A 57,671-nucleotide genomic window follows, 5' to 3' on the forward strand; every position below is an offset into this window, starting at 1 on the left:
TCGTTCAGGCGGGCTAGGTGCCGGAGCATACTGCGCCGGTCCCCGGCATCAAGACCAGGCGGATTATTGAGGTACAGAACCGGATCTGCACCCGAACGAAACTGGACACCCTGGTGCAGGGCCGCTAGAAACCCGTTCCCCCATAAGCGGGAATAGATTGGCTGCGGACGTTGGAGTCCACGAGACAAGAGAACGCAAAAGGTGGGTAAATCTTCATTGGCACTACCCAGACCATAACTCAGCCAGGCACCCATACTTGGGCGACCCGGTTGCTGCGAACCCGTCTGAAAAAATGTGATGGCCGGATCGTGGTTGATCGCCTCTGTATACATAGACCGTACGATACAGAGTTCGTCGGCAATCTCGGAGGTATACGGAAGTAAATCACTGATCCATGCGCCGCTGTTTCCATGCTGGGCAAATGGATAGATCGTAGGTGCCAGAGGAAGAGAGTTCTGATAGGCGGTCATACCGGTCAGACGCTGTCCCATTCGGATCGACTCTGGCAGGTCCTGTCCTCGTCGCAGGTGCAGGTCAGGCTTATAATCAAAGAGCTCCAGTTGCGAGGGACCTCCACTTTGAAAAAGATAAATTATCCTGCGTGCTTTGGGAGCAAGATGCGGTGAATTCAGAACTCCCTGGAAGCCTGAACTCGCAGCCAGTTGGTCCGAGGTATGTCCACATCCCATTAGAGATGCGAGAGCTGCGCCACCGATTCCAAGACTGAGTTTCGAAAAGAAATGCCGGCGGTTCATCTGGCATCCGACATCGCAGATCAGGTCATTCATCGATATTGGGCTTCGTCAAGATTCATGATTGTACTAGTTACAACGGTCATCGCCGCCAGTTGCACAACCTTTGTATTCTGCCGGCGCGGACTGACCCCAACGGAGACCAGATCCTGCGCACCGGACGGATCCTGTTCAAACTCAACGACCTGCTCCCGAAACAGGTCCAACAAAGCGTCCAGTTCTACCTCTTCCGGCATCCTGGAGGTCAGCCAGCGAAATGCCGTTGCGATCTGCTGCCGCTCGTCTAATGATTCGCGGGTACGGACACGAGAAGCCAACGCACGGGCTGCTTCCACGTATTGCGGATCATTCAGGAGCACCAGAGACTGTAATGGAGTGGCCGTCGTCTGCCGCTCTACGGTACAAACGGAGCGCTCAGGAGCGTCAAAGGTAAGCATTGCCGGTGGTGGGATCGTGCGCTTCCAGTATGTATAGAGGCTGCGCCGGTGCATATCTGGACCGGGTCGGTAACGATTTTCGCCGATCTGATTGGCAAGTGCTCTCCAGAGACCTACTGGTTGATAGGGGCGTAAAGGTTCGCCGCCCAGTGCCGAATTCAGCAGACCACTCACCGACAGTGCATTGTCCCGTATCATTTCGGCAGATAGCCGCTTCCGAGGCGCGCGGGCCAATAGAAGGTTGTCTGGATCCCGCTGCTGAAGAGTTCGCGTAACCTGGTTGCTTTGCCTATATGTAGAGGACATGACGATCTCCTTGATGAGTGCCTTGATGTCATATCCTGATTCGATAAATGTTATTGCCAGATAATCAAGTAATTCTGGGTGAGAAGGAAGAGCACCCTGATTCCCAAAGTCTTCCGGTGTACTTACCAGGCCTGCTCCAAAGAGGAGTTGCCACAATCGATTTACCGCAACGCGTGCAGTCAGAGGATTCTCTTGATGGGTCAACCATTGTGCCAGCCCTAACCGATTACGTGGGAAGTCCTCAGGAAAAGGGAGGATCGCGGTTGGGGTTGCTGGACCGACCGAATCCAATGGTGCATCATAGGCGCCACGATCCAGAACATGCGTCGTGCGTGGAGTGGGCATCTCTTCCATGATCATCACGTTCGGGATGCGCCTGACGCTGCGCCGCAGGCTATCTAACACCACGTTCACGGCTTGGAATGCATGGTCATAATGTGCCTGGTAGTGATGAGCAGCCTGGGGAAAGGATGTCTGTCCTGCCAGGTGGGCAACTTCAATGTCCGTGAGTACCCTGGCATGTGTATAGAGCTCATCTAAAGCCCCACCGCTCATCCCCTCAATCTCATCAATGGTACGATTCCGGGGAGTCCAATGACCCGCCAGGAGTCCATTACCATTCAGAATACTTTCACGATCAAGTGTGTCCTCAAGAACATGGACTCCACTTCGAATGCCGTTCAGATATAAATGTACGCCCTCTGCCCGCCCACTTCCATCGTACGTAGCGGAAACATGAACCCATGTATCCGGCGGAAATGTGCGGGCTGATTCAACAGAAATTTGGTGCTCCCCATCATGAATTAACCGGAACCGAAGCCGGCCCTCTTTTGTCCGCGCGAGATCATAGCCACTGCGTTTTTGCTCGCCATTTCGCTTGGAAAGTAGGGCGACATCTTTAGTTTGATCTTTTGCAAGTACCCATGTACTTAAAGAGAACCGGTTGAACCACTCAAAATCAGCCTCCAGCCCGATGTTCAAAAAATTCTGCCCATTAAATTCAAACGCCCCGCCTTGCATTCCACCGACAACTACTGGCGGGTCAAGTACTTTTTCGAGCCCCGTATTGACCATCGCATCAGTATGTGCAAGAGAGGTAAGGTTTTCCAAAGGCAGAAAAGTCAAGAGCGCAGACTCTATCGTGGTAGCGGGATCCGGCATCCACTCGGACGGCGGAGAAGGTTGAGGCCAGGAGGCAAGCACCTGTTCGAGTGAGTCGATGCTTGCCTCTGTCTGCAGGATGGATGCTTCCAGTTCCGGATCTTCTAGCCGTATGGAAGGCCTTGGTGAGAGATCGAAATAACTGATCTGCGCCTGCTCATCTATGCCGTTGAAGAATGCAAACATGCTGTAATACTCTTCCTGCAAAATTGGGTCGTACTTGTGGTCATGGCACCTGGCACACTCCATAGTAAGCCCCAGAAATGCCGTCGCAGTGGTATTGGTGCGATCTGCAACATACTCAGTCAGATACTCTTCCGCGACTACGCCTCCTTCCTGGGTGATCGCATGATTGCGATTGAACCCGGTTGCAAGCCGCTGATCAAATGTCGCATCTGGAAGCAGATCACCCGCGATCTGCCATATCACAAAATCATCGTACGGAAGATTTTCGTTGAATGCACGCATCACCCAGTCGCGCCACGGCCACATGGTTCTTGGCCGATCGTCTTGATATCCATGTGTATCTGCATAACGAGCGACGTCCAGCCACATGGAGGTCATACGTTCTCCGTATGCAGGACGCGCCAGGAGCTGATCTACAACACGTTCATAGGCATCGGGGCGACGATCTTCCTGAAAAGCATCCAGTTCTGCCGGAGTTGGTGGCAAGCCTGTTAAATCGAACGTTACACGACGAAGCAGCTTGGCGCGACTTGCCTCTGTTGATGGAGACAGACGCGCGGATTCGATCTTTTGCAATATAAAGTAGTCAATTGGGCCACGAGCCCAATCATCGTGATCCACTTCGGGAAGTGTTGACTCTGCAGGAGGGATGAAGGCCCAATGTCGCTTCCAGTCGGCACCCTGATCAATCCATTGCCGAATAAGTCCAATCTCCCGCTGGGAGAGGGATAAATTGCTCTCCGGCGGAGGCATGCGTCGTTTAGGATCCTCACTGGTGATGTGCTCTATCAAGAGACTGGAAGCAGCATTGCCCGGGGTAATGATCCGAAGGGTTGAGTCTTCCCTACTAGTTCCATAGGCCCCCTCACGGGTGTCAAGCCGCAACTCCGCCTTCCGAACCTGGTCATCCGGGCCATGACACTTGTAGCAGCGGTCCGACAGGATTGGCTTGATATGCCAATTATAGTCTACGGTAGCCGGCAGGGCAGATGGATCAGAAGATGATTGACTGCACGCTGCCAAAAGGAGGAGGACTAAGGGCCAAGTGAACCGGAAAATGGACACGAGTTGAATTAGGTTTCGTGGGCACTAAACCTATAAGGTACAACGCAATACTGAATGGTTTGGCCTCATTCGACTTGTGGATCAAATACCCTACGGCATCGCATCGGCAATAATTCAGTTCGGTATCAATACCTGAATTACGAACCGGGTAGCTACTGCGAGTGTCAGCCCAATCGTTGGATGAGCGAATGATCTGCTTTCAGCGGGGTTATCCTTTTGTCACTAATTCACGCTGGATTTGAACGTGACTTTTGGCAGCAGAATACCATCTGGGACTTATATCGAATAGCGAACAAGTTTCGTACCGTTTTTGTAAGTTGGGGGTGCACAGACATGGAGGGATGTAAGGGAGACCCACACTGGAAGAACCAAGACGAATACATGTCCGACCCCTGTGACTTTATCGACCAGAGGAACCAATGAATGGCTACGTGGCAGTCACCGAACAGGCTTGGTTCGAACATCTCAGGATGCTTTCGCGCCGCAGAGGTGTGGACGAAGTCAACTTCTGGCGCCCGAATATTGGGGGTGGCCGGTTCGGCGTACTCCAACGAGGCGAGCCCTTGTTGTTCAAACTCAAGAGTCCGGCCAACGCAATCGCCGGTGGGGGATTCTTCGAGCACTACTCGGAACTTTCGATAAGCCTCGCGTGGCAGGCGTTCGGCGAGAAGAACGGGGCCTCCAATCTGGAGGCGTTTCAACAACGGACGAGTCGATTTCGACAGGACCGTCCGAAATTATGGGAGGACTACACGATTGGATGCATCCTCTTGGCCGCGCCTTTCTTCTGGCCAAAGAAGGACTGGATTCCCCAGCCCGAGAACTGGAAGGGGCCGATACAACAAGGGAGGAGATATGACCTCAAATCTGGTATCGGAAAAAAGCTGTGGACACAGGTATATGACCGCCTGTTGGCATCCAACGCCTTGGATCCCCCGCCGGATGTTTGGGGCGGCTACGGCAATCAAGTGTCTGTAAGGCCCCGAGTCGGACAGGGAATCTTCCGAACTAGAGTGGCTGATGCGTACGAACGGCAGTGTGCTGTAACGCGAGAGAAGACATTCCCGGCGCTTGAGGCAGCCCACATCCGGCCATTCAAGGAGGATCCACGGCACTATGTCAGAAATGGACTATTGCTGCGCTCCGATATTCACAGACTGTTTGATGCTGGCTACGTGACCGTCAGCCCGGACTACCGGTTTAAAGTAAGCGGGTACATCCACAAGGATTTTAACAACGGTAAGCAGTACTATAAACTCCATGGGGAAAAGCTGTGGATACCTGGGCGCCCGGAAAAGCAGCCAAACCGAGAACACCTGGAGTGGCACAATGAAAATCGGTACCGGGGGTAAATTGAGGTGATCAACTCACCTCCAGTTGGCAGAGATCGTATCAACTAGTTGTGATTGGAAGGAAGACGAGAGTTTTCGAAGTCTTGCAACTGCCGTGCGAGTGGATTTGGCGGAAGGGCTGCAAACGGCCAGTATTCCGTTTGATGCACCAAACTCATCAATAGAGATGCGATGTAATTCGCAAATACAGGCCCGTTCCGTTCGGATCAATTGGGGAACTGCGGGGGGCAAGATTTCCCTGTCGGAGACTTTCCTGAATATGTGCTTTGCGAACGACGTCAAACACGTTACTGATACCAAAAGTAATCGTCCAGGAATCATGAGGAGCATATCCGATTTCGGCATCAAGAATCCAGGAGCTCGGAAATTCATCCAGAACCTCCACCCCGTCTATGCGACAAGTAGAACTGCCGAAGCGGCAATGCTGCCAACTGTCAAACCAGTTTACACGTAGCAATCCAGACCACTGGTTCGCTACCTGCCGGTAAGTCACCACGATGCGGTGTCTTGGATTCAGGCGTTCAAGCTCAATCCGTCGCTGGCGAGTAAGCAAGCCAAGCGTCAGGGGATTCTCGAGGGTTTCACCCAGAAAACTGGTGATCTGCCTAGGAGATGTAAAATGAGTAAGTTCTGTAGCTGTCCAGTTCCATGCAATGCTCCCAAAAGAAGCATGCGTACGGCTCCACTCATGCTCCCCCGCCAATAAAAGATCCAATCCATTGGTGCGGGTGCTGAAATCGTTCGAATAAAATCGGACTTCACGGATGTTGGTAACTCCTCCCAATAGATCCTTCGAATCTATAATCTGCACGATCTCGTCCGTGATTGGAATATTGCCCGTAAGCGAAAGCCGATCCTCAAATTTGATATTGAAAAAGTCAGCCGTCAGCGTGAGTCCTTCTCGAAGCTCGACAACCAACCCTGACGATATACTGCGTGCGAGCTCGGGTGTCAGAAGTTCGCCTCCCAATGCTTCTGCAATTGGATGCGTTGACGGTAAGAGGCCCACCTCAATGAGTCCTTTTTCTTTTGAAAATCCGGTCGTTCGGAAGACATTCAGATTCGCTTGTCCGGGAGTCGGCGCACGGAATCCCGTACTCGCCGCCGCACGTAACGAAATTCGATCAGTTGCCCGATAAAGAACTGCTGCCTTCCCATTGAGTGTTCCTCCAAAATCAGTGGTATAGTTTTCGTACCGCACCGCAACATTGCCCAAGAATCGCTGAGTAAGATCCGCCTCGGCATCAACGTAAACAGCAATGTTCGGGCGTATCCATCGACCGGCGAAGATCGGATTCAGACCCTGATACCCATTCGCTCCAACGCTGAACCCTTGATCTGCATAGGGACCCACTTGCCAGGAAAGTGGGTCTCCAGCACGGCTCTCAAAAATTTCCGTGCGCCAGGTTGCCCCCCAAGCCAAGTTAATCGGGGAAGAAAGTTGCCGAATCGCTAAAGGAATTGAGAAAGCTGCAGATACCTCCGCTTCCTGCTGAAAATATGAGCGGGGCTTAAATGAATTCGGCGTGTCCGGGCCAAAAGAAGCGTTGACCGAATTATACAGGAAATAATCAATCAGACTCCGTGCACCGCTTACACTGACATCCCAGTTCAGTCCATCCTGTCGCCCTCCACGTAAACCTGTTACGAGACTAAGATCATAAACATCTCCCCCGAACCGGGGCGTAAATCCGCCCGGAAACATCTCGTTGAACAAAAAGCATTCACCCTTGAATTCTGAGATAAATGCCTGGACTTCCTGATTTGAAGCATTCAGTCCCGGTAATCTGTCATCATTTTTGCAGTCGGGACCCTGATCCGGTTTCAGGTCAATGACTGCACGCTCCGTACCAAAACGAAATACACTGGTGCGAGCGGTTTCCGTACCGGGTGCACGGAAAAAAAAGCCATATTCTTCAGTTCTTCGTCCACCGCCACCAAAGGCATAGGCTCGGATCCTGGGGGTTACATCCAGTCCAGCATTAAAGAACCCGATGATGCTATGGCTTACTTCAGGACTTCCCCAAATCTGGGCAGGATTATTTACGGGGTAACCCCGCTCGGTCAGTACTCCTGCATCTTCGCGTTGGACACTCCGAACTGTCGACTGTACATCCCTGTACTCGGCACTTAGATTCAAAAAACCGTTCCTGGGTAAAGAAAATCCCGCATTCGTCGCCAGATGGACATAGCGCCCGTCTCCTCTTGAATATTGTCCCGTCCGTAAAAGGGAACGTACCCCCTGTTGATCTTCCCGTAGTTGCAGATTGAACACACCAGCTACAGCATCGGCACCGTACTGGGCCGTCGCACCATCGCGGAGAATCTCCAATTGACGCAAGGCAATTGTGGGAACCATATTGAGATCTGGTCCCTGTGCTCCTTTATTCAGAGAGCTTCCAGAAAGTGCAATGGAGGCGGATCGATGACGTCGCTTGCCGTTTACCAGTACAATCACGTTATCGGTGGGCAGGCCGCGCAGCGTAGCTGGGCGCACAATGGCGGCTTCATCACCCGTATAGCTCTGAAGATTATAAGATGGGATCTGTGAGCGTAGGATCTGATCTACGTCCGTCGTAGCAAGTGATTGAAGATCCGAAACTCCAAGTACATCAACCGGCACTGCAGAGTCTTTCAGGAGTCTGGGCTGGCGCCGAGAGCCCACAATGACAACTTCATCTAAACCGAAGATCGCCGGCATCAAGATGACATTGATCTCCTCTGTGTTTGAAGACAGGACCACCTCCTGCGTTTGATATCCGATAAATCGGAATACAAGCGTCGCGTCAGAAGTCGGGACCTGAAGCGTATAGCTTCCATCCACGGCGGCTGTGGTTCCGAGTGTGGTCCCGCGAACCGCTATAGTCACTCCCGGCAAAGGTGTAGCGGTCTCCCCATCGGTAACTGTACCTCGGACCGTTACCTGTGAACTTGCAACAGATGCCGTACCAAGAAATGCCAACAAAAAGAGCCCAAAATATCTAGCCGCTACCGTCATTTTCTAGTCGGGAATGAAGGATGAGTGGAAGAAAGGTATATACCACGCTACCAGGTATACTTTGTATTCTTTAGCTACAGATTACAATTAGGACAAATTCCCCAGGAAGCGTCCATGATTTATCGTAGCCACGCCATGACCGGCCTTGGACTACAAACTTCTTTGGAGTGTTCCTGTGTCTACACACCGGGGACATCCAGTTATGCCTGGAAATGCACACCCTCCGCCAGATTTGACCAATGCATACCTTGCCCCTGAATTTGCTCCAGTGCCAGGCTTGATGGCATAGCCCGCTGATTCATTCACATCATTCGAATTCCCAACAACTCAGAAATATGGCGGTAAGAGAAGAACACAGGTTCCCATGCGTATGACCCGTGTCGCCCCCTTGATCCTTGTCCTTGCAGTTTCTCATGCAACGGCTACACACGCACAATTCTTGGGATGTCCCCTGATTGATCAGATTACTTTGGAGGACTGTCAGGTTCTGGAAAAACTATTCTACGATACCGATGGATTCAACTGGCGGAATGTGCGCGGATGGCTTCGAACGAATCAGCCGTGTGACTGGTACGGGATCACTTGTCAATCGTCTGCCTGGCCCAGAGATATCATACATATTGATCTGTCTGGAAACGACCTCACCGGTACACTTCCGGGAGACCTGGCTTTCCTTTCAGAATTGCGATCAATCCGCATTGACAATACTGGTCCGGGGGTCCGCCAGAAAAAATTGATCAATCAGATCCCGGCGTCACTCGGAGATCTGGAACACCTAGAAGTTCTATTGCTCGGCAATAATGCCTTTTCCGGTACGATCCCGGTGGAACTGGGAAACCTGACCAACCTTCGTGAACTGAGTCTGGGAGACAATAAACTGGAAGGCTCCGTACCCGAAAGATTCGGACAACTCACACAGCTACAGCACCTGGATCTCCGTGGAAACAACTTCGGCGGAGCTATCCCCGATTCCTTCCGTCACCTCATCAAACTTGAACATCTCGACCTGAGTCAGAACCTCTTTAACGGCAATCTTCCAACCTGGCTGGGAGACCTGAACGCGCTCAAGTTTCTTGATGTCAGCAATAACATGTTTTCTGGAACCCTGCCCGAAGAATTGATTCAACTGGATCAGCTCGTATGGCTCTCACTTGCCAACAATGATCTGGAAGGGGCGCTTTCTCTAAAAACGGCTACGTACGCCGCCGGGATTACCAATTGCCACCTGGAAGGCAATCACATTTGCATTCCAGATGCACCCCCCTATGCGGACCTTCATCAGGTTTGTTCACTCTCGCAGCAAAGTACATGCAAAGTATGCCGGGGTTCAGATTGCCAAAGCCTCGAATCTGTATACTATGAGACCAGTGGGGCCTCTTGGATACAAAGTGAGGGATGGCTTGCCAGCTCAGATCCATGTGACTGGCATGGCATAAGCTGCCACAATGAAGCGATCACCAGCATTGTCCTGGCGGATAACGATCTTACGGGAGATCTGCCCCAAGCCTTTTCATCTCTACGAAACCTCCAAGTACTCAACCTCTCGAAAAACACCCTTCAGGGGAATATTCCTCAAGAATATGCCGGACTGAGTCAACTCGTGGCCCTTGACCTCAGCAACAACGAACTCACCGGAATACTGCCCTTGGAAGTGGCAGCACTCGGCGCGACGTTAAATGAGTGTAACCTGTCAGATAATGCTGGACTCTGCCTACCTGATACTGCTTCGTATGCAGCACTGAATGCAAACCCGATCTGTCAATTGCCATTGCGCAAAGATTGCCTGGGCTATGACTTTGTCGTGTTCAGTGAGTTGCGTGCGATCCTAGGGGAACGGTCTGTTCAACTTGTATGGTCGACAACCCAGTCATCGGTTGGAATTACATTTGTGATTGAGCGCATTGAGCCACTTGAAATTCTTGCTGAAGTGTCTGGAAATGCACAAGTGCCGGGTAGCTTTGTCCACACCATTGACAACCTGGACCCTGGACAGTATTCATTCCAAATCCGGCAGGTCACCGCATCCGGTGCCTACAGAGTCTCCGAGCCCATCACCGTTGAACTCTATGCGGAAGACCTGGTGATCTACGCCCCCTATCCAAATCCCTTCTCCGCCGAGACTGTACTGGAGTTTACGTCTGGAACATCTGGATCGGTCGAAATCGTATTGTACGACCTTGTGGGGCGCCGAATCCAGACACTTTTCAGTGGAACACCTGCACTGCACCAGCGCACACGCATTATACTCGACACGAAAGGCCTGCCCAGCGGAACCTACTTCATTCACAGCTTCCTTGACGGTCGCCCGATCTCCTCAGAGCAAGTCTCACGCATCCGGTAATTATTTCCCGGACAACATCCTGTGAATAACCTCTTCTACTTTGTCTGGTCGTTCGTGATGGATGTAGGAGCCATGATCCAGGGTCACATGCGTGCCCATGGGCATCTTCTCCACCCACGAAGCATGAAACCTGCTCCATGCCTCGCGCCCTTCTCGAGACTCCCCAATCCAACTAGTAGGATCAGACACGCGTTCTGCCGTCAAGATCACGGTGGGCACCGAAGGTGCAGACGACAACCCTGGATCCACCTGCTCGTCAATTATTTCGGCATAAATCTTGAACTCCTGGCCTGTTCCTCCCGGCAACATAGACTGAAAGCGTTTGACACGACCCCAGTATGACTGCCACGCCTCTACATCCAGCCCCTTCCATATCTCGGCCTGCTTTTCGTGGTCAGGGTCAATGAGAACCAGGCCGCGCACCTGTTCGGTATATAAATCCACAAACCGACGGGCAATAAATGCACCCTCTGCGTGAGCCACAAGCAAATAAGGCGCGGGAGCATTGATACTCTGCAACAAGTCTCTCAGCTCAGATGCCATCTGATCCAGAGTACGGGGCATGGAGGATATCTTTGATAAACCCAGACCGGGCCGATCATACGCAACCGTGCGAAGATTCTGTGCCAGATTCTGGTGAAGTACCTCCCAAGTGGTAAGGTTATCCCCCAACCCTGCAATTAGCACCACCGTCTCTGGACCCGTACCTGCATCAATATAATTCACATCAAGGCCGTTCAGCACCGCGGTACTCCCCTTCGGATAGGCTTCCCCTAGCCGCCATTCTTCGGGCTCCGAATCCGTACCCTCCTGCAGCCCGGAAATATTTCTGAACGTCATCTCATCCAGAGTTAACGCGTCTCTGTCGGAGCCGGGAGGTGCCATGATCGCCCCTCCATAACCTCCCCACGGATCTGCACATACACCATGATACACCCCGTCGGGAAGACGTGCCAACGTACATGGCAACTCGAACGAGGGCTCCCATACAAAGAACAGGCTGTCTGCACTTACCCGTACATCTCTGAACTGAAAGGGGCCATATTCCTCCACCACAAGCGTGATCTGCAAACCATCATCCTCGTTCCGAACCTTATAGGTCACCTCCATGGTCCGACCGTTCCAATGAATAATCCGCCCGACCCAGTCCCCATCCTGAATGATCTGGGACTCTGCCCCAAAACTTGAACTAACCGCTATCGCGACAATCAGTAGTACTCGCTTCCACATATTCATTTTGATCCATTGTATCGAGCTGTTCCAGATAGTTTTGAGCAGCAGTGTTTCGTGGCTCTCTTTCCAGGAGTTCCGTCCACACAGTGCGCGCCTCGTCAAACCTGCTCCCCTGCGCATATACGATTCCTAAATTCAGTCTGGCTGCACTCAAATCCGGGTCTGCCCGCAAGATTGCTTCAAATCTCCTGGCCGCCTCGCTCAGATCCCCACACTCCATATAAAGCGTGGCAAGGTTCGTTTGCATATACAGCGCAAGCCCCGGGGGAACTTGAATCGTCAGCCCATTCTTATACGCCTCAATCGCACGGCCGTACCTCTTGGACTCCCGAAGTCGATTCCCCAGTTCGATCCAGTTGGCCGGTGAAGTGGGATCATTATTGATCGCATTCTGAGCTTCATTAACACGCTGCTGGAGTTGCTGGGCTTCATCCGCCCGTGCAAAATAAGTCTCCGCCTCCGCCTCTCGCCCGAGCCGCATGTAGACTTGTCCGAGATTGAATTGTGCGCCGTGATGCCATGTCCATTCTTTCGCTACAGGCTCAAGATAGGGGAGTGCTGCTTCAGCGGAGTCGAGTCGAAAGTACTGCGTCCCCACGATATATTGATAGTCCAAATCATCCGGGCGTAGTTTGAGACCATTCAAAGACGCCTCCAGTGCACCTTCCAGATCCCCGGTTTCCTCCAGCAGTTGCCCAAGCCACATATAGGTTGTCGTATGTTCCGGATCCAACGATAATGCCTGTTCATACGCAGCCTCCGCGCTATCTGGCACACCAATCCTGGCATAGGCTCGACCCAATTCATGATAGAGAGCAGTGGTCGGGCCAACTTCAAGTTCCTCTTCCAGATAATAATTTATTGCATCACGGAGCTTCCCCCGACGGAAGCTGTTCAGCCCCATATCGAATCGCGCACCCGCATACTCCGGGTCAATCTCCAGGACGACCTGATAGGCAGCCTGTGCCACCTGCAACTGATTGAGCTGCGTGTAGATCTTGCCCCGTAAAAAGTGAAGATCAGCCAGATCCGGCACAAAGGCTTCTGCACTGTCCGTGTAGGCCAGCGCCAACTCATACACCCCTCGGGAAAATGCCCCTTCTGCCTCAACCATGTACCTGCCAACCCGCGGAGAGAGGCTGTTCCGCTGCTTCTGGGCAATCCCGACCGGTTCACGGCAACCGGATACCAAGATAAACAGGCAAAGCAAAAGGATGCCTGTCGCACCCTTGTAGGCCTGCCGGGCTCCATGTGTAGAATTCCATGACTTCAGTGCTGCCCCAGCGGCTTCTTCTCCCGCTGAATATGTGCTCTTTTCTACTTGCATCGATGGCTTGGTAAGATGATACCGTCTATGATCCTTCCACCAGTGTAATCGTTCCGGCTGGTATGGCGGTGCGGCTCATGAAACCGCCGTTTGGCCATCGCACCTCCAATGAATCCACGGACTCCGCCACGCCCAGACCAAACAATGGCCACCGTTGGCTCTGGGAAAGATAACTCGTACCGGTCCGCACATAGCGCTCCTGCCACTTCCCATTGACATGTACACGAACAAGGCTCCCGACCGCATCCCGATTGCTCTCGGAGCCGACTAACTTTACGGTCAGTGAATTCCCGTAGGACGTATCATTTCGCCAGAGGTGTGCGGGTCCACCATTCTCCGTGATGAGCAGATCTGGATCCCCGTCCTGATCATAGTCTGCCCACGCCGCCCCCCGGGCCAACATGAATTCTGAGAGAACACCGGTCGGCTCCGCCTCGGAAAACCGCCCCTCTCCCTCATTGACATACAGCTGCGACCGCTGCCGGAAGGTAACCCCTTCTTCCACCTCTCCAATATCCTCTGTAATGTGGCCATTAGCAGTGACTAAATCCAGGTCTTCATCAAGATCAAAATCAGCCAGCAACAGTCCAAAGGTCAGTGTACGCAGGCTGGGCCGTCCGATTTGGGAAACCGCGGCCCGTTCGGTAAAGATTCCGTTGCCCAAATGTCGGTAGACACCCACCATTTCGCCTGAAAAATGTCCTATGAATACCGTCTCTCCACCGGTATGGTCCACCACGCCAATATCAATTCCCATTCCGGCGCGTGCACGCCCGGTTTCATCGAACGCAATCCCACTGACCACGCCCTTCTCAATAAACGTCCCATCCCCCTGGTTTTCAAACAGGAGATCCCGCTGAGTATCATTCGCAACAATCAAATCCGGCCATCCATCCCGGTTGTAGTCCATAGCCGCAGCCCCAAGCGTTTTGCCGGGCAAACCGACAAAATCATCTGACCTCTCTTCAAATGTACCGTCCCCTCGATTCCGGTAATAGCGTCCCGAGATTCCCTCATACTGCTCCGGGGTGCAATAGGATTTCTTATCCCCTACCCGTGTGCAGTAAATATCCTCTTCAGGAGTCCAGTAAACATAATTCCCGATGTATAAATCCAGAAATCCATCTCGATCCGCATCCAGAAACACACTGGCACTGCTCCACTCGCTATATCCTCCCAGTCCTGCTTCCTGACTGACTTCGCGAAAAACTCCTCCTTCATTGCGAAGCAGAAGATTCTCATACAACGCGGTCACAAATACATCGGGGTCGCCATCATTATCGTAATCTGCGACACTCACACCAAATGCATAGCTCTGAAGAGGTTGCAGACCAGCCTCTTGGGTCACTTCTGTGAATTGCCCGCCCCCGTTGCCGCGATACAGACGGATTGAGGGTTGTGAGATCGCTCCCTGCGTCGAAAACACACTGCCAGAGATCAACATAATATCCAGTATGTCATCGCCATCATAATCGAGAAAACCCCCTCCTGCCCCCATCGTCTCTGGAAACCATTTATCTCCAAAAGCTCCGGTTTCGTGCAGGAAGTCTCCCAGACCGGCAGACGCGGTCACATCCGTAAATACAATCGGGGGGGCCTGCTGGATCTCTTCTGAAATCTGCAGATCAGGGGTGGACTGACTGCATGCTCCGAAAACGAGAAGCAGGACCATCCCTCCAATTCGAATCATTCCCTTACAGTTCATCCTCTAAAACGTGTATCGTGGTGTCGGTTGGTAATCCATAAACCCGGGTCTCTAGGCCGCTTGGCCAATGAACATAAAGGCTGTCTGGCACCCCCTGAAGTCCAAAGAAGGCGGCAGACTCCGAATGGGACAAATAGCTGGAACCCGAACGAATACGCCGCACCTGCATGTGTCCACGACTCCACAGGTGGATCTGTGCACCGTATGCATTGCGATTACTCCTTGTACCTGTGAGTTCAACCCGGAGCCAAGTTCCTCCCTCAGACTCATTCCGCCATAAATGTGCGGGGCCATTGTTCTCAATCAGGAGAACATCTAGATCACCATCACGGTCATAGTCCCCTGTAGCCAACCCCCGACCAACAAAGGACGCTGCCAGTGGTCCACTCGGCGCCATCTCTGTAAACATGCCTGCTCCATCGTTCAAAAATAATTGTGGGCGCTGCCGAAAGGTGACTCCGTCCACAATCTGAGCAATATGTGTCTGTACATGACCATTGGCAATCAGTACGTCCAGATCTGTGTCTAGATCAACATCAAAGAGTACAAGGCCAAAGGTGAGGGTCTTAAGGCTGGGCTGCCCTATCCTTGATGCGGCTGCACGATCATTGAACATGCCATTGCCGATATGCCGATAGACCCCTACCATCTCATCTGAAAAGTTGCCGACAAAGATAGATGGTTCCCCTGAGTCATCCACCACTCCAATATCAACGCCCATGCCGGCTCGCGGCTTCCCATGCTGATCATACGCGACCCCACTTGGAACACCCGTTTCGACGAACGTCCCGTTGCCTTGGTTTATAAAGAGCATGTCGCGCTCTGTATCATTTGCAACGAACACATCGGGCCATCCGTCCTGATTTGCATCCAGTTCTGCAACCCCCAACGTTTTGTCCCGACCTGCATTGACTCCCGACAAGAACCCCGCCTGCTCCGTAAGATCTGTAAAGGTGCCATTTCGATTATTCTGGTAGTATCGACTGGCAATCCCTTCATAAAGCTCAGGCGTACAGTATACCTTGTTGCCACCGAAACTACAGTAAATATCATCTTCGGGCGTCCAGTGAACATACGTTCCAACATAGAGGTCCAGGAATCCATCACGATTTGCATCAAAGAACATTGCACTTGTACTCCACTCGCTGACCAAGCCGACCTTTGCCGCCTGTCCGATTTCCTCAAAAACGCCGCCCGTATTACGCAGTAGCAGATCCTCCTCCAGCGTAGTCACAAAGATGTCCTGATCCCCGTCGTTGTCATAATCCCCGATGGTCATTCCCAGACTGTAGGCGCGAAGCAGGGCTAAACCAGCTGGCTGGGTCACCTCTTCGAATTGTCCGCCCCCAAGATTACGAAACAGTCGCAGAGCCGGGTGTGCTCCAAGTGGGGGCTCTCCTTCAAATGCCCCGCCTGTCGCCACAAGAATATCCTGCCAGCCATCCTGGTCGTAATCAAAGAATGCCCCGCCTGCGCCGACAATTTCCGGTGCCCAAGAATTCCCGAACCCACCGTGATTATGCACAACCCCTCCGAGTCCAATCTCCTCGGTCACGTCCGTAAACAGCGTGCTCACTGCGTCTGGATCCTGGGGTGTCTCACGGGCACATCCCGTAATCAGGGTGATCCCCACGCATACTGCAATCACGCTCCGCATCAATTAATTGACTCTGCCAGGCATTGGACGAGTACTCCAGCCCTCCTGTCCCTGAATAATATGGGCCTCAATATTCACGGGAAGATCATACAGAGTCTGTATCTGCCCATCAGGCCAACTGACCAGCATACTGTCCACAACTTCAATGTCGAGCATCCCAAATGCAGCAACGATTTCATTCTGGGACAGGTAACTGCCTCCTGATCGAATCCGGCGCTCTTGAACCTGACCGCCAGCATGCACCCAGATATGTGTCCCAAATGCGTCACGGTTTCCATTGGTACCCGTGACGGTCACCCGGAGCCAATTTCGATGACTCACGTCGCTGCGCCACAAATGTGCGGGGCCATTGTTCTCCACAATAAGAAAATCCAGGTCTCCGTCCCGGTCATAATCCCCATAGGCTGCGCCACGGGCAACCATCTCCAACTCAAGCGGGGGAGTCGTTGAAGCCGGAACTTCCTCAAACAAGCCTCCTCCATCATTCTCGAACAGCTGTGCCCGCTGTTCGTAGGTGATTTTATCCTGTCCAACCAATCGGTCAGGGTAGACGTGTCCATTGGCAACAAACAGATCCAGATCTGTATCCAGATCTACATCCACGAGCATGAGCCCAAAGGTGAGCGTGTTGAGGCTAGGCTGACCGATCTGGGACCTTGCGGCACGATCTGAAAACAGACCATTGCCCAGATACCGATAGACACCAATCATTTCTGTGGAAAAGTTGCCCACAAAAACCGAGGGGTGACCAGTCTGGTCCACCACACCGATGTCAATACCCATTCCGGCACGAGCTTCCCCATGCTCACTGAATGCAATGCCGCTCTGGACACCGCGCTCAGAAAACGTACCATCTCTATTATTTAGAAACAGCAGATCTCCCTCTCCATCATTCGCTACCACAAAATCCGACCAGCCATCCTGATCAAAGTCCCATTCTGCCATTCCAAGTGCTTTTCCGAGTGAATGATACACACCAGCTTCCCGGGTACGGTCCACGAATGACCCGTCCCCCCGGGCTTCATAATAACGACTGGCTTGCCCTTCATAGTCCGCGGGAATGCAGTAGAGCTTCTCAACTCCTCCTTCTGGACAAAATTTATCAGTTTCCGGGGTCCAGTCCGCATAATTCCCCACGTATACATCCAGCCAGCCATCCCGATTCCCATCAATCCACAGGGTAGAACTACTCCACTCATCGTCTGAACTGAGTCCTGCATCGACTCCCCTGCGCTCAAATACCCCTCCTTTATTTTCCAGGAGCATATTTTCATTCAGGTTGGTGATCAGAATATCTTGATCGCCATCATTGTCATAATCCGCTGTCGCCACTCCGAGGGTAAACGCATCAAGCTCTTTCAGTCCCACCTGGTCGGTCACCTCTGTAAATGTGCCGTCCCCCATATTGCGGTACATCCATAGGGGCTTGTACCACGGATGTGGGGCCCGATCCCAGTATCCGCCCCCCGCAAGCAGTATATCCAGCCAACCATCTCCATCATAGTCAATAAAGCCTGCTCCCGAGCCCATCTGCTCTGCATAATACTTTTTGCCATCCTCTCCATTATCATGCCGGAACATCCCGAGACCTGCCTCATCAGTTACGTCGGTGAACTGGATGAATCCCTGTTCGGGTACAGGATCCTCCGCCATCTGACAACCAAACATCCCCAACGAGACTACGACGAGGACTCCTATCCTGCAAGCCGCATTAACCCAATACCTCATCGTAATAAAGAAAGCGGAGAACCGGGATCTAATCCCAATTCTCCGCCTGCAACCTGAATATTTTTTACCCAGGATTCGTCACGTCGAAGCTTTATAGACCAATCTGAAGTCCAATCCGACTGACTGCGCCAAATAGCCCGAAATCGGTATAGGCGTAGTCCGCTCCAACGTCGAATCCCCCGAATGAATATCGAAGTCCTGCGCCGGCACTGAATCCTTGCTCTTCGTTGAGACCCAACTGCTCGAACCCTCCACGTAAGGATACGATATTCATGAAGGTGTACTCCAGACCAAAGCGAACATGCTCGGTAAAGTCACGTGGACGCTGCGCATCCACATGCAGTTGAATGCTGTGCATATCCGGGTCAATCGCGGTAAGATCCACCAAGTTCATAGACATCCCAATCTGGAAGGTCAAGGGTAACTCGAACCGTTCACGCACGTAGCTCTGTTCTTGCGCGAAATTGCGGGCACTCATACCGATCACCAGGCTCTCAAACCCGGTCGCGTACACGATACCAAAGTCGTACGCAACCGTCCGGACATTGTAATCTTCCGTCGTTTCAATGGCTCCCGAATCAAAATCCTGCGAGGTTGCAAACCCGGAACCAATATCCTGGAAGACTAGCTTGATATTCGCACCGGCCGAGAAGCGGTCACCGAAGGACCGGGCATACCCGAGCCCGACTGCCATCGCCGTGGGGCTGTAGGTGCCGTTTTCAATAAATCCATCGTCGTTATTCGCGCGAATCGTGTGGTGAAAATCACCATAGTCAACGGACACGACCGAGACACCCACGACACCATAATTGGCAGATGAACTTGGACGGAAAGCAGCACTGAACTGCGTGTATCCAATATCTGCAATAAACGACATATTTGTCGCTGCTGCGGACATCCGCCCGGACATGAAGCCCATACTTGCAGGATTATAGAACATGGACACCGAGGAACCCGTCAGTTCCGCCGTCATGGCAGAGCCGATGGCAGAGGCGCGTGCATCCACGGATGTGCTGAGAAACTTCATGCCAGTCTGGGCACGCTTATCTGTTTCCACCTCCGTATCCGGTGTCAGGCCTGCTTGGCCATAAGACATTGACACACCACCGAACACAAGTGCAAGGATGGTCAATGTTGAAAAGAGAGTATACTTTTTCATTTCATTGTGTTTTCTTTGGGTGATGGGTTGCGCCGCACTTTTACTGGCAAAGCGCGGCGCAAACCGCATCTACCGGATTACCGTGAATTTCTGAATTGCCTCATCTCCTGTGTCATTGTCTGAAATGACAGCGATATAAATGCCACTGACCAGTAGCTGGCGTGACGTAGTCGTCAGGTTCCAGAGTTCGTCGCCACTTCCATCGTTGTGCTCGATCGTGTGGACCAGTTCGCCGATTTCGGTATAAATCTTGATCGTGCAATTCCCGGGAATGTTGAAGAACGCCACCCGATCTTCCTGATCAAACCGAATAGTTGGATCTGAGCCAAGGTTTACCGGATTTGGCACAATACGCGCATCTGCCACCGTCCCTGTTGATCCATAAGGAGGACGCTTGAGGTTCACCGGCAGGTACGTCTGTGTGAGATAGCGGGAACTGCGAAGCGGAGCGCCGGTCGGAGTTCCGTTGATACCATCGGGATCAACGGACTGTGCTTCACCCACCGCCTGTAGGTAGTAGTAATAATCCGTCCCTCGGTTCAGGTCGGTGTCTTCGTACGACGTTGCCCCTGGACCAAGATCCGCAATGAGATCATAGCCGCAACGCTCCTGCGATGCCGCTGCTGCAGAAGGATCACTCGCATTTGAGCCATCGATGAACTGCCTAGTATCAAGATTGAAGCAGTTCTGGTAAATGTAGTCCTCAAACCGAGAGGTTCGGTACAGTTTCCATGCCGTACGCCCGGGACCACCGGCCGGACTGGTCCAGGCAATTTCAACCTTGTCTGGCCGACCAACGACTGTAAAGCTCGTAGGAGAATGAGGAGCTTCCGGAACCGGATAGGTCGTCATATTATTGCTGGCCGCATAGAGGTTGATCGCTCGCTGCTGTACAGCCAGTAATGAATCTCTCGCGGTGACTACCCATTGATTCTTGGTCATTTCCTCCAAGCCATGGCCAAACGTGTCAAACATGCCATCACCGTCTACGTCCATTTGGTTGATGCTAAAGTCAAAACTGCCTGTCTGAATCATTCCATCCCCATTCGCATCGTAACGGATCAGCTGTGTGTCTCGATCCTGACCGCCAAGTTTGAAGGCTCTCCCAATCCGTACTGCTGCATCAATGGATAACCCGCCAACCCCTTCAACCACAACAATTCGGACACTCTCTCCCGGGGCAAAATCATAGGGGCCGTAAGCCGTAGTGAACGCGTGTCCACCCTGTTTCCCCGTAGAGGAATCATTCTCAGGCTCCCAAAATATTCCATCCGGCTCGATCCGATCCGCATAATGAGGGAACATATGGGCGGATCCACCCTCGATCCGGTCGGGATTTTCCCGTGTCCGGATGCCCCACTCATAATAATCTTCGTGCGAGCTTCCGTCCGATGTCAGCGCCTCATCCTGGTCCATGAATCCCATGGTGGATGGCTGACAGGTATTAATCGTAGCCATCGTACAGCGGATGTACGTGGGGTCGGTCGGAGAATTATCAGCATGAATCGTCGCACGACCTATATAGGTGGCTCCTGACAAACGCCCGATCGAGTCTCCCTGAGGCGAACTACTGCCGAAATTTTGGAAAAACAGCGATGCCCCAAAACGATCATAGTCTTGAGTCTCGGGGTCAATTCCAATCCAGAGATACTGGGATGTAAACGAGATGGGATAATCTGCATGCCCGTCCCCTACAACATCAATCATGCTGAACTTACCCCAGACCTGTCCACCACTGACCGCCCAGGCCCCCTGGAGATTCCCTCTGAGCCGATGGATACGGAAGAAGTAAGTTTCACTCAGGTTCTGATCCGGCAACTCAATATCCTCATCTTCGTCGGTATTACCGGTATTGGTGTAGGTGTACTCTATGACATTCGAATCATCGTGCACCTGATTTACATAGGCGTATGCCTTTCGATCTACCGTAACACCGATGTAGGTGTTGTGGATATTATGAATCATCCGGTCAGCTGGAAGGGAGGGGTCAATCTCGTCGATGACTGCCACGTTGTCAAAGGATAGTGCTCCATCTACTTCCACAACCGTATCCTCCGTCCTGCTGATCAATCGATTCTGTATCGGGTACGTCACGTCTGCACCAGAGGTACGCGGGCCAATTCGAGCCACAAAGTACGGAAAGCTTTGTCCGTCTTGAGAAGTCCAGTTCTTTGTTCCAAGCCAGAGCGCTCGAGCACGGTAGTGACTGCTGTTTCGCAGAATAGCAGGCCACTCCATGCCATCTGGAGCAGAAGAGTTGACCTCATCCTGTGCCCCTGACTCGACGTACGTACTGTGAAATGTGCCGATGTCCAGCCATTGAGCGGTGAACTGCGACATGGCAACGGCTGGCGTAAGCATCAGCAAAAACATGCCGATGGTTAGCGCCTTGAAATGGTATCTAATTTTCATGAGCTTGCTAAGTAAAGTTTTTGTGTCAGTCAGCAGGCTGCCACCCCGAGAGAGGTGGCAGCCTTACTGCAAGCTATAAGGTTACGCGAATCCCCAACGTGATCCGCCGATTATTTAGGAACGTATTAAACCGGAGGTTCGGCATATCAATGTATGCTTTATCCTCAAGGACCTTGTTGACCTGGTCACTTGGTACCGCTTCAAAACTGGATCCATTCCAGCGGGAATAGGTCCCTGTATCCGCTGCCCAATACCACGCAGTGGTATTTGGGTCAGTGACATTATCCAGCGATCTGAATGCTTCAATCGGCTGATACGCGACATCAGGATGACGAAATACTCCAGGACGATCATTACCCGGGACCCAGATGTACGGGAGCCCCTGTTTTTCTGCATGCGGCAACGTCTCATCCACCGCATTCAACTGATCAAAGATATCTTCCGGCAGGTGCAGTGACCACATATAGCGGTCAAAGTCCCGACCATCTGGATGGAAGCCAGTCGCATTGTAGAGATGACGACGGTTGAATAAGTTCGAAACATCCAGGAAGACCTGCGCACCGCCATAGCGCGTATTGATATGCTTCGTGAAACGAAGGTCAAAATTCAAATAGCTACGCCAGCGCACGTTCTGCTGGAGTTCCGGCGGGGTTCCACCACCACCAGCCCAAGTCCACTGACTGCCTGCACGCCACTCACCTAGTAGGCTGACCCTCCAATCCCCCAGTAATGCACCATTAAACACCGATGGTACGAAACTGCTTGGCGTCAAAAAGAGCAGGTTTGCGCGAGCAAACGGCTCAGCAAGTGGTGCCGAAAGACGATAATCGGTGGACGTCCTCAGATAGTTACGCTGCTGGAACGTGTTCTCGTTGAAGGTGCTGTATCCAAAATTCCCACTCTTCGTCTGTAGGAAGGTATAGTTAACAAACCCGCGGATCCATTCACCACGCAGTTTGGTGAGCGTGACTTCCGCGCCACGTACATCCTCGTAGTTCCACGGCTGCTTGACCGTGTAATTCACAACACCACCGAGACCGTTGTAGCGGACATTCCGTGGCTGATTCCGGATGTCTCTGTAAAACCCACTGATCCGAAGCAAATACTGGTCAAACAGGTTCTGGTCGAACCCCAACTCGTACGCCACCGTCTGAGGCATCGGGTGATCCGGGTTCCCCAGAACATCAATCCCACCGTTGCGAGATTGCTGAACTCCAAATACATCAAACGGATTCAGCATCTGGCGGAAATGACCATAGTTAAAATAGAGCTTGCTTTCCGAAGTGATCGGGAAAGAAATCCCGAGCCGGGGACTGATAAAGATCTGTGCATCTGGGTCCTCCTTCGGCAGAAGCTCATCCAACTCATCCGCCCGTTGCCGGAACGCCTGATCATAGGGGTTCTCTGCTACCCACCAAGCCGTATTTGCATCAAAGAAGTCAACGCGAACCCCCAAGTTGGCAATCATCCCTTGGAATTCGAGCTTACCCTGCGCATAGGCTGCGCCTTGGATCGGCTCACGTGAGAACGGGAAATCCTGTTCGGGCTCTGGTCCGATCAGGGCCAGATTGACCCTTTGATAGTTCAGGTCGTAGTCGCTGATAATCAGTTCCGCGCCTGTCTTGATCTGAAGCACGCGTGTCACCTGACTGGTGAGATCAAATCGTCCGGTAAAGACGCTCACATCGGAGGTATCCCGGGTTTTGACCCAGTGCCCACCGGTGGTCTCCGCGCCACCCAAAAGGTTTCCACCTTGACCCAAAAATCCAAACGGCTCATCACCGACACAGTAGGGGAGGATGGTCCCATCCCCGTTGAGGTCACTACCCCCACCAAAGCAGGTGACCTGATCCCTGTTTGCTTCCCCTGCCGGAGTCAATCGGCCGAAGTTATTCGTGTACGGAACTGGGAAAAATTGGCTGTTCTCGATATACGAGCCGTCACGAAGATTCGGAAAATGACTGCGATACTTTGAAGAAATATTCTGAATATTCACTTCATAAAAGGTGCTTGCGCTCAAGGTATGCGTGAAGGTTGCTCCGAGCATCGTGTGGTCTACATTGGCAAGCGGGAATGCACCGTCAGACAAAATGACACGTCCTCGACGGTTGATGCCATCCACGATCTCTGCTCCTGCCCCCCACCATGGGTACGCTGGCATTTCGCCACCATACATTTGGAGGTCTGCACTCCCCTGCCAGCGGTTGACTCCCCGCTCAATACCTTTCATCCCCTGCACACTCAATTTCATCCCGGGCCTGACATTCGAGATTAGCTTACCCTGGAATGTCTGGTTTGTAAATGCATCCCGGGTCTGCGGGTAGATATAGGCGGTCTGAGTTCCCCGATACGAGGCAGAGAAACGTAAGTCACCCAGTCTATTGCTGAAGCCTGGAACCAGTGGCCCCGCAACCGTCACATCCACCTCATAGTCAGGCTTGGTGATTTCGTTATCTTTGCGGTGCGTATGCTTGAAGTAGTTCTGCATATCCTGGGCTGTGACATCAAACCCTTCATCATTCACGAGCCGCTCAGCAAGCGCATTCCAGCCCTCAAAAGCATTGTACTGGTTCTGGGTATAGGAATCCCAAGCGCCGTTAGCTGTGCCCTCAAAAGCAACTGCCGGGTCTAGGAATGGACGGATAAACCAACTGTCACAATCTCCTTGCGTGGTTGGGTACGTACAGTTATCCAGATTCATCCCCCCCAATCCCTCAAGCGACTTGGCCTGAGCTGGTTGAAAGCGGTAAAGTGCATCAACGGTATAGCGAGTTCGGGAAGGCTCTTTGGTTGTGACATTCACGATACCACTGCGAACATTCCCGTATTCCGCGTTGAATCCACCGGTCTGCACCTGTACCTCCTCCAATGAGGTATAGCTGATGTTTGTAAATGGCTGATGAGCGCGTCCTGTCCGCAGGTTCATTCCATCTACTACGAAGGCAACTTCATTCAATCCTCCACCCCGTACGCGAAGGCCCGGCTCAATCCCCGCCTGCAGGTCAAGCACCTCACTGACACCGGCGACAGGGAGATCTTCAAAGGCCTCCGAATTAAGACTGGCCACGTTCGCTGAGACATCCAACTGAACAATTGGACGCTCACTCATGACCACGATTTCATCCAGACCAACGGCTTCCTCGCTCAACTCAATATCTCTGGTCGTGGTCAAGCCGGTAGAAACCCGGACTCCCTCAACCCGCTGAGTCGCGAACCCGACGAAGGAAACCACCAGCGTGTAGGTTCCAGGCCGAACGTTGTTGATGAAGAAGTAGCCGTCCACCTGTGTGGCTCCACCCTGGCCCATGCCCTCAATGACGACGGTTGCTCCAGGGATCGTCTCTCCTGTCGCAGCGTCGGTAACCACCCCATCAATTTTGCCCGTTTGAGCAAATGCGATGGGCACGGTGAGCAGTAAAAGTGCTGCCAAGCCTGATAGCTGTTTTAGTCTCATAGTAAATCCTCCATTTACTTACTGTTAGTAATCTTAACTTCGGCCCCTGTCCGCCCTCGTAAAACAGGACAGATCAGAGACACGTGCCGCCCGATCATTGCACTGTGTAAGCGTTTTCATATCTCGTACGAAGCACCTACAAACAGAAACCTTCGATCAAACAACTACGGATCTTCAGCCAATTTAATTAAAAATTTTCAAACTATCCATATAATCTTCACAATTCTGATTTTTTTCTCGATCTCCAAATAAAAGACTGCACGCATATAGGGACGCATCGCATATCACGTATCGCGTATTATGATGCTGAAAATCACGGTCCTGTGGCGGTACTGCCCAAGTGTCATGTAATCCAACCTTCGCCTGTCCAGAGGGCAACAACCCGGATTACCAGAAAATCACATACAAAGCTGCCGTGATTGCCAGAATCGCAAAGGACAAGATGGCAAACACCGGATCCGTCTGAATGATATTGCGCCCCAAACGGATGGCTTTGCTGCTGTCCTTTCCCTTTCCCTCAATAAGAGATACAACGACGATCAGTGCTACAGAAATCACAAACACCCATCCCATCCGGTCTATGAATGGCATACCGGGCAGAAGCCATTTTATGAGGGCGGACAAAGGAATACTGAGCACAGCGGAGATCAGCGCCGCATTAGGAGTTGCTTTCCTCCAGAACAGCCCCAGAACAAAAATCGCCAAAACACCCGGGCTTACAAAGCCAGTATATTCCTGGATATACTGAAATACCTGATCCAGGGAGGCCAGCTGTGGTGCCAGGGCCGCGGCGATGGCCATGCTGACGAGTGCGACCACCCGCCCCGTACGAACTAGATCCTGTTGGCTGGCACTGGGTCGAATGTAGTTGCGATACAGGTCCATCGTAAAGATGGTGCTCGTACTGTTCATCATCGAAGCCAGAGAGGATACGATCGCTGCAATCAATGCGGCAAACGTCAGTCCCTTCAGCCCCGGACCCACGTATTCGTTCAAGAGCCATGGATAGGCCTTATCTGCGGTTTCGATTGGGGCGGCAAGTGCATATGCAATGATTCCGGGGATAACAACGATCAAGGGCAGGAGCAGCTTGAGAAAACCAGCAAATGCAACTCCTCGCTGCGCTTCCCGCAGCGTTGGCGCGGCCAGCGTGCGCTGAATAATGTACTGGTTGCATCCCCAGTAGAACAGATTTGCCACCCACATCCCTCCAACGAGAACCCCGATCCCGGGAAGCAATTCCCAAGCATCCTGCTGGATCCCGTCGTCATCAACGTAGAGCAGCTCTCCCTGCTGAAGGATCATATTAAAACGGTCCGGCACTTCGTCAAGCAGCTTTGCAAAGCCGGCAAACATACCTTCCCCACCGCTGTACGCATTCAGCGCAAGGACCGTGGTCAAAAGCCCTCCACCAATCAGAAAACAGACCTGAACCACATCGGTCCATGCAACCGCTTTGAGTCCTCCGTAAACACTGTAAATCGTGGCAAAAGCCGCGAGCGCAAGAACGCCCTGCCACAAGGTGACGCCCATGATTCCTTCCAAGGCAAGAGCGCCGAGGTATACTACCGAGGTCAGATTCACAAATACATACACTAGAAGCCAGAAAACAGCCAGAAGTGTCCGCACGCGCGCATCGTAGCGCGATTCCAGAAATTGTGGCATCGTATAGATGCCCTTCTTCAGATAGATCGGGATAAACAGCCATGCGACCAGGAGCAGTGTGATCGCAGCCATCCATTCATAGGTGGCAATCGCCAACCCCAGCCGGAAACCAGACCCTGACATTCCAATAAACTGCTCTGCAGAAATATTGGATGCAATGAGCGAAGCACCAATAGCCCACCACGGAAGGGACTTGCTTGCTAGAAAATAGTCTTCGGCATCTCGGACATGCCCTTTCTTTCCCCGGGAAACCCAGAGTCCCAACGAAACGATAAGGAGGCAGTATGCCCCAAACACTACATAATCAACCAGGGCAAACTGCATTCAATCGATGATCGGGAGTAAATAGTCTGATCTACTGGATGCGGCGCCAGATCTCATCATAACGGGTATCTCCCTGGCCACCCTGGTGATGCCAGAGAGAGTCCCCCTCCATCATGCAGTCAAAGGAGAATGACTGCCCAACATTTTGAGGAATCGCACTGTACTCTACATACTCCGTATAGCCCAGAGAATCAAGCGTATAGCGGCCTCCCTGTGCATGGACAAACGATTCGGCCGTCTGTCGGACAAACATCCAGTGCGTTTCGTTGAGCACCTTCAGTGTGGGAGCCTCCCGATATTCAGGATCACTCTCAAATTCTCCACTCAGCGCCGTTGAGGTCTCCCTGATTTCAACGAGTTCCCATGAGCCGACAAGGCTCGGACATGCATCCCCTCCCGTCTGCTGCACCTCTTCGGCCATGGAAGTTTCAGAAGTGCCTTCGGGATCGGTCTCTACACACCCGAAGAGAAAAAACGCGGCGATGATCAGATATCTTGTAGTCATGGCTCTAAAATCGTTGGACTGTCTACTAATCTAACACCTGCGGCGTTATGTAGCACAATTATAGAAATTATAGCCTAATCACCAGGAGTCCGAATGCGATCCACCAGCGTACGGATTGAGGCAGGTGGCGGTGGCGTAAACTTGGAAACGGTAATGGCCACCACGAAATTCAGCAGCATCCCTATGGTCCCGATTCCCTCAGGTGAAATGCCCAGCAGCCAATAGTCTTCACTATTGAGTTCCGGGCGCACGAACTTGAAGAAGACGATGTAGCATGCGGTAAATACGATCCCTGTGATCATCCCGCTCACCGCTCCATACTTATTCATCCAGCGTGTAAATATTCCCAGAATAATTGCCGGAAAGAACGATGCAGCAGCCAGGCCGAATGCGAATGCAACCACCTGTGCGACAAAGCCTGGAGGATCAATACCAAAGTAGCCTGCGATCAGGACGGCTACTCCGGCAGTGATCCGTGCCGTCAAAAGCTCCCGCTTCTCAGAAATTTCCGGCATGAACCCTTTTTTCAGAAGATCTCGGGCAACCGCCGTGGAGATAACCAGAAGGAGTCCGGCGGCAGTAGAGAGCGCCGCCGCAAGCCCGCCGGCAGCGACTAGTCCAATTACCCAACCGGGCAGGTTGGCAATCTCTGGATTCGCCAGCACCATGATATCCCGGTCAATCGTTAGCTCATTCTCCTGCTCTGATGCCGGTCCAACGTACTGAATCCTGCCATCTCCATTCTTGTCTTCAAACTCAATCAGGCCGGTCTGCTCCCAGTTTTTGAACCACCCTGGAACCTCGGAATACGGACGGTCCACGACCGTGGTCAACAGATTGGTCCGGGCAAATGCTGCAACCGCCGGTGCACTCGTGTACAGGAGTGCGATGAATACCAGCGCCCAGCCTGCACTCGTACGGGCATCCCGCATTCTTGGCACAGTATAAAATCGCACAATCACATGCGGAAGCCCCGCAGTCCCAACCATCAGGGCTGCCGTGATGGCAAAGACATCCATCATGCTCTTCTGCCCGCTCGTGTAAGCAGCAAACCCGAGATCGGTACTCAAACCATCGAGCTTATCCAGGAGGTAGGCCCCCGAACCATCCACCAATGTATCCCCAAAGCCCACTTGCGGAATCACATTCCCTGTCATCAGCAGCGAGATGAAGATTGCCGGGACTAGGTACGCAAAAATCAGCACACAGTACTGGGCAACCTGGGTGTAAGTGATCCCGCGCATCCCCCCCAGGACCGCATAAAAAAACACGATCCCCATCCCGATCAGGACACCCATAACAATATCAATCTCCAGGAAACGGGAGAACACAATCCCGACCCCTCGCATCTGCCCTGCCACGTACGTGAAGGACACAAAAATGGCACAGAGTACGGCCACAAAACGTGCGGTCTGAGAATAGTACCGATCCCCGACAAAGTCAGGGACAGTGAATTTCCCGAATTTACGCAGGTACGGTGCCAGAAGGAGTGCCAGAAGTACGTAGCCCCCCGTCCATCCAAGAAGGTAAACGCTCCCGTCACGCCCCATAAAGGCAATCAGCCCCGCCATGGAAATAAACGAGGCAGCACTCATCCAATCTGCCGCTGTGGCCATCCCATTTAATACCGGATGGACCCGCCCGCCAGCGACGTAGAATTCTTTGGTCGAGCCTGCGCGGGACCAGATCGCGACCCCAATGTAGAGTGCGAAAGAAAGCCCGACCAGAACGAAGGTCCATGCCTGTACGTTCATGGAGCCTCCGCGGCTGACTTCCGGTCAAGCCGGTTCATGAGAATCACATAGACAAAAATGATCGCCACAAATACATAGATTGCACCCTGTTGCGCAAACCAGAACCCCAGCTTAAAGCCGTAGATCCGCACCTCATCCAGGGTATCAACCAGAAGGACACTGGCGCCAAACGAAACCAAAAACCAGACCCCGAGAAGGATCCCCAGATATCGCAGATTGATCTTCCAGTACCGTTCCGGATTCATATGCCAGCACGTTCATGAACCAGACAATATAGTAACCCTAAGGGGTCTGCCCGCAATGGGTGCGAAAAACTCATGACGACCGAGGTTCTCCAACCTCACCGGAAAGACGAACCTCTTTCGCCGGCATGATGGGCAGTTCCTGGTCCTCGGCCAGTTTGCGGACACGTAGCAGGATCTCTTCCTGCGTCACCATGAATTCTGCAAAGTCCGTAGAGATCGTGAAGGCCTGGACCAGTACACTGAGCCCACTGGTGTCCAGCTTCGTAAGCCGAACCATGCTCTGATCAGGATGAAGATCCGTTCGCTGCGCAAGCGAATGGCGAATTGAATCGAGAAAATTTTCTAATTGGGCTACGGTTGCCTCGTGGGTAAGGGTCACCTCAAAACGAACCCGGCGGGATTCCCGCTTTGAAAGGTTGCGCACTTCCACGTTGGTGAAGGTCTGGTTCGGCAAGATAGAGATCGTCTGATCAAACTGGCGGATCCGGGTGCTGCGAATCCCCACCTCCTCCACTGCCCCTTCCACTCCGCTGATCTCAACAATATCCCCAATCTGAAATGGCCGTTCACTGAAAATGACAATTGACCCGAATATATTCGCCAGCGTGTCTTTTGCGGCGAAAGCGACCGCGAGCCCTCCTATGCTGAGGCTTGCAATCAGGCCGGTAGCCGAATAGCCAAACTGCCCCAGGATCGCCGCAACCATAATCAGTGCCACTAAAAGCTTCACGGTATTGGTTACGGGAGCTACCAGTTGATCATCCAGCTTCGTTTCTGTTTTCTCCGCAGCACGCGTCGCAATCCCCGCAAATACGTCCACTACATGAAAGGCACAGTAAGCAATCACAAGAATCAGAGCCACCATCCCCAGTGTAGTCGCCCATGAATGAATGTCCAGCGGCTCTTCCGGAAGATCGAGAAGGCCAATGACTCCATTCCACAGCGCCACATTGATCAGAAAACTGAGCGGTTTGGTGAGAAGTCGATTTACATCATCGACCACGCTCATGTCTCCCTCTTTTCTCAGGCGGCTCATCACCCGCCGAAGCAGTCGCCGCACAACACTTTGTGCCAACAATCCCAACAGAGGAAGCACCGCGGCAACAATCAGTTGGCCGACTGAAATTCCCCACAGTACCTGTTCTGATAAAAAAGAAAGATCCATTTTGTCTATTCTGTCTGATGATCCGCAGGCAGGATACGTGTCCCTGCGCGAAGCAAGCCCGCACTTTCGGGGCCATAATTAAAGATCAGGTCCAGCACGGTCATACCGGAAACGAACCCGGCAAACGCCTGACGGTAATCTGGTGTCGAAAAATACAACCGACGGGCCGGAAAGGGTTCCGGGATCCCGGCAGGTGCCAGGAGCTCGGCCTCAGGCCAACAGGCCATGATGGCCTCCACCGTATCGGGAAATCCATCCAATTCGGTCGCAGCGAGCATGGTTCCGGACCCATTCATCCATTGATAAACCAACCGGGTCGTTGCAACATTCAACCCTCCCAAATGGGTCCAATCCTGCAGGTACAGGGATTTGATAGAATCCTGGTAATGATCGAAATAGGGAGCCTGGCTGTAATTGAACCGGATTGCTTTCCAGTGACGCTTCCGCCATCCTGGAACCGGACGGATACGGGTTAAGTGCTGCGACCGACCATGCTGCCCGCCCTTTAAGGGCACAGAAACCCATTGCCATCCGTCCGGGTTGCGTACGCGCATGCGGTTCTGTAATGACTGTCGACTATACTGGAATGTGTCTGCCAGAATGATAATATCCGCCGCCTGCATCAATGCCGCAGATGCCAGAGTTGGCCAATACTCAGGAGGACGTATACTTATGGTTTGTTGGCTTGCCATCTCGGTTCAACCATCTATCCAATGGCTCGTTTACGGTAGCGCTCTTTAGTCCGTTCGCATAAATTATGGCCTATTCCCCATTATGGCACCCCGGCCAGGCGCTGGGTATTGTCGCGCCTGCCAGCGCACCCCGCACCCCTGAAAAGCTCGAGCGCGGATTGAATGCACTGGCCGAAGATGGCTATCGGGTACACTGGGATCCTGGCCAACTTGAACAACGCGGATACCTGAGTGGCTCTGATTCTGAACGTGCTGGACAATTTCACCGGGCACTCGCTCATGCCAGGCATTTGATTGCCGTTCGCGGAGGATATGGTTGCCTGCGAATTCTCGATCGGATTGATTACGCTGCCGCCCGGCGTACGCCGGGTGTGTTGATCGGATACAGCGACATTACCGCCCTGCAACTCTCCCTCTTCACCTGCTCTGGATGGCGATCCATCTCGGGACCCGTGGTTATCGAATGGGATTCTATCCCTGCAGCCATGAAGGAAGAGGTCCGGCTGCTGCTTGAAGGAGAGCTGCCTTTACCGATCGAAGGATTGATGACTATGCGCAAAGGTCAGTGCACCGGAACCCTCCTGGGAGGAAACCTGTCCACGATTGCCCGAATGGTTGGCTCCAGCTACTTGCCAGACCTCGAAAAAAAACTTCTATTCATCGAAGATGTCAATGAGGCCCCCTACCGAATTGATGCGCTCCTGACACAGTTGAAAAATGCTGGAATCTTAGAGGGACTTGGTGGTTTAATAATTGGTAACTTTACCGGAGACCAATCTCAGTTAAACCAGGGAGACGGAGACACCATGATTCAAACCATAATCGACTGTGTTGATGAATATCCCTGGCCGGTTGTATCCGGGCTGGAGTACGGACATCTCCCCTCGCGTCGGGTGCTGCCCATCGGGGTGTCCGCCAGACTCAGTGCAGATCCAAATGGCGGGTGCCTTGAAATTTTAGATCCCATCGCCAAGCGTTAACTTTTCCTACCCCTTGATCCTCCTCCTTTTATCCTAAAGTTCTCGTGCATGGGTTTGCGTGTTGCCGTTTTTGCTTCCGGTGGTGGATCGAATTTTCAAGCATTGGTAGAGCGTGCCCGCCGGTACCGTGTAGTCCTTCTTGTGTGTAACCGCCCCCAAGCTGGCGTATTGGACCGGGCAAAAGAGCTGGGCATTCCTTCACATATCCTATCTCCTCGTATCTTTGGGAGCGAAACATCGTATGTCGATGCCGTCCTTGATCTGTTACACAAAGAAAACGTTGATTTGATTGCCCTTGCTGGTTACCTGTCTAAAGTCCCCTCCCGAATTATCGGGGCGTTCCGGGGGCGAATCTTGAATATCCACCCTGCTCTCCTGCCGCGCTTCGGCGGCAAAGGATTTTATGGAAGTCGTGTCCACAAAGCGGTCCTCGAAGCGAAGGAAGCTTTCAGCGGTGCAACCGTTCATTTTGTGGACGAAGAATATGATACAGGACCGATTCTGCTCCAGAAAAAGGTCCCTGTATATGCTGATGATACATCGGACTCTCTGGCTGCGCGCGTCCTGAGCGTTGAGCATCAGCTTTTTCCTGAAGCAATTCACCTGATCGCACAAGGGCGGGTCCAAATTCAGGGCCGGCGTGTCACGATCATTCCCCGCACTGATGACCATTAAACCTCTGAAGCTACCTATACCTGATCAGGTGCGCCCCCGCCGTGCCCTTTTATCGGTGTTCGACAAAAAGGGACTGGTCCCGTTTGCCAAAGGGCTCCAGAATCATGGAATACTGCTCGTATCTTCCGGGGGCACCGCCACTCACCTGCGTAAAGCCGGTCTGGATGTCACGGACGTTGCAGACATTACAAAAGCTCCGTCGATGCTTGGGGGACGTGTCAAGACCCTCCACCCAGCAATCCACGGAGGAATCCTTGCCAGGCAGAATGCAGAGACTGACATGGAGGATCTGGCGAAGCACGGGATTGAGCCCTTCGACCTTGTCGTCGTCAACCTGTACCCCTTCACGGAAGCTATCCAACGTCCCTATGTGGACGATGCTATTGCCGCAGAGAACATTGATATCGGAGGACCGGCCATGATCCGGGCCGCAGCAAAGAACTTTGTCCATGTTACGGTCGTCACGTCTCCGGATGAGTATCCGACCATCCTAGACTCTCTGGATGACACGGATGGACACCTTCGTCTTTTACTCCGGCGCCAGCTCGCACACTCTGCGTTCGCCAAAACAGCGGCATATGACCGTGCGATTGCCGCCTACTTTGAGGGGGCGCTTGATGAAGCTCTGCCATGTCAACTGGACCTGCAGCTTTCCCGCACCAGTGTACTACGCTATGGGGAAAACCCGCACCAGGAAGCAGCTTTCTACGGCAATTCGGAAGAGTTCTTTACCAAGCTTCACGGAAAAAGCCTCTCATATAATAACCTGATTGACCTTGATGCTGCACTCGCACTTATCCAAGAGTTTATGGATGAGGATCCAACGGTCGCAATCCTCAAGCATACCAACCCCTGTGGTGTATCCAGTGCAGACACACTCGTACAGGCCTGGGATCGGGCCTTTGCAACGGACCGGCAATCTCCATTTGGTGGCATCGTAGTCGTGAACCAAGCCTGTACTCTTGCACTCGCAAAAGCCATTGATCCTGTCTTCCTGGAATTGGTGATTGCTCCGTCGTTTGATGATGATGCGCTGGCATGGCTCCAGAAGAAAAAAAATCGCAGACTGATTCAATTCAAGCCCACACCCAACAGTACGTACCAGCTCCGCCGCGCATTGGGCGGCATCCTGTGCCAGACCACAGACCCATTGGCCGGAAATGACCCGCGAACAACGGTTACCGATCGTGCACCGACCGAATCTGAACTTCGGGATCTGATCTTTGCCTGGCGCGTGGCCAAGCATGTAAAGAGTAACGCCATCGTGTATGCGAAAGAACGGCAGACACTGGGGATTGGAGCCGGGCAGATGAGTCGGATTGATGCCTCCGAGATTGCCGTGTCCAAAGGAGCGAAGTCCGAGTTGAGCTTTGAAGGATGTGTGGTCGCTTCGGATGCGTTCTTCCCCTTCCCGGACGGATTGCTTGCAGCAGCGGACAGCGGTGCAATCGCAGCCGTTCAGCCAGGTGGCTCCATACGGGATGACGAAGTGATCGCAGCCGCAAATGAGCGCAAAATGGCGATGGTATTTACCGGGAAAAGACACTTCAGACACTAACCATAATAAACGTATCTTTCGAGGTACGCAATCCAACCAAGAACGGCCGATGGGCTTCTATAATTTTTATACCGATGTGGCGGTCGACCTAGGCACAGCCAACACCCTGGTCTATGTGAAAGGACAGGGAATCGTCCTCAGTGAAGCCAGTATTGTTGCATATGACCGAAGCACCGAGAAAGTGCTTGCCATTGGGAACGATGCATTAACCATGCATGAAAAAACGCACAAGAATATTGAGACCGTGCGTCCCCTGAAGGACGGCGTCATTGCGGATTTTGAGATGGCTGAACAACTGATCCGCGGCCTGACCAGAAAAGTGCAGACCGGATGGATCAAAACCATTCGCCAGATGGTGATCTGCATCCCCAGCGGAATTACGGAGGTCGAAAAACGTGCCGTCCGAGATAGTGCTCAGCATGTCGGTGCACGAAAAGTTTACCTGATCTCAGAACCAATGGCTGCCGCTATCGGCATCGGACTGACGGTGCATGAGCCAATCGGAAATATGATCGTGGATATCGGAGGGGGCACGACCGAAATTGCGGTGATCGCACTCGGTGGGATCGTGGTTGATCAATCCGTGCGCGTGGGAGGCAACGCCATTGATGCGGCGATCCTGTCCCACTTCAAACACTACCATAACCTGGTCATTGGGCAGCGGACTGCGGAGCGGATCAAGAAAGAAATTGGGAGCACCGTCGTGATGGAGCCGGAAATGGAATTGTACATCAAAGGACAGGATTCAAGCAGTGGCATGCCGAAGGTGCATTCCACGACCTCTCAGGAAGTACGCAACGCGATCTCACAAGTGATCGGCAATATCGTTTCGGCGGTGGTCCAATGCCTGGAAAAAACACCCCCTGAACTGGGATCCGATATTCTTGAACGGGGAATTATGCTCACCGGAGGGGGAGCACTCCTGCATGGAATGGACCAGTATATCCGCAACCGTGTAGACATCCCTGTCTATGTTGCTGAAGATCCTCTCACTGCTGTGGTGCGCGGAACCGGCAAAATTCTGGAAGATGTATCCCCGTACACCGATGTTCTGTTGTAATATTTGCTCCATAGCCGACCAAGGCTTCGCGTTGCGGCCTGACCACGCTATATGACCTCTTAATCATGCGACGGGATGATTGACCTTCTGCTCCGCCTACGTACATTCATCCTTCTATTCGTTCTGCTTGCTATTTCCTCCTTCGTCATGGCGAACGCGAATCGCCCACTCATGAGAGGTATTCGTGCACAGACCTTGAAAATTGTCGGAGCCGTTGAGTATCGGATCAGTTGGGCTGCGGAAATCCCACGCTCTCTACGTGAAAATCAGCAACTGCGAGATTCCAATCTACGTTTGACGAACGAACTCAATCGCTTACGGATTGCCGGGCGCGAGAATGAAGACCTGCGGGAGGCACTGGGATGGAAGCGCAACAGCGAATTTGAGATGCTTGCCGCTCGCATCATTGCACGTGAGCCCTACGGAGTCACCAATTTCTTTACCCTGGATGTAGGACATGCACAGGGAGTAGACATGGGTATGGCTGTGATCAGCCATATGGGAATACTGGGACGGATTGTTCAGGTCAGCCGGGACTACAGTGAGGTCATGCCCTACCTGCATTCACAGTTTAATGTCCCCGTCATGATTGACACCCTCGGTGCCGTTGGCATCGTTTCGGGTCAGACCAGTACCCCGGACTCGTTGATCCTCAGTAATATTGTGAAGACACAAAATGTCCAGATCGGCCAGCGCGTGGTCACACATGACGCCAGTGAGGTCTTCCCACCAAATATTCCTGTCGGCACAATTACCGCCTATCGGGCGCAGCAGGGAAGTAATTTCTGGGAGATTCGCATTCAACCTGCCGCCCCCCTGCATACCTCCCACTTCGCATTTGTTGTCCTTCGTCACTCAGGCCAACTCCAAACCGAAACCACGGCCGAATAATCTATGAAGTGTATGCGCCCTTTGATCTATTTGATTGCGTTGCTGCTCCCCAGTAGTTTCTGCAAAGCACAAAGTGTACTGGACTCGGTTCTTGATACCCGCCCACACGCATGGTGGGGAAGCATGGTGGTGGAGGTGGCTTCAGGAGACACTCTTTTCACCCGCAATGCAGCTCGCAGCTTTGTGCCTGCTTCGGTTACCAAGCTGTTCACAACTGCTGCAGTACTGGATCAGCTGGGACCTGACTACCGCTATGTAACCAGACTCTACGCAGAGGGAACGCAAACTGGAAGTGTTCTGGAGGGAAACCTGCTCGTGCGGGGAGCGGGAGATCCTTCCACAGGGGCTGCCGGAGACGACTGGATGAATCTTTTTCACGCATTCGCCGACTCCCTGCTGGCTCTAGGGATCCAGGAAGTGCGTGGAAACCTCATCGGGGACGACAATGTGTTCGATGATGTGCCACTGGGCGCAGATTGGAGTTGGGAGGACCTGGTTTATGGGTATGCTGCACAAATCAGCGGATTGACGTTTTACGACGCGGTTGTGGACCTACATGCCTATCCTACGAAGCCGGGGGCCAGGGGAGAACTATCCATTACCCCTGATTCGGGAAGCTTTCTGGTGATCGACAACCAGACACTCACCCTCCCACGGGGACAAGAACTTGTCGAAGGGCATACCCGTATCCCCGAATCAAACCAGATTGTTGTATCGAGCCAAGTGCCGGTTGGACGCTCAGACCCCGAGGCAGTCACTGTCCATAATCCGACTCTTTATTTTGTGCATGGGCTCCGCACGATCCTCGCATCCCGAAATATTCATGTTCATGGACAACTCCTTGATGTGGATGATCTGTCTCTGGATCCTGACTACTCGACGGCCCGCGTGATTGCGAGCCATACGTCGACTCCGTTATCTGAGTTGGTGGCGACCGTGAATAAAGAGAGTCACAACCTGTATGCCGAGCACTTGCTGAAAACCCTGGGGCGCGAACGCCCGGAACCCGGCGATTTTGAACCAGGCTCGGCAGCTATGGGTCTTGAAGCCAGTATGCGAACCTATGAGAACGCACAGATCGAGACGGACCGATTGCAGTTGGTGGACGGCTCTGGGCTCTCCCGCAAGAATCTCATCACTCCGGCGATGACCATCGCACTGCTTCGCTACATGGCCCTGCATCCCAACCCTGGAGTTCGCGACGCGTTTCTGTCTTCCCTGGCTGTCGGTGGGCAGGACGGCACCCTCGAGTACCGGTTTATCCGAAATTCCCCTGGCTATGGGCGCGTACGTGCGAAGACAGGAACGCTCGGCAATGTGAACTCCCTTGCAGGATACATCACACAAAACGATGGCCCCCTGTTGGCGTTTGTAATTTTTGCAAATCATTTTCAAGGACGTCATGCACCGATCCGCGAAATTCAAGAATCATTCATCAATGAATTGATTGATCTCCCCTTGGAAGGGAACAACTAAGCGTATTGTCTATACCACACAGGCACCGGGGGCCTGATACTGAATTTTTTATTGAACCCCGACCATATTAATTAAAATCATGAAGAGCCTGACGCATAGGATTTAGGTGTCAGTAAAGTTACAGCGTGCGCCCTGCACGTCCCTCAGTTACATACTTATTATCTAGAATTCACGAATGCAGGAGCATCCACTGCACAGCACGACCGTGATCGGTGTTCGACGCCATAAAAAGGTCGCAATCGGATCCGATGGGCAGGCAACCCTAGGCAATACGGTGATGAAACACAAGGCCCAGAAAGTTCGCCGACTTTATGATGGGGAGGTTCTTGCCGGGTTTGCTGGATCTACTGCCGACGCATTTACTTTATTTGAACGCTTCGAGGACAAACTCAAGCAATACGGGGGAAACCTTACGCGTGCTTCTGTGGAACTCGCCAAAGACTGGCGCACCGACCGATATTTACGCCGGCTAGAGGCCTTGCTGGTGGTTGGGACAATTGACCGACTGCTCTTGATTAGTGGTAGCGGAGATGTCATTGAGCCCGATGATGACATTGCGGCAATTGGTAGCGGGGGAGCCTTCGCGCTTGCCGCCGCACGTGCCATGATCCAGCACGCTCCACAGTTGACTGCAAAAGAAATTGTGACTGATTCCCTCCGCGTTGCCGCAGATATTTGCGTGTATACCAATCACTCCCTGACCGTACTTGAGATAGGTGACGATTCCGGCAACAAATAGATTCGAATACACATGACCATGCCAAACCGAATTTCGCCCGACACAGCTTCAACTCAACGCGCCTGCATGTTTGTGGACTACGATAATCTTTTCGATTACATTGACCGAAATGCGACCGAACGCACAAGGCCCAAATATGTGATCAATGCATTGCTGAATTCCGCCTTGCACCATGTAAAGCAGGAACTGAAGTTCAATTTAGATGCTCCGGTTGCCTATGCTGACTTCGCCTCAATCGGATCCGCAGATCCAGAAATTCAGCAAAGCCTCTATCTGGCCGGTTTGGAACCCAGGTTTGTTCCCGCGTCTCTGCAGTCCAATGCCTCTGAGATCCAGATCTGCGTTGACGTACTCGAAATGCTGCAAGACCGGGAAGATGTACGAGCCATCTTCCTGATTACTGGTAACCGCCTCTATCTTCCTTTACTCAATTTTTGCCAACGAAAAAACGTACGTGGCTTTGCCATCACATTCCAGCCTCCTGGCATCAACTATTCAGGAGAGTATTCGGATCTCTTCATTCATGCCGATAAATTCCTGAATGAAACCCTTCACGCATACCCGACCGAGGAAGAAAGCACCGAGGCTTCAACTCCTGTCCGCCCATCTGGACTGACGACGGCCCCCGAAAAGGTTGTCGAAATCACAGATGAAACGGCGCTCATCGCGCTGGAAATTATTGAACATTTCTTTGGGCAATACGAGGAGATCTATCTCACGCCCCTATTGCGGAAACTCTCCGACATGTTTGGAGACCATGACGACCCGAAGGTGATTGTCGGCAAACTGAATGACGCGGGGGCGGTCTGGCTGGAAAAACGCAAGGGATTCCCCTTTAACTATACGGTGCTGCTGATCAATTACCACCACCCCAACGTTATAGCGATCCATGAGGCGATGGTGCGCGAGGACGAGGAGAGCTATGAGCAAGTTGAAAGTAATCCTAGTGACGCATACGACGATTAAGCTGCAAACCGCGGCAAAGGCGTCCATGATCCAAGACTAATCTGATGGCAATGAACGAGCAGCTGACCCCACGTGCTATCGTGGCAGAGCTGGATAACTACATTATTGGGCAAGACGAGGCCAAACGCACGGTCGCGATTGCACTGCGCAACCGCTGGCGCCGTCAACAGGTGCCCGGTGATCTCCAGGATGAAATCTTACCCAGTAACATCATCCTGATGGGCCCCACCGGCGTGGGAAAGACAGAGATTGCCCGGAGACTGGCAAAGCTGGTTGACGCCCCTTTCGTCAAAGTTGAAGCTACAAAATTCACGGAGGTCGGGTACGTGGGCCGCGATGTGGAAAGCATGATCCGTGACCTTACCGACCGTGCGATCCGCCTAGTGCGACAGGAGCATGAAGCCCATGTACAGGAGCGTGCACGCGAGCTCGCACGCGAGCGTATTCTTGACGTGATCCTCCCTCCCCCACCCGTCACCGGACTCGATCTGGAGAATGGCCATTCAGAAAACGCTGCCCCGGAAGAGTCTCCAACACGGACGAAATTCCGAGAACGACTCAGGGATGGACGCTTTGCAAGCCGTGAGATCGAGATCGAAGTCCAAAAGGAGCAGTCCTCTTCAATGCTGCAGGTGTTTGGCCCAATGGGAATGGAAGAAATGGGCATGAACCTTCAAGACATGTTGGGAAATATTGGAGGCAAACGACGCAAGAAACGCCGGGTCACGGTGTCAGAAGCCGAAGAACTCCTGTCCAAAGAAGAGGCATCGAAACTCATTGATATGGATGTTGTGACGCAGGAGGCACTCAAGCGCGTTGAAGATTCAGGCATTGTCTTCATTGACGAGATTGACAAGGTCGCAAGCCGGGCCAGTAAGAACGGAGGAGGACCCGATGTATCACGTGAGGGAGTGCAGCGGGATCTGCTGCCACTGGTCGAAGGGGCAACAGTTACCACAAAGCATGGGATGGTCCGGACAGACCACATCCTGTTCATTGCCAGCGGAGCCTTCCATGTGGCCAAGCCCAGCGACCTCATCCCCGAAATGCAGGGACGCTTCCCCATCCGGGTAGAGATGCACCGGCTGAGTGAGGAAGATTTCTATCTGATTCTTACACAGCCCCGCAATGCTCTGCTCAAACAGTATCGTGCACTTTTGGAAGCGGAAAAGATTATCCTCGACTTTACGGACGATGCAGTTCGACTCATCGCCCGCACTGCCGCCAAGGTCAATGACGAAGTAGAGAATATTGGTGCCCGAAGACTCCATACAATCATGACTACACTGCTGGAAGATCTGCTCTTTGAGTCTGACGGCAGCTCTGCACAGGAGATTTCCATGGATGCCGATCAGGTGGAGGAACGTCTTGGTGCCATTGTGAGGAACCGCGACCTCAGCCAGTATATCCTATAGCCGTACGCTGGTGGCCACCTCTATCTACAACCTGAACGACCCCGGTGCGTGTGCCCGCTATCAAGAACTGTGGGAGCGCACACGAGGGATCTTTGCATCCCTGCACTATGCGGAAGCAGCTGGCAATGTGTTCGGGCTGAAGCCACAGATTTGTTTTCACGAAGAAGACGCGGCATTGCTGGTACATTTAAAAGGGGCCGGGGCACTTCGTCGCATTGTCGTTCCTCCGTGCACACAATACTCTGCGCTGCTTTTGCCCACTCCACCGCGTGCGCACTTGGTTCACCGGCAGCAGAGCCCTCTGGACCAGCTTCTCAGCTGTGCCGAACAAATCAGCCGCAAAGCAGACCTGCTGGTTCCCTTGTCGGACCCCCGTACTGCGCAGTGGCGCGGCTGGCAAGTACGACCGCTCTTCACCTACCTTATTGACCTGCCCGCAAATACAGAAAACTGGTCCAGTGGGGCGCGCAGGACCTGGAAATCCAAGGTATCCGAGTACGACATTCAGGAAGATCCCACTGGCGCACAGCAAGTGATTGATCTTTGTGCAAAAAGCTATAAAAGACATGGCCGATCCCTACCTGCCCAGCCAGCAGCACTGGGAGCCTTGACAAAAGCGATGGGAGAATGGGCGCGGGTTTTTGTCGCACTGCGGGAAAATACCCCCGAGGCTGGTCTCATCCTCCTGCATGATGGACATACGGCGCATTACTGGGTCGCCGGTAGTATCCCCGGGCCCGCAATGACGGTATTGATTGGCGAATTGCTTCCGATTCTATCCCAATCCGGGATCAGCCAATTTGACTTTGTCGGAGCAAACACGCCTTCTATCGCCGAGTTCAAGCGCTCCTTCAATCCTGTGCTGACACAATACTACCATCTGCGGCGACGGCCGCGGATTCATATTGGACGTTAATCATGCAGCTTCGTACTGGCCGGTGGCCACGGCTGCTCACGGGGATGGGAATGCGCCCACCCCTGTATCTGCCACTACTCACCCTTACGATTTACCTCCTCTGGCGGGGCTATGACTATGCGATTAGCGACCAGGATGAGATTTTGCCCTACCTCATGCACCTGTTGGATGCCAACCTGTACCTGTCAGACTGGTTTGTGAATGTCCAGTTGGACACCTTCGGCCCCCGAACTCTCTTTGTTCTTATCGCCTGGCTCCCCGCGAAGCTGTTTGGTCCGTATGCGACCATCCTGGGCATCTATGTGGCGAGCTGGTTTGGGATCAGCATGGCATTGTATACGCTGGGTTTGCAACTGACTCGTGAACGACTGGCAGCTACGATCTGTGTCATTCTGGCCCTCTTGCTCACGCCCAAGTTTACACTGGGAGGAAACGACCTAGTAACATGGATTCTCACCCCAAGTATCCCGGCCTGGGCATTCAGCCTATGGGGTCTGGTGTTTTTCGTGCGCGGGCGACTCGCCCGGGCAGCACTTCTGATGGGCCTCGGAGTCTGGATACAGGCGCTGGTTGGTCTGCAGGTTGCCATGGTGTGCACACTTCTGCTTCTATGGAGACACGGATGGTCGGGGCGACAACCCTACCTGTTTACAGGTTACTTTACGCTATCGGCGTTGCCGGCTTTGGGGCCACTGATCTGGTTCCAACTCACACGCCCGAACCCGGAGGGACTCTGGTCCTACTTCTATATCCTGTTCGAATTCCGCGCCCCGCATCACTATATGCCGACTTCGTTCGACCCTGAGCAGGCTATACGCTTTGCACTCCTGCTCGGACTAGGGCTTGCCGCATTCTCGCGTATGCCAGGAACTTACCGTGTACTAGTTCGCCGATCTCTGACCATTATCGCTGCGCTTTGTGCCGTCTCGTTTTTGTGCACGGAAGTTTTGCAGGTTGACATGATCGCCCGGTTACAACTCTTTAAGCTTACCGTACTGATCAAGGTGTTCTGTGTAGTTCTGATTTCCAACGTAGTGGCACAACTGATTCTCAAATTTTATCGACGTACCCTAACTGTTTTTTTTGATCATGGACATTATGCTCTTGGTGCAACAGTTCTCATCTCAGCCACGCTCCTTATTATTTCCCCTGATGCGCTGGGCATTCGGCCGGCATCTGAGAAATCCCCTGCGGAGCAGGTTGCGGTATGGGCGCGTGACTCTACGGAGATCAACGCGATTTTTGCCGTCCCTCCTGGATGGGACCACTTCAGATCCCAGGCACAACGTGCCGTGATTGTGAACTTCAAAGCAGTTCCTTTTCATCAGCCCTACATGACAGAGTGGTTCACCAGACTTCTGGATCTTGCGCCCGTCATGCCACCGCCACGCGGTGGCGCGCGGTTCATCGCTGCGCTGGATAGTGCCTATATGTCTCTTCCACCACCAGAAATCCAACAACTGGCAGCCAAGTACCGGGTAGACTACATTGTGCGCCAGGAAAGGGCAGCCCCTAACGGGTTTGAACTCGTTTACCAAGCGGCCCCTTGGACCGTATGGCAGATCAAACCGGAGTCATGAAAAAACTGAGCCGCCTATTTTCGACAGAGGGGCTCAGCGGACCTATACTGACGCTACTCTCAGCTAGTGGCGTTGTTATGGTGATCTTATACCTTGCACTCGGGGTCATCACACGTCTGTATTTGCCCGAAGAGATCGGCATTGGCAAGTACTTTGTTACGATCATGGGACTTGTCGGCGCAGTTGCTTCACTGCGCTATGAGGATGCACTGATGCTTCCAAAGAAGGATCAGGATGCTGCCGTACTGATCTGGCTCTCCGGCGCGGCAATGCTTTTGAGTGCAGCCGTCCTGACTGTTCTCTCCTTCTGGAGTACCGAAATTGCTGACCTCCTAGATTTTCCCGCGATTGCTCCCTATCTACCCCTGGTCCCGCTTACACTAATCTGTATGCGCTCAGGGAAGATTGCAGAATTCTGGTTGGTCCGCAAACGGGCATTCAGGCACATCAGTGCCTGTCATGTGGGACTGACTTTGGCCTTGGTGACGGGACGGATCGGTGCAGGATCTCCACCGATCCATGCCAATGAAGCAGGACACATAGGTGGTTTTATTTTCGGACACATTGTTTCCAGTACCTTACTCATATGGATGGCCCTGCGTCGCAGCGCCGCTGCAATCGGTTCAGCATTGAGTTGGAAACGCATGATCCAGGCTGCAATCCGCTATCGGCGTTTTGCCCTGTTTTCGACGCCTTCGGCAATGATTGGAGCGATCACGGGATACCTGCCCGTGCTTCTGGTCCCGTTCTTCTTTGATACTGCAACCGCCGAAGAAGAACTTGGATACTACGCGGCTGCCTTCGGCGCAATAGCGATTCCGATGTCATATGTAGGCCGGTCTGTCGCACATCCTTTTTTTATCAGTGCAGCGGAGGCGCAATTATCCGGAACGCTGGCCACAATCACATCTCTGGTGCATCGCCGCCTGATTATGGTTGGGATCTTCCCGGTACTCGCTGTGATGTTTGCAGGACCGGATTTTTTTGAATTATGGCTCGGAGTCGACTGGCGGCGGGCCGGAATCTTTGCCACCTACATTGCGGCCTGGATGGTACTGGGTTCAATTGTATCTCCACTGACACGGGTTTACGATGTGACCGAAAGTCAGCGGCTGGATTTTCTGATGGCATTGATTTTACTCGTATGCCTGTCATCAGCTTTGATCCTGGGAGGACGCTCAGGAAGTGTCGACACCATGCTGATTGCCGCTGGCATAGCCGGTGCGATAGTGCGTGGCATCCAGTTATTTGTGATTCTCCGACTTGCAGGCGTTTCATGGCGGGAATGCATTGCGCCTTATTGGGATTTCCTCCTCTTGTCTCTACCGGGTCTAGCACTGATCATCGTCGCCCTACAGCTTGGCAATAAATGGGTCACTACTGGAGCGCTTATCCTGAGCGCCGCCTGCTATTTTGGACTCGCAATCTGGAAGGAACGACTTTTCAGAAATTCGTGATTTCTATATCAACTCAAATGGATAACTCCTTCATGAAAGGCAGACGAAAATTATGGCATCAGAATCAGCGACTGGATGGGCAGAAACAACCTGAAGTATTGTGCCAATAACGACTCGGGATACCCAAAACATGTAATCCCCAACGTGAAATATGAAGCAATGGGAATTAATAGAAGAACTCTTGAAATCACCGGGAGCATTCTATTCAGCAGAGTTATCGAGCAAGGTCGCTCTCGAAGGATTTGACAAGCGTCGCCGGGAATACAAACACCTCGGATGGATCTATGTGGCACGGAATCCATGTTTTGTAGACGCTGTCTTCAAGATTGGACAAACCCAAGTATCTCCTTCCAAGCGAATCGAGCAACTCAGCGCGTCAACATCTGTGTACAGGAAGTTTGAACTCGTCTATTTTGTCCATGTGTCTGATAATTTGGCTGCTGAGGGATATGTACATCAATTACTGAAAGACTTCCGATTGAACCCCAGGAAAGAATTCTTTAATGCTCCCATTATGACGGTGGTCAAGGCACTGGATGAGGCGGGTAACCTATTGCAGATTCCTATGGGGAAAACATTGAGAGCTGGAATGTTACCGCCAGCCTTGGAGAAACGAATCATTTCTTGCCCAGGATGCAAGAAGCAGAGTAGAGTCCCCTTAGTTGGGATTGATATAACCGTCACCTGCGTTGTGTGCAATACCCCCTACAAAGTGACAAGCGAGTGAATTCAAGGTTACTGGACGGGCGTATATGAAACCAGATGCCTGCCCCGCCATGACAAAACCGGGAATCTGCCATTGCACTCAACTCCAGTAGAGACGGGGATCCCCCACGAGGTCAACGATAGCGGAAGGCTGGTAAGCCCAGTTACCAGAAATCGGAGACGTGAGGGGTTGTCTCGTTGCGCCTATAGCGATGCTTACCCTTGCGAGTAGGAATATAGAGCCAATGTGAGGGGTTACGGGGAGGGAAACCCAAAAGATATAGCGTTTTTGAGGCGTATTGAAGGAAACGACAGCCTTCTGGATTCACCGTAGATTGCAGAAATTAGAGCATCCAATAACAGTAAATCGGAGCTTCCCCCGGGTTATGGCGCCCAAAGCTTTCGGTGGTGGAGGTGACCAAGTCACCGGCCGCTCAAGTCTGTCCCGGGATTCGGCTTATTCAAGTTTCGGATGGGTTGGGGTTGCTGCGGGAATTTGATCTTCTCACGAGTGTAATTTGTCACGAGCCAATCTTGCATGGAGGGAATCGGGATGACGTAACGCCCATCGCGCTCATCCAGTAAGCCCTTGTTCCATGCCCGGTTAAATAAATCTTCTGCTTTATCAGAACCAATATCTTGTGTTAGGGTGGACACGATCGCACTACGGGTCGTACTTTCTCCTAATGAAACACTTGCAAATGCTTTTGCAAGGGACTGACGTTCTTCCTCGGGGAAACCGTATAATCGTTCTCTATAATATGCTTTGCGACCCTCCCGTCCAACTTCCAGTACGGCATTTAATCCGTCCGTTGTCATGCTCCCACCGTCTGCTTTCAGTTGATCTACAGCAGCGGGATCCACATAGGATAAGATGTGATGGGGCCAGCCGGAGGTTTCCTGAGAAATGGCATCAATCCATACATTCGGATCTCCTTTGGCTCCACCATCCTTCGTGAGCCAATCCCTGATCACTGCACGTTCAGCTTCGTTGCTCAATGCTCCTAATTGCATAAAACATTTCCTTGAAAATCTCGAAACTCCCAGTGATTCAAAGGATTTCAATGTCATTCCCAGTCCCGCCGCCAGAAGGATGACCGGTCTACCCAGACCACCATTATGGATGCTGTTCAAAACGCTGGTGACCACCCACCGATCGGACGACGGAATGTCGATCATCCCCAGCACTTGCGCCTCATCCAGCATGAGAAGTAATGGTTTCTTTCCCTCCTCAAGTATCTCCAGCACCGTACCGTTTTGTTGGTTCACTGCAAAATCCAACTCAGCCTCGACTTTCACAACTGCATCAAAGCCCACCTTTCCAGATCCCCCCGCAATTCTTAGTCTCTTCCCACCTCCAAGGCCATGAAGTAATGCTCCAGGATCCCAGAGAGCATGTGGGGGAATTGAAGCGACTCCCCAGCCACTCTCCAGGGCGTATTTTTCGCATTCGGATAAAAGAGCAGTTTTCCCAGCGCCGGGGGCACCTTGAACCAGAAAGGTCGTCCCATCCTTCGCCTGTATCGCACGTTCTAAAAGCTCTTTGAAATTATGCAGGATCCGTGTCCGCCCGTGAAAATGTCTCGCAGGCCCGCGGTCAAACGCTGCCGTCAGTGGTTTTGGTATGGAAGATTCGGGCTTTCGCATAGCTCTGAGACGTAGGGACTGACGAGACGGAATGCCTCACCAACCCATATTATTCACAAATATCGTGCAAACTTGTTCCTTGCGGTTAACTTCTCTGCGACTGCCTGGGCCAATTATGAAGTGGGAAAAAATCTATTTCTGCCCTTCAAAACAGGCCTAAAATAGAATTCAACAGTTAGAGATCCTGTTCCTCCATACTCAACTCGATCGCCCCATAATCTATCCGCTCAGGGGGACTCCTCAATGACAAACCGGGAATCCGCCACCGCACTCAACTCCAGTCGGAACGAGGATCCCTGACTTCAGTAAAGTCCTGTTCTGCCGTATCATCATGGATCCAAGGTTTATTTTTGTTAGGTTGACTCGTCAGGTTTCCCTTTCTATGCCTCACCTACTTGCCCTGCTTCTTTGTCTTTTCGCCGCCAAGGCAGCAGTTGCCCAGATCTATTCCATGTACGTCGCCAATGAGTCCGACGATACCGTCATGCTCGTTGAGTTTGATGGCCAGACGCTGGCCGTTACAGATACCATTGAGGTCGGCCTCATCCACACGGAAATCGAAGGTCCTCACGGACTTGCCATTGACCCGGAAGGCAAGTCCCTGTTTGTCTCTATTGCACATGGTCAACCCAATGGAAGTGTGGTGCGCTATTCCACGGCCGACCATCGCCCCATGGGTGCTGCAACATTGGGCCTGTTTCCCGCATCCATGGCAATCTCTCCGCACACGGGCCTGTTGTACGTGGTGAATTTCAATCTGCATGGCGACCCTGAACCAAGCTCTATCTCTGTGGTCGACCCGGAGATGATGCTGGAAGTCAGCCAGATTCCGACCGGCATTATGCCGCACGGCTCCGCCTTTGGAACAGACGGTACCCGGCACTACTCCGTTGCGATGATGGACCATATTCTGGTCGAACTTGATGCCCTGAACCTGCGCGTTCTCCGCAAAATTCCGCTTGGCATGGGAACCAAGCCAACATGGGTTGCCCTGCATCCTCATGAGCCACAGGCGTATGTCGCAGCCAATGGCTCGGACCAAGTCGTGATCGTGAACACGGAAGAAGGATCTGTACTGGAACAGATACCGGCTTCTGGAGCTCCTTATAATTTGGCTGTTTCGCCGGATGGATCTACCCTTGTTGTTACCCTCAAAAGTGCCCAGGCGGTAAGCATCCTTGATCTATCAACATTAGCCGAGCGGGCCCGCATTCCAACCTCCAGTCCCATACCTCATGGAGTTGTGATCACTCCAGACAATGAATATGCCTTTGTGACCTCCGAAGGAATCGGGGCGGCGCCTGGCACCGTAGATGTGATCCATCTGGCCTCCGCCATGCGGGTGGCATCCATTCAGGCAGGGCAACAGACCGGTGGCATTGCCCTCTGGAAGATGGAGGATTAGCCAATGGCCCAGGCAGCAACCCGGTTTATTCAACCCGATGTTCTAGCCCGGATCTCGTCCCTAGAGCTTCTGGCCCGCTCTGTCGTTGAGGGGTTTATTGCAGGGCTTCACCGTAGTCCCTTCAAAGGATTCAGTGTTGACTTCATGGAGTACCGCCCATATGTATTTGGGGATGATGTGCGCCAGGTCGACTGGAAAGTATTTGCACGAACAGGCCGCTACTTTGTCCGTGAGTTCGAGGGGGAGACAAATACCCGCCTGCATCTGCTATTGGATATGAGTCGATCCATGGACTATAGCTCTGGGGGGCAGACAAAGCTGACCTACGCCCGGTTTCTGGCAGCAGCTATCGCATGGCTGGCCAACCGTCAACGGGACGCCTGTGGGTTGGCACTGTTTGACACTGAGGTCCGCAAACATTTACCTCCACGCGCCACCCGGGCACACCTGCATTTGCTCCTGCGTGCGCTCGAAGAGGCGAACCCAGATGCTGCAACCAACCTGGAGCGTTCCCTGCAAGCCGTTGCGGAACGCCATCGCAAACGCGGATTTATCGTCCTGATCAGTGACCTGTTTACAGATATCAACACGATTGAGCGCGCATTGCAACATTTTCGGTTTACAGGCCACAATGTGCTGGTATTTCAAATCCTGGACCCACAGGAGATTGAATTCGATTTTAAGGATGTGGTTGAGCTTTTGGATGTGGAGTCAGATGCCAAAATGCTGATTGATGCCAAGGCGGCCCGAGCACAGTATCAGAAGAATTTCCAGGCACATCAGGACCAACTGCGCCGCATCTGTGGGCTGCTGCAGATTGACCATGCCGTACTTCGGACAGATGCCCCGCTGGATGGTGCACTATTTCATTACCTCTCTGCACGCTCGCGGCGCAGAGGCTGACCCTACGTCGCCGTGTCCTTCATCACTCCTCTCTTTCTGGCTGCAGGACTCACCGCACTAATCCCCGTGCTGCTGCATTTGGTAAGAAGGCTCAAGGCCCGTGAGGTGCCCTTCAGTACGCACATGTTTCTGGAAGCTACCCCGATTCAGAGAATTCGTCGGCGACGCCTGCAGGACATCCTCCTGATGCTGCTCCGAGCCGGAATACTGATGCTCCTGGCACTGCTCTTCGCGCGTCCGTTCATTCCACCCGAAGACTTACCCTTCCTGCAGGAAGCCGGGCAGGAGTCTGTCGTCATCCTTCTGGATGGATCCTACAGCATGCAATACAACACGCGGTTTGAGGAGGCTGTCGAACAAGCCCGCCTGAACCTGGAAACCGGTGATGAGTGGGCCCTGGTCCGCTTTAGTGATGCTGCAGAGCAGCTGACCCCGCTCGACAATGACCCCTCCGTGCACGAAGCTGCGCTCAATGCACAATCCCCCGACTACCGGACTACCGACCTCTATCCCGCCATGCAACTCGGCACAGAAATCCTTCAGGGCGCCCGATTTGAGCAGCGCCGGATCGTGCTCATCTCCGATTTTCAACAGTCGGCCTTCAGCCCGATCCTGGAAAATCTGCAAGTGCCGGATGACATCACAGTCGAACCTGTCAAGGTAGGAGACGACTCCTCGGATAATCAGTTTTTCGAAGATGTGGAATTCACCCAGGAGCGCCGCGGAACCCTGGTTTCTGTCCAATTTGATGGCCGGATCCCAACCACCGCAGCCGTTACACTCCGTATTGGCGCAGAAGTGATGGATGAGGTTACAGGGCGCATTCCTGCCTTCCAGCAACTGGTGGAGCGGCCCGGCCTCTATCAAGGCGATCTACACGTCAATGATCCTGTGCCCGGCCCTGATGACCACTATTACTTTACCTATACTGTCCATCCACGGTCAGGCATCTTTGCAGTTGATGGCAGCCCGGGCATGCGCAACGCGTTCTTTCTCGAAAGTGCATTTGACCTGCAAGATGCAAGCCGGTACAGATTCGACGCAGGTCCCCGCCCCGTCCGCTTGAATGCTGTAGACCTGTTAATTATCACGACTGCGAATGCGGTATCCTCCGGCGACTGGACCACCATAGAGAACTTCGCCCTCAGTGGAGGAACAGTCCTCCTAGCTTTTGATGAGGGCGGACTTGCACAGACGCCGCTCTTGGGCGCAGGCGTGATTGCAGGTGCGGTACGCGCGCGCGACTTCCAGGGCACCGACGCAATTATCGCGGAGATTGATGCCCAACACCCCATCTTCGCACCGCTGGCTCAGCACAGTACAGGATCAGTGCTTCGACCCCAGTTCCGGCGCTATGTGCAGGTGACTCCAGACTCTTCGGCACATGTGCTTGCGACCTTTGATACAGGAGCTCCCCTCCTGATTGAACGTCGTTTCGGGCGGGGACGCGTGCTTGTATTCACCTCCAGTCTGGGCACCGCCTGGAATGACCTCGCCCTGAGCGAAGTCTATCTACCACTGCTGTACGAGATTGCCCGGTATGCGAGCCCGGAATCTGGTACGGGACAGACATTCCATGTGGGGGATGCTGTGGGGTTCCGGGGGCTACCGGCAGACGAGGTAACCATTGCAAATCCAAACGGAGATGTATTCAGTGTTATATTGGATTCTACTGGTCTGGGGATATTTCAGGATACAGACTTTCCCGGCCACTATGATGCCAGACTTAATGGAGATCAACAATCGTTCTCTGTAAATATCAGTCCCCTGGAAAGCAATCTTTCCGCCCGGGATGTTGAAGAAGTGTATGCAGCCCTTGCAGCCCGGTCAACACAGCCGGTGCTTGCGCCGCAACCACTGGAAAAGGCAGAGCAAGAACAAAAACTCTGGAAGATTGTGCTATTGATTATGATTGGAGTATTTGCATTCGAAACCATGCTCGCCTCGCGGCGATAACCGGATGTCCCAGGATAACCGTCCCATTCGTAGGTTGATCGCAGATGTACGCAAACAGTTTACCCAGCGTGCACGTCGGCAGTACCTTGCAGTCTGTGTTGCGGTAGGTTGTCTACTTCTTTTTACCCTCTTATGGTCTAAACCTTATCTCACAGCGGGCTTGCTTTGGGGAGCTCTGGCACTGGCAGTCTTTATTCCGGCAGCACTGTTCTGGCTACTTCAACGACGATCGCAGACAATTACCGATGGGCAGATCGCCCTCTTCATTGAGGAGCATCACCCCGATCTCGAAGATCGTCTCAACAGTGCCGTCCAGGCGGCTCCTGGTGAAGCAGACCAGAAAGTCGTAACCGCCCTTCTGCGGGATGCAGCGCATCAAATAGGATCTATGGTTCCTCGCTCAATGCTCGGGCGACTCCGAGCGCGCCTGTGGATTGCATCCTCCTTGACGATTGCCTGTGCCTGTCTTGTTGGTGGGCTTACACAACTCAATCGGCTGCAGTTGGATACTCCTCCAGAGCCACGTCTACGGACCCCCTACCTGGTCGTTTCTCCAGGAGACGTAGAAGTTGATCAGGGAGATACCGTTCCTGTCGTTGCGACCCTTCGATCAGAAGGGCGGGGTGATGTGTTTCTCGTACATCAGGACAGGAGCGGCGAGTGGGTGCGTCAGCCAATGATCCCGGGAAAAGATCCCCGTGCACACCTCGCAGAACTTGCGGACATCCAGCAAGACATACAGTACTATGTTGAGTCCGGGCGTTATCGTACGGATCCATTCACGATTTCGGTCTACCTCTTTCCCGAAGTTGCACAGATTGACGCCACGTATGAGTCTCCTGATTATGCAAACCTTCCTGTGCGAACACAAGAGGATGAGGGGGATATTGAGGGGCTGAAAGGATCACGCGTGACCGTAACCGTGCACACGAATCATGTGGCTGACGAGGCCACTCTGGCACTGGAAAACGGAGCGGATATCCCCCTCTCCAAGATAGAGCCGGGCCGGTTCCGCGGAAAGTTTGACCTTCTGGAAGAAGACCGCTACACCGTACAGCTCGAGGATGATCGGGCACGCGCGAACCGTTTTCCCAGAGCCTATTTGATCACACCGATTGAAGATGCCCGCCCGCATATCACGCTACAGGAACCTGGACGCGACCTGCGTGCCAATGCCATCCAAGAGGTGCTGATCGCCGCCGATGCCAGCGACGACTACGGGATTACCTCTTTTGACCTAAACTACTCAGTCAATGGGGAGGAGGAGATTCGTATTGACCTGCTTGAGAATGCAGGCGGAACCGAGATAACCGGAGAATATCTGCTATTTTTAGAAGACTACACGTTGGAGCCCGGAGACGTAATCACCTACTACATTGAGGCCGCGGATGCTCTACACTCAGAGGCTTCCGACATGTATTTTGTAGAGATCGTGCCGTTTGAGCAGCAGTTCTCACAGTTGGCAAACGCCGGTGGAGGACAGGCGGGCATGCAGGGGCGTCAAGGAGGTCTCGTAGTCAGCCAACAGGATATTATTGCTGCAACCTGGCGGTTACTGCGGCAGCCGCCGCCGGATTTTGATGAGGCTCTGGAAGCGCTCATCCAGGCACAGCGTAACCTCCAGGCAAATATTCAGGAGCGTCTGCGTACGACCGCCTTTTCGCTTGAGTTGCGTGGCAGCCCCGAGCAACAGAAAGTCGCCGAACATCTTCAGTCTGCCGTCAATGAAATGGACGAGGTTCTTGAGGAGCTATCCGCCGAACGCCTTCGTGAAGCTCTGACTCCAGAGCGCCGAGCGCTCAATCAACTGCTCCGGGCAGATGCCCTAAATACCGAGCGACAAGTGGCACGGCAACAGCAAGGCCAGGGTGGAGGAGGTGCCAACGCAACCGAAGAACGCATGTCCGAATTGATGGACCTGGAGCTGGACATCACCAGAGACAAGTACGAATCTCCGCAGTCAGCACCTGCCGCAGCGGCAAGCGCCGAGGAGAACGATGCCTTGCGACGTGTGCGGGATTTAGCCGAGCGACAACAGGAACTCGCACAGCAGCGCCCCCCTGAAACGGAAGAGGATCGGCGGCGCTTTGTTGATCGCCTCCAACGCAGCCAGGAAGAATTGCAAGAGTCACTGGAAAGCCTGCGACGACAACAATCGGGTGGGCGAGCCCAGGATGATATGAACCAGGCTCTGCGCAATATGGAAGAAGCGCAGCGTGCACTGCGAAGAGGAGATACCGAAGAAGCTGCACGACGGCAACAGCAGGCCGCCAACTCACTCCAATCTCTAGAGGAATCCCTGCGAGTACAAACCCGTGGAACGGATCGGCGTGCACTGCAGCAACTGAGTGACGATTTGAGCGCATTCATTGACGGTGAGCAGGCTCTGGGCGAAGATCTGACCGAAGCAGGGGACCGCCCCACCAGTGAAGATCTGGATCAGTTGGTGGATCGCCGCATGGAGGCTATGGAAAACCTGGAAGAGATTCTGGAGCAGGCAGAAATGCTCGAATCATCCAACTCTGAAGCGCAACTGGCTGCGCGCAACCTTAGACAGGAATTTCATCGCAGTGCACTCCCAGAGGATATGCAAAACTCCGGGCAGGCGCTGCGTAACGGCTGGATGCCAACTGCCCGACGCATTCAGGAGGAGATTGTAGAAGATTTGGAAGGCCTGAGAGCGATTCAGCGTGAGTTGAGCGAGTCTCTACCCGTCACCGAAGAGGAAACCCTGAGCCGTTCGCTTGAGGACATTGAACAACTTCGGAGCGAACTGCAGGACCTCGAAGCGCAGGCAGAACGCATGCGTGAAGATGGCGGATCTCCCGCCCAGATGGCACGACTGGAAAGTCAGATGAACCGAGTACGAGAGGCAGCGCGCACCCTGCAGGAAGGCGTGCGTGACGGCCAACGTGCAGCTACAGGAATCCAGAATTCACTCGCGCGTGCAGATCACACCGGAGTACTGCTTGATGAAGAGTCCGCCAAAGCATTCTTCGATCGAGATATCTATACACCGCTTTCTCAACTCGAAACGCAACTTCTAGAAGCCTTGGAAACCGTCAAACTGGAATCTAAGCTGTACGGGAGTCGCCGCGGAGAGGTACCTGCCGAGTACGAGGGTTTGATCGAAAAATACTATGAATCGCTCTCCAGACGGCCTAGTCAGTAGGGAGCATGTTCAAGTTCGATGCGGTCCAGTTTGCCGAAGGGACGATAAGCCTGAACCTCAATGTATTGGCAGTGGTAGTGTTGGCAGGAGTCCTGGTCGTTCTAGGAGCCGCATTCCTGCGTAGTGAGGCGCCCCTACATGTACGGGGAACCAGCCTTGCACTGCGATCTATCGCCGCACTGCTGTTAATATTCCCGCTGTTTGAGCCACAGTTGGTTGTGCCCGAGGTTGTCCCTGATGAAAATTTCGTCGCCGTCGTCGTGGACGCTTCCGACAGTATGCTGTTGCGGGATGGGCAACAGGGACAGACCCGACTTGAGCAGGCTAGACAGCTTCTTGTTCACCCCCAGTCGGGAATCATCCCCAGTATAGAAAATCTCTTCAAGGTTCGGCTTTACACCTTCGCATCAACTACCGCGAGGGTGGACAGTATTCATCAGGCTGTCCCTGCTCATGAAACAGACCTTGCAGCGGCACTGGATCGGGTGCGTATTGATTTTCGGGGGCTACCCCTGACCGGAGTCGTCATCCTGACAGATGGAAATACCGCAAGCCGCCTGGATGCCTTGGAACAGGCAAATGCGCTTCGCGATCAGGGCATTGGCGTCCACGTACTGGGTATGGGTAGCTCGGCATTTAATACTGAACGGGAACTGCTTGAGGTAATTGCCCACAAGGGATTGGGGGAGCAGGCCGGAGCAGAGCTTGAGGTGAAAATCCGCAGTGCTTCCCCGGAGCCTGACCCGGCGAGAATTGTTGTCTACGACGGAGATGTTGAAGTCTTCTCCGAGTCTGTTCGACTCAAGGGGAATGGCTTGGTAGACCAAATGGAGTTCTTTTTTGAGCCACCAGGCGATGGCGCCCGGGAATACCAGATCACCCTCGAACCGGCGGCCAATGAACTCAATACCCTCAATAACTCACTGCCCCTATTGGTTGATACCCGCACTGATACGCTACGCGTGCTGTATTTTGAGGGGCATTTACGTCAGGACTACAAGTTCGTCAAACGCGCGCTGGAATCCGATCAGGTGATCAGCTTTGCAGCGATCACACGTACAGGAACCGGTAAGTATTATCGTCAGGGCATTCGGTCCCCTGATGAGTTGACTGGCGGATTCCCGACTGAAGAAGAGGTCCTCTATGACTTTGATGCCATCATTTTAGGGGATGTGGAGGCCTCCGCTTTTTCTTTGAGCCAGTTGCAACTCATTGAGTCATTTGTTCGTGTCCGGGGTGGTGGATTCGTGATGCTGGGGGGACGCAACGCATTCGCAGAAAGCGACTACGCCGGGACACCGGTAGCAGATATGCTGCCGGTACGGCTTGACTTTACCCGGGCACAGATTCTTCCGATCCGATTTGAGCGCGAAGAGGGCGATCGTGGATATATCTTTGCACCGACCCCCGAAGGCTTTGAGCATCCATTCATGAAGCTCTCACCTGACCCCTCTATCAACCAGATGCTTTGGCGTGGGATGCCCCGGCTCACCAGTATCAATTTATTGGGCGGAGCCAAGCCTGGCGCGCAGGTTCTGGCGGTAAAACCGGACGATGAGTATGGTCCAGAGGAGCCGCTCCTGACAGTTCAGCGGTATGGGAAAGGTCGAACGGCTGCACTCGCGACCAGCAGTACCTGGCGATGGCAAATGTTACTTGAGGCAGACGACGAGCGTCATGAGCGGTTCTGGCAGCAGTTCGCGCGCTGGCTGGCTGCAAGTGCTCCCGGAAAGGTTGATCTGGAGACTTCCGCCACCCGGCTTCCACCAGGAGAAGTTCATGAACTGGGGGTTCGTGTCTATGATGAGACGTACCTCCCGCTGAGTGGTACAGAAGTGCGCGCGGCGATCCGTACCCCTGATGGAACCATCCAATCGCTCTCTACCAGCGAAAAACTTTCTGAAGAGGGACATTTCCAACTACGCTTTGCCCCCGAGAGGGAAGGCGTCTACGAGGTCATGGTTGAAGCGATGGAAGGAAACGAGCTGATTGGACGCGATCAGCGGAGCTATCTGGTTCGTCATCAACCAATTGAGTATTATGATGCGACCTTGAAGCAGGAGTTCCTGGAGCAGTTGGCAACCATTTACTACGAGCCTGCAAAAGCTTCCGAGGTGCCAATGAATCTGCGATCTCGTCGAACGAGTACATCGGTGTATCAAGCGGCTTACTTATGGGATATGCCGTTCCTCTTTCTTCTATCCGTACTTCTCTTATGTGGAGAATGGCTTTATCGAAGGCGACAGGGCTTACGTTAGTTGTGATCTTCGCCTGCATTGTCAGCGGTGCGAATGCGCAGGAGCGTCACGCCCTGATTATTGGTGGTTTGGGAGGCGCCCCCGAACAAACCAACCGGATTGCTTCTCATCTGGAGAATACGTATAACGCTTTGATCGGACCATTGGGATTCGAAAATGAACATGTGACGGTGCTGGCTGAGCGGGCCCTTGCCGGAAGCGAATATGTTCATGGTGAATCAACCGCTGAGAATATCCGCGCACAGTTCGCCGAACTCAGCGAGGAACTGACTCTCGAAGACGAACTCTA

The 57,671-nt window shown here is 53.0% G+C and carries 39 protein-coding genes (2 of these 39 cut by a window edge); 21 read left to right on the forward strand and 18 right to left on the reverse strand.

What is annotated here, in order from left to right; genetic code table 11:
• Both F4Y64_11520 and F4Y64_11525 read right to left on the reverse strand, forming a co-directional pair.
• Positions 1 to 788 carry the 5' portion of a DUF1501 domain-containing protein gene (locus F4Y64_11520; protein ID MXX98225.1) on the reverse strand. Its footprint begins 673 nt before the window's first position, so 788 of the gene's 1,461 nt are visible here — the first part of the coding sequence; its start codon is at positions 786 to 788; its stop codon lies beyond the left edge, outside the window.
• Complete coding sequence (locus tag F4Y64_11525; GenBank protein MXX98226.1) at positions 785 to 3,907, reverse strand: DUF1553 domain-containing protein; 3,123 nt, start codon at positions 3,905 to 3,907, stop codon at positions 785 to 787. The genes F4Y64_11520 and F4Y64_11525 overlap by 4 nt, the downstream gene beginning before the upstream one ends.
• Positions 3,908 to 4,326: 419 nt before the next feature.
• On the opposite strand from F4Y64_11525, the gene F4Y64_11530 reads away from it, so the two are divergent.
• Positions 4,327 to 5,259 (forward strand): HNH endonuclease, encoded by a 933-nt coding sequence (locus tag F4Y64_11530; GenBank protein ID MXX98227.1) that lies wholly within the window; start codon positions 4,327 to 4,329, stop codon positions 5,257 to 5,259.
• Positions 5,260 to 5,416: 157 nt separating this feature from the next.
• Here the strand turns inward: F4Y64_11530 and F4Y64_11535 are convergent, their stop codons facing one another.
• On the reverse strand, positions 5,417 to 8,257 hold the full coding sequence (locus tag F4Y64_11535) for a TonB-dependent receptor (GenBank protein MXX98228.1): 2,841 nt from the start codon (positions 8,255 to 8,257) through the stop codon (positions 5,417 to 5,419).
• Positions 8,258 to 8,621: 364 nt separating this feature from the next.
• On the opposite strand from F4Y64_11535, the gene F4Y64_11540 reads away from it, so the two are divergent.
• Entirely contained in the window at positions 8,622 to 10,598 is a 1,977-nt protein-coding gene (locus F4Y64_11540; GenBank protein MXX98229.1) for a T9SS type A sorting domain-containing protein, read from the forward strand.
• On the opposite strand, the gene F4Y64_11545 is transcribed toward F4Y64_11540, so the two are convergent.
• The 14 genes from F4Y64_11545 to F4Y64_11610 all read right to left on the reverse strand — a co-directional run bounded on the left by F4Y64_11545 (position 10,599) and on the right by F4Y64_11610 (position 31,623).
• Entirely contained in the window at positions 10,599 to 11,951 is a 1,353-nt protein-coding gene (locus F4Y64_11545; protein MXX98230.1) for an alpha/beta hydrolase, read from the reverse strand.
• Entirely contained in the window at positions 11,788 to 13,158 is a 1,371-nt protein-coding gene (locus F4Y64_11550) for a tetratricopeptide repeat protein (GenBank protein ID MXX98231.1), read from the reverse strand. Before F4Y64_11550 ends, F4Y64_11545 begins: the two co-directional genes overlap by 164 nt.
• 25 nt (positions 13,159 to 13,183) lie before the next feature.
• A complete protein-coding gene (locus F4Y64_11555) occupies positions 13,184 to 14,863 on the reverse strand; it encodes a CRTAC1 family protein (GenBank protein MXX98232.1) in 1,680 nt (559 codons plus the stop codon).
• Complete coding sequence (locus tag F4Y64_11560; GenBank protein MXX98233.1) at positions 14,853 to 16,520, reverse strand: CRTAC1 family protein; 1,668 nt, start codon at positions 16,518 to 16,520, stop codon at positions 14,853 to 14,855. Before F4Y64_11560 ends, F4Y64_11555 begins: the two co-directional genes overlap by 11 nt.
• Before the next feature lie 3 nt (positions 16,521 to 16,523).
• Positions 16,524 to 18,248 carry a CRTAC1 family protein gene (locus F4Y64_11565; protein MXX98234.1) on the reverse strand — a complete coding sequence of 575 codons (1,725 nt, stop codon included), beginning with the start codon at positions 18,246 to 18,248 and terminating at the stop codon, positions 16,524 to 16,526.
• Between the two features lie 91 nt (positions 18,249 to 18,339).
• Positions 18,340 to 19,476, reverse strand: coding sequence for a PorV/PorQ family protein (locus F4Y64_11570; protein ID MXX98235.1), 1,137 nt, complete (start codon positions 19,474 to 19,476; stop codon positions 18,340 to 18,342).
• Entirely contained in the window at positions 19,477 to 21,819 is a 2,343-nt protein-coding gene (locus tag F4Y64_11575; GenBank protein ID MXX98236.1) for a hypothetical protein, read from the reverse strand. It abuts the gene before it with no gap.
• Between the two features lie 73 nt (positions 21,820 to 21,892).
• Entirely contained in the window at positions 21,893 to 25,273 is a 3,381-nt protein-coding gene (locus F4Y64_11580; protein ID MXX98237.1) for a TonB-dependent receptor plug domain-containing protein, read from the reverse strand.
• A 387-nt stretch (positions 25,274 to 25,660) separates the two neighbouring features.
• Positions 25,661 to 27,262 carry a sodium/solute symporter gene (locus F4Y64_11585; GenBank protein ID MXX98238.1) on the reverse strand — a complete coding sequence of 534 codons (1,602 nt, stop codon included), beginning with the start codon at positions 27,260 to 27,262 and terminating at the stop codon, positions 25,661 to 25,663.
• A gap of 31 nt (positions 27,263 to 27,293) precedes the next feature.
• A complete protein-coding gene (locus tag F4Y64_11590) occupies positions 27,294 to 27,767 on the reverse strand; it encodes a hypothetical protein (protein MXX98239.1) in 474 nt (157 codons plus the stop codon).
• Positions 27,768 to 27,841: 74 nt separating this feature from the next.
• Positions 27,842 to 29,521, reverse strand: coding sequence for a cation acetate symporter (locus tag F4Y64_11595; GenBank protein ID MXX98240.1), 1,680 nt, complete (start codon positions 29,519 to 29,521; stop codon positions 27,842 to 27,844).
• Positions 29,518 to 29,766 carry a DUF4212 domain-containing protein gene (locus F4Y64_11600; protein MXX98241.1) on the reverse strand — a complete coding sequence of 83 codons (249 nt, stop codon included), beginning with the start codon at positions 29,764 to 29,766 and terminating at the stop codon, positions 29,518 to 29,520. Before F4Y64_11600 ends, F4Y64_11595 begins: the two co-directional genes overlap by 4 nt.
• 70 nt (positions 29,767 to 29,836) lie before the next feature.
• Positions 29,837 to 30,931 (reverse strand): mechanosensitive ion channel family protein, encoded by a 1,095-nt coding sequence (locus F4Y64_11605; GenBank protein ID MXX98242.1) that lies wholly within the window; start codon positions 30,929 to 30,931, stop codon positions 29,837 to 29,839.
• Positions 30,932 to 30,936: 5 nt separating this feature from the next.
• On the reverse strand, positions 30,937 to 31,623 hold the full coding sequence (locus tag F4Y64_11610) for a WbqC family protein (protein MXX98243.1): 687 nt from the start codon (positions 31,621 to 31,623) through the stop codon (positions 30,937 to 30,939).
• A 65-nt stretch (positions 31,624 to 31,688) separates the two neighbouring features.
• Here F4Y64_11610 and F4Y64_11615 point away from each other — a divergent pair, with 65 nt between their 5' ends.
• From F4Y64_11615 to F4Y64_11675, 13 genes are all read left to right on the forward strand, one after another.
• Complete coding sequence (locus F4Y64_11615) at positions 31,689 to 32,603, forward strand: LD-carboxypeptidase (GenBank protein ID MXX98244.1); 915 nt, start codon at positions 31,689 to 31,691, stop codon at positions 32,601 to 32,603.
• Between the two features lie 48 nt (positions 32,604 to 32,651).
• Positions 32,652 to 33,278: a phosphoribosylglycinamide formyltransferase gene (locus F4Y64_11620; protein MXX98245.1), complete on the forward strand. Its 627-nt coding sequence runs from the start codon at positions 32,652 to 32,654 to the stop codon at positions 33,276 to 33,278.
• Positions 33,268 to 34,836, forward strand: a complete 1,569-nt coding sequence (gene purH / locus F4Y64_11625) for a bifunctional phosphoribosylaminoimidazolecarboxamide formyltransferase/IMP cyclohydrolase (GenBank protein MXX98246.1) — start codon at positions 33,268 to 33,270, stop codon at positions 34,834 to 34,836. Before F4Y64_11620 ends, purH begins: the two co-directional genes overlap by 11 nt.
• A 49-nt stretch (positions 34,837 to 34,885) precedes the next feature.
• A complete protein-coding gene (locus F4Y64_11630; protein ID MXX98247.1) occupies positions 34,886 to 35,896 on the forward strand; it encodes a rod shape-determining protein in 1,011 nt (336 codons plus the stop codon).
• 75 nt (positions 35,897 to 35,971) lie between these two features.
• On the forward strand, positions 35,972 to 36,787 hold the full coding sequence (locus tag F4Y64_11635) for a rod shape-determining protein MreC (GenBank protein MXX98248.1): 816 nt from the start codon (positions 35,972 to 35,974) through the stop codon (positions 36,785 to 36,787).
• A 3-nt stretch (positions 36,788 to 36,790) separates the two neighbouring features.
• Positions 36,791 to 38,263, forward strand: a complete 1,473-nt coding sequence (gene dacB / locus F4Y64_11640; GenBank protein MXX98249.1) for a D-alanyl-D-alanine carboxypeptidase/D-alanyl-D-alanine-endopeptidase — start codon at positions 36,791 to 36,793, stop codon at positions 38,261 to 38,263.
• 175 nt (positions 38,264 to 38,438) lie between these two features.
• Positions 38,439 to 39,002, forward strand: coding sequence for an ATP-dependent protease subunit HslV (gene hslV / locus F4Y64_11645; GenBank protein MXX98250.1), 564 nt, complete (start codon positions 38,439 to 38,441; stop codon positions 39,000 to 39,002).
• A gap of 12 nt (positions 39,003 to 39,014) precedes the next feature.
• Positions 39,015 to 39,968 (forward strand): NYN domain-containing protein, encoded by a 954-nt coding sequence (locus F4Y64_11650; protein ID MXX98251.1) that lies wholly within the window; start codon positions 39,015 to 39,017, stop codon positions 39,966 to 39,968.
• A gap of 50 nt (positions 39,969 to 40,018) precedes the next feature.
• The gene (hslU, locus tag F4Y64_11655) at positions 40,019 to 41,383 is read left to right on the forward strand and encodes an ATP-dependent protease ATPase subunit HslU (GenBank protein ID MXX98252.1); all 1,365 of its coding nucleotides are present in this window, start codon (positions 40,019 to 40,021) and stop codon (positions 41,381 to 41,383) included.
• Complete coding sequence (locus F4Y64_11660; GenBank protein MXX98253.1) at positions 41,373 to 42,299, forward strand: GNAT family N-acetyltransferase; 927 nt, start codon at positions 41,373 to 41,375, stop codon at positions 42,297 to 42,299. The genes hslU and F4Y64_11660 overlap by 11 nt, the downstream gene beginning before the upstream one ends.
• Before the next feature lie 2 nt (positions 42,300 to 42,301).
• Positions 42,302 to 43,879: a hypothetical protein gene (locus F4Y64_11665; protein MXX98254.1), complete on the forward strand. Its 1,578-nt coding sequence runs from the start codon at positions 42,302 to 42,304 to the stop codon at positions 43,877 to 43,879.
• The gene (locus F4Y64_11670) at positions 43,855 to 45,336 is read left to right on the forward strand and encodes an oligosaccharide flippase family protein (protein MXX98255.1); all 1,482 of its coding nucleotides are present in this window, start codon (positions 43,855 to 43,857) and stop codon (positions 45,334 to 45,336) included. Before F4Y64_11665 ends, F4Y64_11670 begins: the two co-directional genes overlap by 25 nt.
• A gap of 151 nt (positions 45,337 to 45,487) precedes the next feature.
• Positions 45,488 to 46,063: a GIY-YIG nuclease family protein gene (locus F4Y64_11675; GenBank protein ID MXX98256.1), complete on the forward strand. Its 576-nt coding sequence runs from the start codon at positions 45,488 to 45,490 to the stop codon at positions 46,061 to 46,063.
• Positions 46,064 to 46,464: 401 nt separating this feature from the next.
• On the opposite strand, the gene F4Y64_11680 is transcribed toward F4Y64_11675, so the two are convergent.
• Positions 46,465 to 47,688: an ATP-binding protein gene (locus F4Y64_11680; protein MXX98257.1), complete on the reverse strand. Its 1,224-nt coding sequence runs from the start codon at positions 47,686 to 47,688 to the stop codon at positions 46,465 to 46,467.
• Between the two features lie 331 nt (positions 47,689 to 48,019).
• On the opposite strand from F4Y64_11680, the gene F4Y64_11685 reads away from it, so the two are divergent.
• The 6 genes in view from F4Y64_11685 to F4Y64_11710 are tightly spaced (at most 12 nt apart) and all read left to right on the forward strand, a layout consistent with a single transcriptional unit that may run on beyond the window.
• Positions 48,020 to 49,093, forward strand: a complete 1,074-nt coding sequence (locus F4Y64_11685) for a YncE family protein (protein ID MXX98258.1) — start codon at positions 48,020 to 48,022, stop codon at positions 49,091 to 49,093.
• A gap of 3 nt (positions 49,094 to 49,096) precedes the next feature.
• On the forward strand, positions 49,097 to 49,996 hold the full coding sequence (locus tag F4Y64_11690; GenBank protein MXX98259.1) for a DUF58 domain-containing protein: 900 nt from the start codon (positions 49,097 to 49,099) through the stop codon (positions 49,994 to 49,996).
• A gap of 12 nt (positions 49,997 to 50,008) precedes the next feature.
• Complete coding sequence (locus F4Y64_11695; GenBank protein MXX98260.1) at positions 50,009 to 51,952, forward strand: VWA domain-containing protein; 1,944 nt, start codon at positions 50,009 to 50,011, stop codon at positions 51,950 to 51,952.
• Positions 51,953 to 51,956: 4 nt separating this feature from the next.
• Positions 51,957 to 55,124, forward strand: a complete 3,168-nt coding sequence (locus F4Y64_11700; GenBank protein ID MXX98261.1) for a hypothetical protein — start codon at positions 51,957 to 51,959, stop codon at positions 55,122 to 55,124.
• A 5-nt stretch (positions 55,125 to 55,129) separates the two neighbouring features.
• Positions 55,130 to 57,382: a hypothetical protein gene (locus F4Y64_11705; protein ID MXX98262.1), complete on the forward strand. Its 2,253-nt coding sequence runs from the start codon at positions 55,130 to 55,132 to the stop codon at positions 57,380 to 57,382.
• Positions 57,349 to 57,671 carry the 5' portion of a hypothetical protein gene (locus F4Y64_11710; GenBank protein MXX98263.1) on the forward strand. It continues 655 nt past the right edge of the window, so 323 of the gene's 978 nt are visible here — the first part of the coding sequence; its start codon is at positions 57,349 to 57,351; the stop codon falls past the right edge of the window. Before F4Y64_11705 ends, F4Y64_11710 begins: the two co-directional genes overlap by 34 nt.

The sequence above is a fragment of the Rhodothermaceae bacterium genome, assembly GCA_009838195.1.
Classification (GTDB): Bacteria; Bacteroidota; Rhodothermia; order Rhodothermales; family Bin80; genus Bin80.

What these genes read in the sequence shown, in the direction of transcription:
- F4Y64_11675 (MXX98256.1), top strand. Translation starts at nt 45,488, where the DNA reads ATGAAGCAATGGGAATTAATAGAAGAACTCTTGAAATCACCGGGAGCA.
- F4Y64_11530 (MXX98227.1), top strand. Translation starts at nt 4,327, where the DNA reads ATGAATGGCTACGTGGCAGTCACCGAACAGGCTTGGTTCGAACATCTC.
- F4Y64_11630 (MXX98247.1), top strand. Translation starts at nt 34,886, where the DNA reads ATGGGCTTCTATAATTTTTATACCGATGTGGCGGTCGACCTAGGCACA.
- F4Y64_11600 (MXX98241.1), bottom strand. Translation starts at nt 29,766, where the DNA reads ATGAATCCGGAACGGTACTGGAAGATCAATCTGCGATATCTGGGGATC.
- F4Y64_11650 (MXX98251.1), top strand. Translation starts at nt 39,015, where the DNA reads ATGACCATGCCAAACCGAATTTCGCCCGACACAGCTTCAACTCAACGC.
- F4Y64_11635 (MXX98248.1), top strand. Translation starts at nt 35,972, where the DNA reads ATGATTGACCTTCTGCTCCGCCTACGTACATTCATCCTTCTATTCGTT.
- F4Y64_11590 (MXX98239.1), bottom strand. Translation starts at nt 27,767, where the DNA reads ATGACTACAAGATATCTGATCATCGCCGCGTTTTTTCTCTTCGGGTGT.
- F4Y64_11565 (MXX98234.1), bottom strand. Translation starts at nt 18,248, where the DNA reads ATGAGGTATTGGGTTAATGCGGCTTGCAGGATAGGAGTCCTCGTCGTA.
- F4Y64_11570 (MXX98235.1), bottom strand. Translation starts at nt 19,476, where the DNA reads ATGCGGTTTGCGCCGCGCTTTGCCAGTAAAAGTGCGGCGCAACCCATC.
- F4Y64_11705 (MXX98262.1), top strand. Translation starts at nt 55,130, where the DNA reads ATGTTCAAGTTCGATGCGGTCCAGTTTGCCGAAGGGACGATAAGCCTG.
- F4Y64_11610 (MXX98243.1), bottom strand. Translation starts at nt 31,623, where the DNA reads ATGGCAAGCCAACAAACCATAAGTATACGTCCTCCTGAGTATTGGCCA.
- F4Y64_11690 (MXX98259.1), top strand. Translation starts at nt 49,097, where the DNA reads ATGGCCCAGGCAGCAACCCGGTTTATTCAACCCGATGTTCTAGCCCGG.
- F4Y64_11550 (MXX98231.1), bottom strand. Translation starts at nt 13,158, where the DNA reads ATGCAAGTAGAAAAGAGCACATATTCAGCGGGAGAAGAAGCCGCTGGG.
- F4Y64_11620 (MXX98245.1), top strand. Translation starts at nt 32,652, where the DNA reads ATGGGTTTGCGTGTTGCCGTTTTTGCTTCCGGTGGTGGATCGAATTTT.
- F4Y64_11685 (MXX98258.1), top strand. Translation starts at nt 48,020, where the DNA reads ATGGATCCAAGGTTTATTTTTGTTAGGTTGACTCGTCAGGTTTCCCTT.
- purH (MXX98246.1), top strand. Translation starts at nt 33,268, where the DNA reads ATGACCATTAAACCTCTGAAGCTACCTATACCTGATCAGGTGCGCCCC.
- F4Y64_11680 (MXX98257.1), bottom strand. Translation starts at nt 47,688, where the DNA reads ATGCGAAAGCCCGAATCTTCCATACCAAAACCACTGACGGCAGCGTTT.
- F4Y64_11535 (MXX98228.1), bottom strand. Translation starts at nt 8,257, where the DNA reads ATGACGGTAGCGGCTAGATATTTTGGGCTCTTTTTGTTGGCATTTCTT.
- F4Y64_11700 (MXX98261.1), top strand. Translation starts at nt 51,957, where the DNA reads ATGTCCCAGGATAACCGTCCCATTCGTAGGTTGATCGCAGATGTACGC.
- F4Y64_11580 (MXX98237.1), bottom strand. Translation starts at nt 25,273, where the DNA reads ATGAGACTAAAACAGCTATCAGGCTTGGCAGCACTTTTACTGCTCACC.
- F4Y64_11575 (MXX98236.1), bottom strand. Translation starts at nt 21,819, where the DNA reads ATGAAAATTAGATACCATTTCAAGGCGCTAACCATCGGCATGTTTTTG.
- F4Y64_11595 (MXX98240.1), bottom strand. Translation starts at nt 29,521, where the DNA reads ATGAACGTACAGGCATGGACCTTCGTTCTGGTCGGGCTTTCTTTCGCA.
- F4Y64_11615 (MXX98244.1), top strand. Translation starts at nt 31,689, where the DNA reads ATGGCCTATTCCCCATTATGGCACCCCGGCCAGGCGCTGGGTATTGTC.
- F4Y64_11555 (MXX98232.1), bottom strand. Translation starts at nt 14,863, where the DNA reads ATGAACTGTAAGGGAATGATTCGAATTGGAGGGATGGTCCTGCTTCTC.
- dacB (MXX98249.1), top strand. Translation starts at nt 36,791, where the DNA reads ATGAAGTGTATGCGCCCTTTGATCTATTTGATTGCGTTGCTGCTCCCC.
- F4Y64_11605 (MXX98242.1), bottom strand. Translation starts at nt 30,931, where the DNA reads ATGGATCTTTCTTTTTTATCAGAACAGGTACTGTGGGGAATTTCAGTC.
- hslV (MXX98250.1), top strand. Translation starts at nt 38,439, where the DNA reads ATGCAGGAGCATCCACTGCACAGCACGACCGTGATCGGTGTTCGACGC.
- F4Y64_11545 (MXX98230.1), bottom strand. Translation starts at nt 11,951, where the DNA reads ATGCGCAGGGGAGCAGGTTTGACGAGGCGCGCACTGTGTGGACGGAAC.
- F4Y64_11585 (MXX98238.1), bottom strand. Translation starts at nt 27,262, where the DNA reads ATGCAGTTTGCCCTGGTTGATTATGTAGTGTTTGGGGCATACTGCCTC.
- F4Y64_11540 (MXX98229.1), top strand. Translation starts at nt 8,622, where the DNA reads ATGCGTATGACCCGTGTCGCCCCCTTGATCCTTGTCCTTGCAGTTTCT.
- hslU (MXX98252.1), top strand. Translation starts at nt 40,019, where the DNA reads ATGAACGAGCAGCTGACCCCACGTGCTATCGTGGCAGAGCTGGATAAC.
- F4Y64_11665 (MXX98254.1), top strand. Translation starts at nt 42,302, where the DNA reads ATGCAGCTTCGTACTGGCCGGTGGCCACGGCTGCTCACGGGGATGGGA.
- F4Y64_11560 (MXX98233.1), bottom strand. Translation starts at nt 16,520, where the DNA reads ATGCGGAGCGTGATTGCAGTATGCGTGGGGATCACCCTGATTACGGGA.
- F4Y64_11670 (MXX98255.1), top strand. Translation starts at nt 43,855, where the DNA reads ATGGCAGATCAAACCGGAGTCATGAAAAAACTGAGCCGCCTATTTTCG.